The following is a 57,671-nucleotide window of genomic DNA, read 5'->3' as shown; positions in this document are numbered from 1 at the left end:
CTCGTAGAGCTCAACGCAGAGCATACCACCAGGTAGAAGCATATGTGGAGCAGCCTCAAGCAATCGCCTATAGACGTCCAGGCCGTCCTCTCCCCCGTCAAGCGCTAGCTCAGGCTCAAAGCCCTTGACCTCGGCAGGTACCTCCTGCTCAAGCACGCGTGTGGGGATGTAGGGCGGATTAGACACCAACACCGAGAAGGACCGTGCAAGCTCTGTGGGTACGCCTTCTACCAGGTCACACTCAATGAGTTCCACGCGCTCCTGGAGGTCCAGAGCATCTCTGTTGCGAGTTGCCAGCGCAATCGCCTGAGGAGAAAGATCTGTAGCGTAGACGCGTGTCTGTGGACGCTCAGTAGCAATAGAGAGCGATATGCAGCCCGCTCCTACGCCAACCTCAAGCACGCACACTTCCCCGTCAGCGTTTGGAGTTGCCTCGTCAACGCCTGCTAGCGCAACGTCTACCAGCACCTCTGTCTCTGGTCGTGGGATAAGCACGCCTGGCTCGCAGGTAAGAACCAGGTGCCTAAAGGGCATCTCGCCCGTCACGTACTGGAGCGGCTCCCCTTCTGCACGGCGCTTAATTGCCTCGCGCATACGAGTGCGCTCATCCGCAGAAAGCGGCTTGTCAAAGTTAGTGTAGAGCTGAACGCGAGAAAGGCCTGTCACCGCAGACAGGAGCCATTCTGCAGAAAGACGTGGATGCTCATCACCCTTCTTTTCCAGGTGCTGAGTAGTCCACGTCAAAATTTTTTGGATTGTCCAAACTTCATCTGTCATGAAGTTTGCACCTTAAACAGCCTGAGCGAGTTTCTCGGCACGCTCTGCTGCAGCGAGAGCCTCAATAACGGATGGCAGCGTATCGCCCAAAAGAACGCCATTGTAGGTGCCGTTGAAGCCGACGCGGTGGTCAGTTACGCGGTCCTGTGGCTGGTTATATGTACGAATCTTCTCGGAGCGTGCGCCATGGCCAATCTGAGAAAGACGCTCTGCACCCTGCTCAGCCTGCTGACGCTCAAGCTCCATCTCGTAAAGACGGGCACGAAGCATCTGCATGCAGACCTCGCGGTTCTGAATCTGAGAACGCTGGTCCTGAGACTGAACAACGGTATTTGTTGGCAGGTGAGTAATACGAACTGCGGAATACGTGGTGTTAACGCACTGACCGCCAGGGCCGGATGCGCAGTAGGTATCAATACGCAGGTCTTCCTGGTTGATCTGAATATCAATCTCGTCAGCCTCTGGGAGAACTGCAACGGTTGCGGTAGAGGTCTGAATACGGCCCTGAGACTCAGTCTTAGGAACGCGCTGAACACGGTGAACACCGGATTCATACTTCATAACTGAATAGACCTTATCGCCTGTGACCTTGAACTCAATAGTCTTGAAGCCGCCTGCCTCAGATGGAGAGCTGGACAGAATCTCTGTCTTCCAACCACGAGCCTCAGCAAAGCGCTCATACATTTTGAAGAGGTCACCTGCAAAGATTGCCGCCTCATCGCCACCAACACCAGCGCGAATCTCAACGATAGTGTCCTTCTCGTCATTTGGATCGCCTGGAATCAGCATAACCTTGATCTCATCCTCAAGCTGAGGGAGCATCTCTTCATTAGCAGCAATGTCTTCCTGTAGCATCTCTTTTTCTTCTGGATCAGAAGTGGCGTTGAGAAGCTCTTTTGCAGCCTCAATGTCATCGAGGGCAGTGATGTACTTATTGGCGTGAGCAACCAAGTCCGCCTGATTAGAGTGCTCTTTTGCTACGCGAGCATACTCTTTTGGATCAGAGACAACGGCTGGGTCTGCAAGCTTTTGCTCAAGCTCAGCATAGGCATCAACGATTTTTTCTAGCTTGTCACGCATTCCTGCTCCTAAGATAAGTGCCTCGTGCGCGCTTGGCTTATAAGCCTGTGGCCAAACTGTAGCGCAAGCTGCTTGCGAGGTGAGATTTCAACTAAAGAAGTGTACCACCACTAGGCAGTTTTTAAACCGATACCTCGCTATCTGCACAGGATGAGGGTACACAAGTTACGTAATTGTGAGAAAATTACAGCAGGTTCATACGGTAATGAGGCGCCATGACTTCTAAGAATAAAACTTCACAACCAGATAACACGCCTGCTGCAGAGGACATCTCCTCTGATCAGAAGACCCTTGACGCTCAGGCCGTTGAGGCACCCGCCGCTGATGGCGAGAAAACCGACGAGCTTGAAGAGGTCACCGACCCTATTGCTGCTGACATGGCTGCCGCTGACGAAGACTACATCATGGAAATTGTCAGCCCCATCTTCCCTGGTCTAGACGAAGACGGCGAAGAGGACAAGGATGACTCAGCTTCAGATGAAGACTCTTCTGAAAACGATGCAGACAGCACAACTGACCTGGAGAAAATCGTAAACGATGCAGCTCTAACGCAAGATCTTTCTGCGGTAGAAGCTCGCCTCAAAGAGCTTGAAGAGAGCGCCCACGAACACTCAGAGGCCAAAACCGCCGAAGTTCCTTCCAAAAGCGCTACTAGCGCGAGTGATGCAGCGTCCGACGATGATGCAACCTCTATAAAAGATGTTGCAGATACGTTCTCAAGCTATCTTCGCAGTAGGCGTCGTGCACTTTTTAGGTTTGTACGCCGCTACAGCTTGCTTTCTGGCATTCTTGCGCTCTTAAGTCTTGCTCTTTTATCTGCGGTTATCGTCTTCTTTATTCGCGTGAGCAACGTTCCTTCAACAGATACTGTTATCGCTGATGCTCGTACACGAGCCGAAGCTCCAGCTTGGACTCCGGGTGAGTATGACGCTGATGAATCCTTACTGCTGACCGGCATTGAGGTTGTTTCTCGCACCAGAAGCACCACGGCAATCTCCAGCGATGCCGCTCAGTTTGGTGCCACCGGCTACGCCAACTCTGTCGTACGCCTTACCTACACGGGCAACGCAATTGCTGCCACAAAGATTTCCAAGTTAGGATACGCAAATACCCAGGGCTGGAACGCTATTGGTGACGAAGAGACCCAATCTGTCTCCTACCAGGCAACTTCAGGTGTTTCCACAACAAAAGTCCTTGATGCCATTAGCGATGTACTAGCCAAGCTTGATGAAAAAAATCCAAACGAAGCTATTTCTTATAGCTCGCAGTTCTCTGGCGCAACGTTTACTGTTCTTGATGCGGGTTTTGATCGTGAACAGCAGACTTGCTGGGTAAGAATGTCAGGTGTTTCGCCAACCTTCTATGGCTCGCTCACCTGCGATATTACGGCCTCATTTACGTTTGATGCCTCTACGGGCACCTGGTCGCTAGACACAGTCAGCCCCTCGGCAGGACTTAAGTACGACTACAGCGGACTTGTGGGAACGTGGAAGGGCACCTTTGTTAGCTGTGAAGCCAGTAGTGGCAGTCCTTGTTACGCTGGCAGAACTAATCCTTTAACGCTGACCGTAACGTCTGCAGGTTTTTCTCGAGATCAGCTGGTACTTACGGGTACTGCAGAGGGTGTTGTCCACAACCATGGAGCGCTTAACACCTCGTACCGTTGGTATCCAGGTGACACTGAGTTCAAGAACGCATCTGTCTCTCTGACTACTTCTGGAACCATCGGAGATCAAATTCAGGTTTCTGGAGTGGTAGATGTAACCAATGCAAGTCTGGATGCTCATTCTGCTTCTAGCACGTCCCTCAGCACAGCTCAAAAACCACAGTTGAAAGTTACTTTTGATATTGCTGATAACAGCGTGGTAGCTCAGCTTATTTCCACCCACACGGAAAACGGTCAGACCGTCACCTTTACTGATACCTACCAGCTCTCCAAAGAGTAAAAATAATCCCGTCAGGCCGAGTCTTTCCTGACGGGATTTCTATCATCAAATTACGAGAAGTACAAAGGCTTGTTACTGCACCTTGTCTTCTTCCTTATCTGTGGCTTCTTCGTCGTTCTTCTCGCCCTTATGCATACGCCCACGAACAATTCCCACAATTGTAGGGATGATCGAGACCGCAACAATTCCCACAATCAGCAGCTCAAAATGCTCCTGAACTACAGGAATGCCGCCAAAGAAATAGCCGAGCAACACAAACATCGTGGACCAGGTAAGACCGCCCAGAATGTTATAGATGCCAAAGTTGCGCCAGTGCATACCGCCCATACCCGCAATAAAAGGCACGAACGTGCGGATAAAGGGGAAGAAGCGTCCTAAGAAAATTGCCAGATGGCCATGCTTGTCCAAAAACTTCTGGGTCTTCTCAAGATGCTCTGGAGTGAGTGCTTTAACTTTTCCAGAAGCAATGATTTTTTGACCAAAGAAATGGCCAATCATAAAGTTCATCTGATCGCCGAGAATTGCGGCAGCCCACGTAATAACAAGCAAAAAAACAATATTAAAACCACCGTTGTGAGCAAAAAATCCTGCTGCAAAAAGCAGAGAATCACCTGGTAAAAATGGGAAAAAGACTACGCCGGTCTCAATAAAAACAATCAGAAAAACAAAGCCGTACGCAGCGAGAGGACCAGTGGCAATCATTGAAGCAATAAATGCGCGAGGATCTCTAAGCAGCTCAATGATGTAGTTTACAAAACCCATCGAAGTCCAATCGTCGTGACAAATGTCGCGGCAAGCATAGTCAACGCCTAATAAAAGCGCATTGAGTGGGAACGGATGCCCGCAAGTGACCCCTTATGGCTGCTATCTCCCGATCCTGACCAGGTTCGAGGTGTCACGTCATCCGCACCCGCTCAATGCGCTGTAGATACTCTACCCTATTAGAGTAATCTTTGCACAAGTCAAATATCGCTTCTATGCATTTTTTGACGAATTTTTTTCAATTGCTTTGATGATCTTCTCGACGTTCTTTTTTCCTCTTGAGATACCTACATGCAAAATCCCAGCTATAGGAACAGATATGACGAGAAGAACTATGCCGCCCACGAGCACAGCCGTTGCCATGGAACTTGTAGAAAGACTCCCGTACACACTGAGATATATAAGCCATGCTCCAATTGCGATACCAGAATAAGCTGCTCTTCTATAAACGCTTAGCGTTCCAAGAGCTTTTGTTTGCATACGAGCCTCGACAACCAAAGGGTTATCCTCGTGTGAATGAGAAGCTGCTCCTACATAGTTTTTCTTGTTCATAAAAACTCTCAATCAAAAGTGGCATCGCCGTATGACGATGCCACTTTATTACGTTTGTCTTTTCTGCGCCAGACAGGATTTTGCGCAAAAAATTAGTAAGACAGACCTGGGTTGAAGACGCCAATAACAACGCCAACAAGTGCTACAACAACAAGAATAAGCATAACAACTGTTGGGCTGAGCTTCTTCTTAGTCATCAACCACCAGCAAAGGTATACAAACAGAAGGTTCAATACCTTAGGGAAGATGCCATTAAGCGTTGTCTGAATGTCAACACCAGCAATATTCAGAGAAGTTGTGACGTTAATCCATGTAGCAGCAACAGAGCCAATGACCATAGTACCAATCATAACAATGGAGCTACGGAGAGCCTCGGACTCAGGACCAACAAGTGCCTCAACAGCAGAAGAACCCAGGCTATAGCCCTGGTCGTAAGCAAACTTCATGCCGAAGTACATAATGAGGTTCCAGACCACAACATAGAACAGTGGGCCAAGAACGGAACCGCCCTTAGAAAGGCCAAGTGCAATTCCAAGAAGAATTGGAATAAAAGTACCAACGATAATGGAGTCACCAAGACCAGCAAGAGGGCCCATAAGACCAGCGCGAAGGCCATTGATGGTCTCGTCGTCGATTGCCTCACCGTTTGCACGAGCCTCTTCAAGAGAAGCGGTCAAGCCAACAACCATAGAACCAATCTGTGGCTCGGTGTTAAAGAAGGTTGTATAGGTAGAAAGTGCCTCAACCTTTTGGTCATCAGTATCGTAAAGCTCGTCAACGATTGGAAGCATGGATGCAAGGTAACCAAATGTCTGCATGTGCTCCTGAGAGAAGCAGGTAAGATTGCCGTAAATCCAGCTCAAGAAAGACTTATTACGTGCTTTCTGAGAAATGGTTTTCTTTTCAGCCATGATTAAATATCCTCCTCTTCTTCATCGTCTGCGCTTACATTGCCTGATGTTGCAGCAGCCAAACGAACATTCTTTGCCTGCTGAAGCTGATAGTTAAGAACAGCAAAGAAGACTGCTACGACTGCAGAGACAATGAGGTTCAGGCCAAGTGCGCCAGCAAGGATAAAGCCAAAGGCAAAAGTTACCCAATCAAGAGGCTTAGTAATAACCTGCTTGCACAAAATTGCAACACCAACGGTAGGAAGAAGGGTACCAACGGTGAAGAGGGTCATCATTGGGATACCGTTCATAGGAAGGTATTCCTTCATGATGCCAACCATGCTCTCGCCAGCCATGCAAATGAAGAATGTTGGAATGAACGAGAAAAGAATGTGAGAAACCCAAGGGAATACAAAGTCAACCATTGGAATGGTCTTCTTAATACGACCCCACTCTTTGCTCTCCATTGCACGCCAGCCAATACCCTGCCATACAAGGTTCATGGTAGCGGTGCCGTAGAACAAGACGGTACCAAGAGTACCAACAGCTGCGCCAATAGCAGCTGCCTGAGATGCAGCCTCAACAGAGCTTGGATCAAGACCATAAGCCTTGATTGCAAGAATTGCTAGAGGAATACCAATGTAGGAAACTGCACGAACGTCAGCGGAAACAGTTCCGCCAGGTGTTACGAGTGCAATGTAGACCAACTGGATTGCTGCACCAACAATAATGCCAGTCTGGACGTCGCCAAGAATGACACCAACGACAAGACCTGCAACAAGTGGACGACCGAGGGTATAGTTACCTACGGTAGTACCAGCCATGCCAGGTAGTGACGCAAGGCATGCAAACAAACCCAAAAGGGCAGCTTGAAACGCATTAATTGCCATAAAAATCGCCTTCCGAATACTACTTTACGTCAAACTTCTCGCGGAATTTAGGCCACTCACCAATTGCCTTTTCTTTAAGAAGAGCAAATTGAACGGTATAACCAGCTTTGGTTATATCCTCAAATGCCTGTCCCTCTTCTTGAGTAAAGGACTGGTTGTTGCCCAGCTTTACCGCACCAGGACGATCATTACCAGGACCGATAATGACCGTGTTAATTCCTGGCTTAAAACCAAAGTCAACAAGAATTTTCTTCATGTCAACTGGGTTTTTAGTAATAAGAAAATAACGAGAATCGCTGTCTAGAACCTTCTGAGCGCTCTCTTTGAAGTGATCAAATGTCCAAACAAATACTTTCTTGTCAGGTGCTGCTGACTTGTAAGCAGACTTAAGGACAGGATTTGATGCAGCCGCATCATTAACTGCAATGATTCCGTCACAAGGAACCTCAAGGGCCCAACGAGTGACTGTCTGACCATGAATCATGCGGTCATCAACACGAACAAATGAAATCATGTTTTCTCCTAACATATTTCTTACGCAAGCAGCTACGCGTACTTGCAGTAATTACTAAAGGTCTTCCTCGTCATCGTCTTCAAGAGCTAAGACGATCTGATTGACGCCATTTTTTCCTTCGTTCAGGATTGATGACACAAGAGCTTCACCACTTAGGCCATCATCGATTGCCATCAAAGCACCAATTGCCATGGGAAGATTGGCACCACTAAAAGCCACGGTATGAGAAAGCAGGCCTTTTTTGGCGAGAAGATCAAGCGCATTAGTAAGTGGAGAACCACCGATGATGTCGCCAAGAACGACAACTTCGTCGTCAGCAGTCAGAGGCTCAAGAATTTTTGACAAATTCTCTCTATATTCAGCTGCGCCCACGCCATCTTCCATGCTGTAGCTCAAGATGTTTTCTCTGGGTCCCATCAGCATGTCCATTACGCTATGCAGACCTGGTGCAAACGTTCCATGACTTACGAGCAAAAGGTACTTCATTACTGCTCCATTCCAGACATCACCACTGTGGCTGTACTTCGCCTGTATTAACAGCCGTACTACGCCAATACAAAATTTCCAGCCTGTTATGTAAATTGCTATGCATCAAAACTTACATTCCAAGCCAAGTGTCACTTGCCTAGCCGTTATAACACAAAGGTATACATGCGCTATTGGCATTCGCAAATTTTTAATATTCTTGATGTATTATTTTTTTAAATTTTATTTAAATAATTCAATTGATTCAGTTTCTTTTAGATGAACAGGCGTTCTAACAGCATAAAAAAATATGCAGAAATTTTTTGCATATATGAACATAAAAGTAGCAATATTGCATATATTAGATAAAGAAATGTCCGCTCAGCACTCCTCGAAATACATTTCTAAAAGTAAGAAAGAAGGCCATACAAGATGACCTTCTTAACATGAAATAAAAAAATAATTTTATGTTATGTAACGTGTTATGTTCTGTTTCTGCGATAGAAATCAACAAGAGACTGAGTGGAAGCGTCTTGTTTTGCTAGTTCTTCGTCGTTATGAATTGCAGGGAAAATCTGCTTTGCAAGCTGTTTACCAAGCTCTACGCCCCACTGATCAAAGGAATCAATGCCCCACACAACACCTTCAACAAAGGTAATGTGCTCGTAGAGTGCAATAAGCGTACCAATAGCACGAGGATTAAGCTCTTTACCAAAGATAGAAGTAGTTGGCCTATTTCCTTCAAAGACGCGTGCAGAAACCATCCACTCTGGTGTTCCCTCAGCACGGACCTCATCAGCAGTCTTACCAAAAGCAAGCGCTTTAGTCTGCGCAAAGAAATTGGAGAGGAAGAGTTCATGGACGTCTAGGTCTGCATCTTTGGTGGCAAAGGCAGTATTTACAAACGCAATAAAGTCAGCAGGAATAATCTGGGTTCCCTGATGGATAAGCTGGTAGAACGCATGTTGACCATTAGTTCCAGCCTCTCCCCAGAAGATTTCGCCTGTCTTTGAAGTAACCGCCGTACCATCCCAACGAGTAGACTTACCGTTGGATTCCATGGTGAGCTGCTGGAGATATGCAGGGAATCTATGCAGGTACTGACTATATGGAAGTACGGCATGAGATGCTGCGCCAAAGAAATTAACGTACCAAACGTTTAAGAGACCCATGAGAGCAACAACATTTTGTCTCAATGGAGTGTTTTTGAAATATTCATCAACCGCATTAAAGCCACTGAGGAATTCTGCAAAGCGCTGTGGACCAAAAACGATAGCCAGCACAAGACCAACTGCAGAATCAACCGAATAACGGCCGCCAACCCAGTTCCAGAAACCAAAGGTGTTTTCTGGATCAATGCCAAAGTCTTCTACCAAATCAAGCGCAGTTGAAACAGCAACAAAATGCTTACGAATAGCTTCTGCATTCTGAGAATCAGAGCCATCAATAATGCCCTGTTCAGCAAGCTTCTCTAAAAGCCACGCACGAGCACAACGTGCATTGGTAAGTGTTTCAAGTGTGGTAAAGGTCTTGGAAACAACAATGAAGAGCGTTGTTTCTGGATCAAGATCCTCGGTTTTCTCGCCAAGGTCAACAGGGTCAATGTTGGAGACAAAGCGAGCAGTAATACCGGCGTCAGCAAAAGGCTTTAGGGCCTCGTAAACCATAACAGGACCAAGGTCAGAGCCACCAATACCAATACTTACAACAGTCTTGATAGGCTTGCCAGAAACGCCTTTCCACTCTCCCGAGCGAACTCGGTCACAGAAGGCGTACATCTTGTTCAGCGTCTGGTGAACGTCGGCGACAACATCTTGACCATCAACAATAAGCGTGCCTGCTTCAGAGGCAGGACGACGAAGTGCTGTATGAAGAACTGCTCGGTCTTCAGTAGTGTTGATATGCATGCCGACATACATAGCGTCTCTACGCTCTTCAAGCTTGACCTCTTTTGCAAGGTCACACAGAAGATCAAGTGTCTCTTGCGTGGCAAGGTTTTTAGAAAGATCAATATGGAACTGATCTAGCTCAAACGTAAGATTCTTGGCACGCTGTGAGTCTTCTGCAAACCATTCCTTCAGCGTAGCCTTAGTATCTTTTAAGCTGGTGTAATGCTCTGTAAGTGCCTGCCAAGCTTTAGTCTGTGTTGCGTCAGTAGGCAAAATGCTTGGTGCTGTAGGTGATGCCATACCAGTCTCCTTCTTTTGACTACCTCAAGGATAGTCTGAGCAACGCTCATGAAACGTCACAATGTTGTTTTTCGTAAAAAAATACGACAAATCATTACTAATAGGGTTCCCCCAAAGGTGGAACCTGTTTAATTGCAGCCCAGCGCATCTGCTTCTGATGAGGATCATCAAGCGCTGAAGCAAAATTATCAAGATTTACCATCCGCATTCCGCACACACGAACAAGAACACGGGGCGAGAAGGTCTTCTCGGCATCAGTTTTAAGCTGTTCAAGCTCTCCTGCGTATGCTTCACGCACTGATGCAACTGCTGCATCATTTACCAGGAGCACCGTGTCAGGGCTAAAAGCACTTATCGCCTGCCTAACGAGCTCTGGATTTATAGGATCGCCTGTTTTTGTTGTGGTAAGCAAGGTGGCCCATGCCTCAGGTGCATAGCCTAAATGCTCTAAAGAAGCTTTAAGTGCAGAAAGTTCAGCCTCTTCAAAGTCTTCCTGGCCTTTTACCAATAAAACCGATGCAAAAGCATTGCCTGCCATACACACCCCCTGAGCAGCAAAATCTCCAAACTCATGCGTTGTTTTTGCCATGTAGGCTTCTTTTCGCATAGATCTTTCGCTTGGCATGCGCACCTCTTTCTTATATGCCAACTATGCACGTAATTCACAATTTGAGCAAGTCTACAAAGTTATGTGTATACACTTCCCTAATTTGGGGATAAGTTTGCTAGCAATAAAAAGTTAATGGCTTTATAGCCGTATGTAACTGGAGGTTCACTATGGCACAGCAGCTCACTACTGCAGAGTTCGATTCTGTTCTTGCTAACGCAGACAAGCCTGTCCTCGTTGATTTCTGGGCATCCTGGTGTGGTCCTTGCCGCGCTCTTGGTCCAGTCGTTGAGGAAGTTGGCCATGAGATGGCAGACAAGCTTGACGTCTACAAGGTAAATGTTGACGACGAGGCTGATCTTGCAACTCGTTTCCGCATCGTTTCTATCCCAACCCTCATCCTCTTCAAGAACGGTGAGCCAGTTCACACCATGGTTGGCAATCTTCCTAAGGCTGACCTCGTCTCTGAGCTTAACGCTAACCTGTAAGTTCTTGTGTGCCACGCGGCTGCGCTGGCTTATCATTGAACTAAGCGGCGGTACGTCTATCGGCGTGCCGCCTTTTTGTTACAAGGAGAACTAATGGCCGATAAAAGCCTTGATGCTCAAAAGACAGGACTTTTAACAGGAGTTCGCAAGCGCCTTTTTTTACAGCGTCTGCGTTCTAGCCTTTCTACCATCATTCTGCTTGTCTCTTCAGCAATTTTTATTTTTTTGCTGATTGACGTTTCTGAAGGTGACGTCATCGGCATTGATCACTTTGCCTACAGGCTCTTTGTTGTCCACCTGAGAACTCCACTTCTTACAGAGGTTATGGAAGGGTTCTCTGGACTTGCAAGCCCCGTCACCGTTATTGTCATGCTTATTGTGGTTGCCGCGTTTGCACCAGGGCCAAGTGTCGGCAGGCTTGCCTTTATTAATCTGGGTGGCGTTGTTATTGTTGACCTTATCTTTAAGGCTATTGTCCAGCGTCCTCGTCCAGATGGCTTTAGGCTAGTAGTTGAAACTGGCTACAGCTTCCCGTCGGGCCACTCGATGTTCTCGATGGCTTTTTATGGCCTACTCATTTGGCTTGTCTGGCATTACGAGAAAGACAAGCTACAGCGTTGGATTTGGTGTGGCCTGTTCTCAGGTGTCATCATTATGATTGGCGTCAGTAGAATTTATCTGGGTGTGCACTACGCTACCGACGTCATTGGTGGTTTCTCGCTTGCCCTTGTATGGCTAGTGCTTTTTACCAAGCTGATGATTCCATCGCTTATTTACAAGAAGAAAGCACCTCAAGCGAAGACAGACTAATAATCTCTGCGCTGACTACCTGGGCTGTTTCATCATCAACAATAATGCGTCCCATTGTTGCGCCCTCGCGACCGCGCGGGTAGGTAGGGCTTCCTGGATTCATTACAAGCGTGTTGGTCCACTCGTCACGCTGCACAAAAGGCTTATGCGTATGACCACAAATAGCAATATTGCATTTAACCAGGTCAAGCCTTTCGCGATAATGACATACCTGCCACTTTAAGCCGGCCGCAAAGAAAATAATCTTTTTCTTTACCATGGGGCCATAGTTGTAGCAAAAGTCATTATTACCCAGGCAGAGCTTTACCGGAGCAATCTTCTGCAGTGTCTGATAATCGGCGTTAGAGGTAATATCTCCTGCATGCACAATGTAGTTGGCGCCTTGCAGAGCTTCAAGCAACTCAGATGACAAATACCCATGCGTATCTGAAATTACGTCAAACCTTACTAGTGCCATACCAAACTCCTACGTGCGCTTTTTGCTGCTGGCGAGAAACCCTTTGAGCTTCTACAGTCCCAGTGCTCGCTTGAGTGCAACCACACGACGGCGAGAAACCGAAATGTGACGCTCCTCAAATCCCTGAATAGTCAACTGTAGGATACCAGCAGAGATAACCTCAACATCGTCAACATACTCAAGATTCACGATAAAGCTACGATGAATGCGGAAGAATCCGTGTGGAGCAAGGCGCTCTTCAAGTTTTTGCAGAGAAATAGTAGACAAGAAGCGATCGTCTTCTGTGTAGATGCAAGAATAATCGTCTTTTGCCTCAATAAAGCGAATCTGATCAATTGGAACAAGAACCTTGCTTCCGCTCTTAATGACAGGAATTCGCTCAATGGTTGCCATAGGAGACTGAGGACGAAGGCGCTCCTCAACCTTATCAAGAGCCTGCTCAAGGCGCTCGGTCTCAACGGGCTTCATCAGGTAATCTACCGCGTTAACGCCAAAAGCATCCAGCGCGTACTCGCTATATGCAGTGACAAACACAATCTGGGGAGGATTCTTCAGTTTGTGAAGAGCCTCTGCAAGCTGCATTCCATTTGTCTTAGGCATGGAGATGTCGAGGAACAAGACCTCAACACGAGACTCCATGAGTTTCTCGACAGCATCTCTTGCACTTGTGGCCTCAATGATTTCCTCGAGACGTCCGGTCTCCTCAAGCAAGAACTTGAGTTCAGAACGGGCTGGAGCCTCGTCATCAACAATCATGGCACGCATGTCATTCACTCCCAACGGCCTAACGTAGCGTTAAGCAAAACCGATACTATTATGCTGTTGCCTGCAGTGCCGCACCTGCAAGCTTGAGTGTCACGCACGTACCCTGCCCTGGTTTAGACATGATTTCCATGCCAGAGCCAACGGCGTAGAAGCGCTCAACTCGCTCAGCTACGTTCTTAATGGCAATACCCGTGCCCCTATTTCTCCCCGAAGAATCCTGCGGGATAGGACCTTGACCATTAAGTAAGCGAGAAACAGTCTCTTCATCCATTCCAAGACCATCATCAGCAACAGATATAAGAATATCATCATCATCGCGTGTGACGTGGATGTCAATATGGAGGGCGCCTTCATCTTTCATAGCGTGCCTCACGGCATTCTCGACAATGGGCTGAATCAAAAAAGACGGTACCTGAACATCTTCGCATCCCTCATCGACATGCTCAGACTCTTGAATACGTTCTTCTCCAAAACGCGCCTTCTCAATTGTCAAATACCTGCGCGTTTGTGTCAATTCCTGAGAAAGCGGAATGAGCGCGCCTTGAGAGCTCTCAAGCGTACGGCGATAAAACACAGAGAACTCGCGAAGCAGATCTCGCGCCTTATTGGGGTTTGTACGCGTAAGAGATGCAATGGTGTTGAGCGTGTTGAACAAGAAATGTGGATTAATCTGCGCCTGCAAGGCTTTGACCTCGGCTCGAGCGGTTAACTCTGCCTGGCGATCAAGCTCATACGAGGAAAGCTGCGTGGAGAGAAGCTCACCCAGTCCCTCAGCAATTGCCAACTGCGTACGATCAATTTCAATGCCACGACGATAGTAGAGCTTGATAGTGCCAACTGTGCGATCCTGAACAATCAACGGAACAATGATGCCAAAGGAGCTGCCGCCATTGCCAAAGCCGCCACGCCTTTGTAGTACCTGCTGACGACTATCTACCGAGACAAACGTCTCCATGCGGCCACTTTCCAGAACCTCAGTTGCAGGGCCAACCACTTTTGAACCAGGCATATGCGAGGTTGCAATGTCTCCCTCAAAGCCCAATACATATTCTGTATCTGTGATGGAAATGGCGGCTGCAGAAGTTTCTGGAAGCAATAGTGTGCAGATAGTTGGCGCTGTTTCTTGCGACAAGCCTCCGCGTAAGGTCTTGAGCGTCTTAGAGGCAACCTCAAGTGTTCGCTCTGTTGCTTGAGACCTGGCGTGCTCATTACCAGGCTGGGTAGTGCCACCAAGAACAATGACCGTGGCAAGTCCTCCGCCTGCAACAAGAGCGGCAAACAGGTTGTCTGCCATGACGCTCCAAGAAAGCAAGCCCAGCAATACACAGGCAAGAATAATCAGGACTATCCTGGTTGATCTATGTATGTACTGAGCAAGTCTTTGCATGACTGTCTAGTTCCCGACTGATTCTGCAGCAGAATCCTCAGAAGCAAGCTGCTGCGGCAAAGGCGAATGCTTAAGCGCACGAACCAAAGGAGCTCCGAGTACATAGAGAACAACAGCCTCTCCGAGCCCTGTGGTGATAAAACCAAACAAGAACATAAGAGGATACGATCCATCAAGTTCAATGGTGGTAAATGGAATTGTGTAGAATCCCAATCCTTGAAGCAAAATGGGAAGATATGCAGACACAATAACGGCATTTGCAAGCACTGGCCCCAGAAGCGCAAGTGGTACGTTCTTCCTGTTCTTCCAGGTAAACCATGCACCAAGAGCAGTTGCCAGAGAACCAAAGACTACGTCTAACAATCCCAAAGCTCCTGTGCCAGAAATGACCATATTTGCAAGGTTGGCAATAATGCAGCCAAGCGTCAGTCCTGGGATTGCGTCAGCGGTAAAGAGTGCAATAACCACAACCGCCTCAGAAATGCGGAACTGCACAGGACCCCAAGCAAGACCGCCCAAGAAAAGAAGAGCTGCAAGCGTAAGTGCTGCATAAAGGGCAGCAATAATACCAATACGTGCAAGGCGCTGAGCGCGCTGTTTTGTTGCATAAGCTGAAGAAACCTGTGGCAAAACAATCCCCTTGTTAACTCTAAAAACTTAGTTCATGATACGACGAAATGTATATATGAGCAAATGAGCAGTGCAGACATACAATTAGTAATGCAGGTGCATTCCTGGATAGACCATCTCACGAGCATGCTTTTGATACGCTGCGACTGCCTCTTCTTCAAAAGCAAGAGGAGTGTCTTCCTCGCCTGCCATATCCAAAATCCACCGTGTGAGATAAGGATTGAGCGGAAGCAGTGGCCCAATAAGCCAGGTGGCAATAGCGTTCTTGCGACGGAAACCTTCCAGCTTGCTTTCTTTATTGATGCCAAAACCTACCTTATTTTTAAGGAAGTAGCAGTTAGAGTTATCTCCCTCGGTGAGTGTGAACTGCATCTTAAAGCCAACGACAACAAAAGGCTCTTTGCCATTGCCGGGATCAAACTCTCCCACCTGGACATCGTGGAAGCGCTGGGGCATATAGCGAGTAGTCGTAAACTTGAAGAGGCCCAGAGCCTCAATTTCAGAGCCGTCAGGATTAACGATTTTCTCGCCAAAAAGCTCTGAAGCGTTGCCCGCAAACAGCATAGGAACGCCCTGATCAGCCAGCTCTGAAAGCCTGTCCTTGTAAGGCATAAGGCGAGAAATAATAAGCTCTTGCTGGGCTTCTGTCATGCCACCCATGATGATTGCTGATGGCGTGTTTTCAACAAAGTAAGGCGTTGTGGCGTGAGAGGTGTACACAAAGTTCTCTTTTGGAAGGCAGGCCTCCAGGTAGAGAGCATTTCCGTTGTCTCCACCCTGGTTACCGTACTCTGGGTAAAGAATCTCAATCTTAGTTGCTGGATTACTCATGGGAGGCCTCCATCTGTTTCAAGCGCTCAATGATACGGTTTCTGCTGATATCAGCAATGCCACCGTTATAGAGGCCGTGTGCATAGAAAATGTGCTGGCAAGCGTTAAGGTCAACCAGGTCAGCGGTTTCTTCAGGAGAGCTTGCCACAAAGGTTTTAGCTGGATCAATGCCCGCAAGTCTGAGTCTAAGCTGCAGGTCAAGCGATGTGTCTCCATAAATAATGACCTGCTTGACGCTTGGATCTTGCAAGAACTCGAAGTCTGTCTGGTAGTACCAGCCAATATACTCTGTCTGGTCTTTTGCTTTTGCCATGTACGCATCAGCAATCATGATGATAATTGCCTTATCGCCTGGCTGTTTGCGAAGGATATCGATGGTGACTGAGGTTGCCGTATCATTCTCGCCCTTAGAAGCCATGCTAATAAGACGACGACCGTTGTAGTCAATCTCGTTATACCTGGAGGAAGCAATGTTAACGCGTTGCAAAGATGCAGCGATAGTTGCAGGTGCAAGACCCATCTCACGCGCGGTTACAATGGCCACAAACAAGTTATAGAGGTTGACGATAGAGTAGCTATTGAGCTTGTACTCGTATGTTGGTGCACCCTCGTGGCAGTGCTCCTTGACCACAAACTTGCCAGTCTCTGGCTCTACTGAAATGACCTCATAATCAGGAGTTGGGTTGGTATAGCCGCACTCCTCGCAAGTTGCGTGTCCAAGATGCCTAAGGTGAGCATAATCCCACTTGAGCTTGCCACCGCATTTGGGGCAGGCGGTAAGATCTGAAACAATACCCACTGGCTCTGCGGTGTCTTCTGCCAGCCTTGCAATGGAGTAATACGTACGATGTGTACACTGAGGAGCAAGCCTGCAGCTAATCATGTCATCTGCGTTCAAAATCAGATGAGTTGAAGCAGGAATGCCCTTATCCATAACGTCAAACACGTAGTCTGGCGTTGCGCTACGAGAGAACGTATCGCGGAACAAATTGGTAACAGACAAAATATCAGGCTGCAGATACGGGAAAATGCGAGGTCCAGAGAGCTCGTCAAACTCCATAACTGCAAGCTTAGTCTTTGACGTACCCTTCCACGTGGCGTTCTTTGCAAACGAGCTTGCAAAGCCGCTGGAAATATTGCCGCCAACGCGGTTGGTAACGGTCTGGTAGCCATTATCGGCGAGAAGATCGTTGAGCAGGTTGTTGGTGGTTGTCTTACCGTTTGTGCCGGTAATAAAGACAATCTGCTCTGGCTTAGCAATGTCTCCCAAAAATGCAGGATCAATGCCTTCAGCGATAAAGCCTGGCAGCGTTCCGCCTTCATGGTTAGTCAATTTAAGTGCTGCAAGTGTTGCTTTAGCAGCGAGAAAAGCTACAGGAAATAGTCTGCTCTTTTTTTGTGCCACAGTAACTCCCATCGTGAGCAAAGTCTCTCTAGTTTATCACCTCGCGAGAAGGGCTTGAAGAACACAGGGCTTCTCGCCAAAAATGTCGCATAAAAAAGCCGAGCCAGGATGTCCTGGCTCGGCTGAAGCTACGTGAAAGTAAGCTTACCTTACTCCTCAGGCTGCTCCTTCTTCTCTGCAGCGTAAAGCTCGGAGAGGCGGACAAGGTGATCGTAGCGAGCCATTGCGGCTTCCTCGTTCTCCTTGAAGAGCTTCTCTGCGTGCTCTGGGAACTCGCGGGTGAGTCGGCTGTAACGAGCCTCGTTCATCAGGAACTCCTGGTAGCCACCCTTAGGTGCCTTGGAGTCAAGCGTGAACTTCTTACCTGCTGGTGCAGCTGGGTTGAAGCGATAGAGGTTCCAGTAGCCGGTCTCGACTGCCTTCTTCATCTCCTCCTGTGCGTGAGCCATGCCGCCCTTGATGGAGTGCATCTCGCATGGGGAGTAACCGATGATGAGGGATGGTCCTGGATAAGCCTCTGCCTCAGCAATTGCCTTGAGAGTCTGCTGGAGGTTTGCGCCCATGGAAACCTGAGCAACATAGACGTAACCATAGGTCATTGCAATCTCAGCAAGGTTCTTCTGCTTGATGTCCTTACCAGCTGCTGCGAACTGTGCAACCTGGCCAAGACGGGAAGCCTTAGAGGACTGACCACCGGTGTTGGAGTAAACCTCAGTGTCGAAGACAAAGACGTTGATGTCCTCGCCGGAAGCAAGAACGTGGTCAAGGCCACCGAAGCCGATGTCGTATGCCCAACCGTCGCCACCGAAGATCCAGAAGGACTTCTTGGTGAGGAAGCTCTTGTTAGCAAGGATTTCCTTAGCTGCTGGAAGATCAGACTTCTCAAGCTCAACTACGAAGGTCTTCGAAGCTTCCTTGGAGAGAGCTGCGTCGTTGACGGACTCAATCCACGCCTTAGCAGCATCCTTGAGGTCCTGAGATGCGCCGTCCTCATCGACAAGCTGCTGAGCAAGCTCCAGGAGACGCTTCTGCTGTGCCTGGTGACCAAGCATCAGACCCATACCGTGCTCTGCATTGTCCTCAAAGAGGGAGTTGTTCCATGCTGGGCCGTGGCCGTTTGCATCGGTAGTAAATGGTGAGCAGGAAGCTGGGTTACCCCAAATTGAGGAGCAACCAGTTGCGTTGGAGATGAACATACGATCGCCAAAGAGCTGAGTGACCAGGCGGCCGTAGCTGGTCTCAGCGCAGCCTGCGCAGGAACCGGAGAACTCAAGAAGAGGCTTCTTGAACTGAGATGCCTTGACGTTGTTAGCGACAAGCTCGGTCTTCTCGGAGACGTGGTTGACTGCGTAGTCAAAGATCTCCTGCTTGGACTCCTGCTCCTCGATTGGCTTCATGGTCAGAGCATCTGCAGGGCAGATGTAGACGCAGTTGGAGCAACCGGTGCAGTCGAGCTGAGAAATAGCAATCTCAAACTTGTAGCCCTTAGCCTTAGGACCAACGGCATCCTTGAACTGAGACTGTGCTGGTGCAGCAGCAACCTCTTCGTCGGTAAGGACGAATGGACGGATGACTGCGTGTGGGCAGACATAAGCGCACTGGTTACACTGGATGCACTTCTCGACGTTCCACTCAGGAACAACAACAGCAATGCCACGCTTCTCATAAGCAGCAGCACCAAGCTCGAACTGTCCATCAACGTGGTTCTTAAATGCGGAAACAGGCAGTGCGTCACCTTCCATACGAGAGACTGGAGTCATGATGTCGCGAACCTGCTTGAGCAGAGCCTCGCGGCCCTCAAGGGTGATTGTGCTTGGAGCATCCTCTGCAGTAGCCCAATCAGCAGGAATCTCAATCTTAGTAAATGCAGTAGCACCAGCGTCGATTGCCTTGTGGTTCATATCAACGATGTTCTGGCCCTTCTTCAGGTAAGAATGAGTTGCAGCGTCCTTCATGTACTGAAGTGCGTCTGCCTCTGGGAGAACCTTTGCAAGAGCAAAGAATGCAGACTGAAGAATGGTGTTGGTGCGCTTGCCCATACCAATTTCCTTGGCAAGGTCAATTGCATTGATCAGATAAACGTTGATGTTGTTCTTAGCAATGTAGCGCTTTGCCTCTGCTGGCAGGTGGTGTGCAAACTCCTCTGCATCCCACTGGCAGTTGACCAGGAAGGTACCGCCAGGCTTGACGTCGCGGACCATCTTGTAGCCCTTGATGATGTATGCAGGAACGTGGCATGCAACAAAGTCTGCCTTGGTGACATAGTAAGGAGAACGGATCTTGTGATCACCGAAGCGCAGGTGGCTGATGGTGATACCGCCGGTCTTCTTGGAGTCATACTGGAAGTATGCCTGAACATATTTATCGGTGTGGTCACCAATAATCTTGATGGAGTTCTTGTTAGCACCAACGGTACCGTCGCCGCCAATACCCCAGAACTTGCACTCAATGGTGCCCTCAGCTGCAGTGTTAGGAGCCTCAGGATCCTCTGGGAGAGACAGGTTAGTAACATCGTCGACAATACCAACGGTGAACTCACGCTGAGGAGCATCCTTCTTGAGCTCCTCAAAGATTGCAAATGCAGATGATGGTGGGGTGTCCTTAGAACCAAGGCCGTAACGACCACCAACAACCTTAATGCCTGTACGACCAGCCTCATAGAGGGAAGAAACAACGTCTTCGTAGAGAGGCTCACCAACGGAACCTGGCTCCTTGGTGCGGTCGAGAACAGCAATCTTCTTGACGGACTCAGGAAGAACGTCAACAAAGTGCTTTACAGAGAATGGACGATAAAGGCGAACCTTAACCAGACCGACCTTCTCGCCATGAGCGTTCAGGTAATCGATAACCTCTTCGAGGGTATCGCAGAAGGAACCCATGCAGATAACAACGCGGTCAGCGTCTTCTGCACCGTAGTAGTTGAACAGACCGTAGTCAGTACCAAGCTTAGCGTTGATCTGGTTCATGTAGTCTTCAACAACTGCTGGCAGCTGGTTATAAACCTCGTTGCATGCCTCGCGGTGCTGGAAGAAGATATCGCCGTTCTCGTGAGAACCACGGCTTGATGGGTGCTCTGGATTCAGTGCGTGATCGCGGAATGCCTGGACAGCGTCCATGTCACACATCTCAGCCAGGTCAGCATAATCCCAAACAGCAACCTTCTGAATCTCGTGAGAAGTACGGAAGCCGTCGAAGAAGTTAACAAATGGAACCTTGCCCTTGATTGCTGCAAGATGAGCAACAGGAGCCAGATCCATAACCTCCTGGACGTTGCCTTCTGCGAGAAGTGCAAAGCCAGTCTGGCGAGCGGACATAACGTCAGAGTGATCGCCAAAGATGTTCAGTGCATGGGTTGCAACGGTACGTGCGCTGACGTGGAAAACACCAGGGAGCTGCTCGCCGGCAATCTTGTACATGTTTGGAAGCATGAGCAAGAGGCCCTGAGAAGCGGTGTAAGTAGTGGTCAGAGCACCTGAACCAAGAGAACCGTGAACAGCACCAGCTGCGCCAGCCTCGGACTGCATCTCGACAACCTTGACGGTTGTACCAAAGATGTTCTTTACACCCTGGGCGGACCACTGGTCAACATAGTCTGCCATTGGACTTGATGGGGTAATTGGGTAAATGCCCGCTACCTCGGTAAACGCATACGACACGTAAGCCGCGGCGTTGTTACCATCCATGGACTTAAACTTTCTTGCCATTTCCTCTCCTTGCCTAATCTGTGATTTCTCACAGTATGCGTCTGTGCGATCCAAAATAAAGCTGTAGACCCTGGGTGACTACGGAAACATGTTTCATAGTTCGGCCGGCAGCGGTCGCATAATGCTTTTATTATTGCGCAAAAAAACAATGAAACAAATCAGAAATACAAGCTGACAAATACCTATTTTCAGGTAGGAATTTCTACCTGCGGAATTACAAAATAAACATAACACTAAAGTGCAAGTTTTTTGTAAATCGACAAAATATTCAAGTACACAAGAAGCCATCTGTCTGAAAAACAGACAGATTTTTACGTAGGCGCTCAACGTGCGACAGCTTCATCGTGCGTTGCGCACCCTTTGCTGGATGAGCCTTAAATATCGCACTTATCTGATTACTTGGCCGCTTTGATCTCGCAAAGTTTCTTGTAACCAAATAAGAAACGCTCTCCTATCTCACCTTGAGCATCAGAAGCACATACGATTCCATGTTCATCTGAAGTAAGGAAAGCTTCATCAAATTCGGCGGTTCCATCAAATACCTGGGCAATAACGTCTGGATTAAACTCTGTTGGCTCATGAAGAGTCTGTGCCAGGTCTAACACTAAACTTGTGACTCCCGATTGAACGCTTTCTTCCGAGACACCCGCAATAAGTTTTCCGTCTTTTACCAGCCAAAGCACCTCTGGTGAACAATGAGTTTGCTGCTCTTCTCGCTGTGAAATCCTTGCGCGTCCCGCAAGAGACAGAACAGAACGCTCTTCCAAAGACTGGTAAGGTCCAACAGTCATGGCAGCCTGTCCATTGCTCTCAAGCAAAATCATAAGAACGCCATCTGGAAACTCTTGTGACCCTTCTTTAAGCGTTCCCTCAATATGCTGCTTAGCCCAAGCAATCAAGTGCGGAGAAACCTCTTTTTGCGCAACAACTCGCTTGCTCAGCGCACGTAAGTGCCTGTTATCAAGAGGGAGGACACCTCCAGCCAGTCTCCAACGACAAACAAGTTCTGGATTATCAAGCTCAAACTTCTGAGCTGCTTCAAGCTCTTCCTGGTCCACAGTGTCCTCCCCCAACTTTTTTAAAATGAACTGCTAATCCCGAATTAGCAGATTAGTGCCTAAAGTGGCGCTTGCCTGTAAACACCATTGCAATGCCGCATTCATCACAAGCGGCAATAGACTCATCATCTCTGACTGATCCGCCTGGCTGAATAATGGCTGTTACGCCATGAGCTGCCAAGGTATCAACGTTATCTCGGAATGGGAAGAAGGCATCAGATGCTGCCACAAGATTCTTTGAATCAATTCCCATGCGCTCACAAGCTGCCTCTGCACGCTCACACGCGAGAAGAGCGGCGTCAACACGATTAGGCTGACCTGGTCCCATACCAATTCCAGCTTGATCTTTTGCAACCAAAATTGCATTTGACTTAACGGTCTTACAAACTTTCCAAGCAAATACCAAATCTTTCAGCTCTTCTGGAGTTGGCTGGCGCTTAGTAACAACCTCAAAGCTCTCTGCGGTTTCGTCTGCGTGGTCAAGGTCTTGTACTAAAAGACCTCCGTCAACAGTTCTCATCTCAAGCTCGCGGCTTCTATCGATTCCGCCCGTAGCCAATACGCGAAGATTTGTTCTCTTTGACAGGCGCTCAAGAGCCTCTTCTGTAAAGCTTGGTGCAATAAGAACCTCAACAAACTGCTTATTGATGTCTGCAAAGTGCTCAACAAACTCCAGAGGAACCTCTCTATTAACTGCAATAATTCCACCAAACGCAGAGACTGGATCGCAAGCAAATGCTCGATCGTATGCCTCAACAACATTTTCCGCCGTAGCAGATCCACAAGGATTCTGGTGCTTCAAAATAATGACTGATGGGTCATCAAACTCACGAACAGCAGCCCAAGCTGCATCAGTATCAAGCAAATTGTTGTAAGACAAGGGCTTACCCTGAAGTTGCTGAGCGTTTGCCAGAGAGTGTGCAGGAGCTCCAGGCATCTTATAAAACGCTGCGGACTGCTGAGGATTCTCTCCGTAACGAAGATCTTGTTCTTTTATTGCCTTTACCAGCAAAGTCTCTGGGAATTTACTTTGCTCTGCTTCAACAACACCAGAAAGGTATGTGGCAATAGCGCCATCGTATGCAGCCGTTGTCTTAAATACCTTCAAAGCCAGCTGCTGGCGAGAAGCCCTTGTAGTTGCACCGTCATGGACACGCATCTCATCAAGAACACGACCATAATCTGCCGGATCAACAACAACCGTAACAAAATCATTATTCTTTGCAGCAGAGCGGAGCATTGAAGGTCCACCGATATCGATATGCTCAATTGCATTTTCAAGAGTTACTGATGGATCAGCTACAGTCTTCTCAAACTCATAGAGATTAACGCAGACCAGGTCAATCATGCCAATACCATTATTCTCTGCGTCTGCGACATGACCGGGATTATCTCTACGGCATAAAAGACCACCATGAACACGAGGATGCAGCGTCTTAACGCGGCCGTCCATCATCTCTGGAAATCCGGTATAAGACTCAATAGGAACTACAGGCACACCAGCCTCTTCGAGGATTTTTGCGGTTCCGCCTGTTGAAATTACCTCAACGCCAAACTCTTTAGTAAGCGTTTGTGCAAATTCAACAATACCTGTTTTGTCTGTTACCGAAATTAGCGCACGTTTGATAGGGGCCTCAGCCATTGCCGCTCCTTTGTGTTTGACACTTGCTATCAGAAACACTTACAGCCTATCAGCTGCGAAACACTACGTACTAGATGTAAACAAACTTGAAACTATTCTATAATCTTCCGCTGTAAAACACCTGAAAGGAACTATTTCATATGTCTGCCGATACTCCAATCATAGTCCCCTTCGAAGATACTGACTTACCAGAACTTATCTCAATCGTTGAACGCGTCTGGTACTTGGATGGCGATGAATCTAAAGAAACCAGTAGGTCTCTGGCTACCATTGATATTTCTTACTACATTGGTGTTTCAACTCATCGTTTTGTTGCAAAACACGGAAATACAGTTCTCGGCTTTATTTTCTGCTCCAACGGAGAAGATCCAGAAGATAAGCAGAAATGGATTGAGCTTGAAAATGCCTCAACCATTACAGCTAAAAAGCTCTTAAGCCCGAAAGACTTTGAAGGTTATGAAGCCGCTGGTACCGTCGAATCAAATCTGATCCGCAAATACTGGAATGAAGGAGTCAAAATTCCCAAGTGGGAAATTACACTATTCTGCGTAAGCCCTGCTGCTCAAGGAAAAGGTGTCGGCGGTATGCTCTTTTCCTATATGCTCAATTTTTTGAAAGAACAAGGAGCTAAGCATTGCTTCCTTGCAACAGATGATGACTGCGACATTAGTTTCTATCAACACAAGGGTCTTGTCTGTAAAGATGAAGCTCCGGTTAAAGCGAACGGACAAGACTATGGATTTGCCTATATCTATGCGGGAGATCTCTAAGAATGAGTTCTTGCATTGGAAGATTTGCGCCAACTCCTTCTGGAAGGATGCACCTAGGCAACGTTTTCTCAGCTCTTATGGCTTGGGCCAGCGTTCGCTCCCAAAATGGCAGCTTCATTCTTCGCATTGAAGACTTAGATATTCGTGCTCATAATCCTCAATACACCTCTCTTCTCCTGGATGATTTACAGTGGCTGGGACTAACTTGGGACAGAGGGCCGTTTTTCCAAAGCAAGCGTACGGAGCTCTATCAGGACGCTCTATTGAAATTGAAACAACAGGGATTTTTGTATCCTTGCTTTTGTTCCCGAGCAGACTTACACGCTGCACAAGCCCCTCATGTCAGCGATGGTGCATATGTCTATGCGGGAACCTGCAGCGACCTGAGCAAATCCGAGCGTGAAGAGCTTTCCAAACATAAAATTCCAGCAACTCGCATACGAGTTCCTAATAAGACCTACGCGTTTGAAGACAAAGTCTATGGTCAAACATCTCAAAATCTTTCTAAATTATGTGGAGACTTTATCGTCCAGCGTGCAGACGAAGTCTTTGCATATCAGCTTGCTGTAGTAGTTGACGATGCTGACATGGGCGTAACTGAGGTAGTTAGAGGATCAGACCTTCTTTCATCTACTCCCAGACAGCTTTATTTGCAAGACGTGCTTGGTTTTTCTCATCCCATCTATGCTCACCTCCCGCTACTTGTTGCGCCAGATGGCAGGAGACTTTCTAAACGCAATCACGATCTAGATCTTGGCGTTCTGAGAGACCAAGGAAAAACACCAGAAGAGATTCTTGGCTTTCTAGCGTATTGCATAGGTCTTGCAGAAAAAGAAGAACCTCTTTCTGCAGCACAAGTTGCCAATCGCTTTTCATGGGATGCACTTCGCGCTCACCGAAAAAACGTGGTTGTTGAGCATTTTTCACATGTTTTGTAAAATGTCTTATTGTGAGTGACGCCAGTTCGGGGTATCATTCTCAAGCGCCCATTTTGGAGAGCTGACCGAGAGGCCGAAGGTGCTCGCCTGCTAAGCGAGTATGGGCCCCAAGCCCATCTGGGGTTCGAATCCCCAGCTCTCCGCCAGAATTTTCTGCTCGTTGCATCTCTGCAACGAGCTTTTTTTCTTACCAAGAAGAACTTTTTCTAAGATTAGTCTTGCATTTTCAACTGGAAAATGGCATTCTATCTACTTGCACGCGGCGTTACCTCAGCTGGATAGAGGACCTGACTACGAATCAGGGCGTCATAGGTTCGAATCCTATACGCCGCACCACTTGAACTTAGGAGCTCCTTCGGGAGCTCTTTTTTATTATCTACCTGGTCTTAAAGCTACTTCACCGGAAGAGTTTGCATACAAATACTGATAAGAAATACCGGCTTCATCAAGCTCATCCATTACCTCAGCCATACATGTTTCTGCCATGATGACCTCCAGATACTCTTGTGGGCTTAGATCTTTTAAACCCACTCTACCTTGGCTTGAAATCCACTTTCTTAAAGTTGCAAGTTGCTCTGATGCAATATGGATCTCTGAATAAAACTCCTTGTGGCCGAATCCAATTTTTGCCGCACTACCCTGAACAAACTGCCTTAATACAATTTCTTTCTGTACCTCTACCAGACCTTTCATAGCCACCTCTTTCTTCCTTTACTGATCTCAGTATAGCAAATTTATAGAACATATGTTCTATAAATCAGTAAAAGAAATGGTCTTCACAATTCACTAGAAGACCATTTCAGAGATTGAATCAATTTTGATTAAAAAGAGAAACTATTCTGGTCGAATAACCTCGATGCCACCCATGTAAGGACGGAGCGCCTCGGGCACGGTAACGGAGCCATCTGCGTTCTGATAATTCTCCACAATTGCAGCCATGGTACGGCCAACTGCCAGACCGGAGCCGTTAAGCGTGTGAACTAGACGGGTGCCCTTGAACTCTGCTGGATCCTTATAGCGGATATTTGCACGACGAGCCTGGAAATCCCAGCAGTTAGAGCAAGAAGAAATCTCCTTGTATGCGTTATAGCTTGGGAGCCAAACTTCAATGTCATAGCACTTGCATGCAGAGAAGCCAATGTCACCAGTGCAGAGAGTAACTACGTGATAAGGAAGGCCCAGAAGCTGAAGGATCTTCTCGGCTTCCTGAACCATGGACTCAAGCTGATTCATGGAGTCTTCTGGCTTTGCAAACTTGACCATCTCTACCTTGTCAAACTGGTGAACACGGATGATGCCACGGGTGTCTCGACCGGCTGAACCTGCCTCCTCGCGGAAGCATGGAGTGAATGCGGTATAGAGCAAAGGAAGCTGAGATGCGTCCAGAATCTCGTCACGATGGATGTTTGTGAGCTGGACCTCAGCAGTTGGAATGAGGTAGAGGTCAGGCTGTACGTGATAGAGGTCCTCTTCAAACTTAGGAAGCTGACCAGTGCCAAACAGAGAATCCTGATTTGTGATAACTGGTAGCCACCACTCTTTGAAGCCTGCCTGGTTATGTGTATCAATCATGAAGTTGATAAGCGCACGCTCCATGCGAGCGCCCATGCCGCCAAGAAGATAGAAGCGAGTTCCTGCAAGCTTTACGCCACGGTCAAAATCAATCATGCCCAGCTCGGGTCCAAGATCCCAGTGCGCCTTTGGCTCAAAATCAAACTGAGTTGGCTCTCCCCACTTGCGAACCTCAGGGTTATCGGAGTCATCCTTGCCATAAGGAACGGATGCGTCAGGAATGTTTGGAATAGCTGCAACAAGGGCGGTGAGCTCTTCCTCAACCTCTCCGCGGCGCTGATCAAGCTCTGCGATGCGATCTTTGTTAGCTGCTACCTGCTCTTTAGCTGCCTCAGCTTCTTCCTTCTTGCCCTCACGCATAAGAAGGCCAATCTGCTTAGAAACAGCGTTACGCTCTGCCTGAAGAGACTCAACCTCGGCAATTACGCTTCTGCGCTCCTCGTCAAGCTCAAAGAATTTCTCGCGATCCCAATGGGCGTTTTGCCTGGACTCGCAAGCTTTATCCACGAGGTCAGGATTCTCGCGCACAAATTTGATATCAAGCATGCAGCTTCTCCTTGAATCAACACTTTTTAGCAGTGCATTTTTTCTTATAGCTTACCAAGTATATACTTGTATTCAGATTCTTAACCCTTCACATGTTCTGGAGCTAGATTATGGACGCAATTAACTCATTTGTCGGCTGGCTTTTTGGCGATAAGACCGGTGTGTTGTTCCTCGTACTTGGTGGAATTTTGCTCTTTTTGGTTATTTCTTTTGTGTTAGAGCGCAAAACCAAAAAGATGTATTTCAACCACAAGAAGACTGAAGACGACTGGGACCTCTTTGGAGAAGACGAAGAAGGCTGGTCTGACTTTGATGCAGACAACAAATAAGTAACAAAAAAGCCCCGTAAAGGGGCTTTTTAAATGCAAATGGTGCGGGCGAAGGGACTTGAACCCCCATGAACTTGCGTTCATACGGACCTGAACCGTACGCGTCTGCCAATTCCGCCACACCCGCGTGCTAGGGAATAATACTACAACATTTTGTTTTCTTCTCATGGAAAAACAATAGATATATAAGAAAATTCTTTTCAGCGGTAGAATATAGACAGTCACGGCCGACAAACACACTTTAAACACAGGAGGTTGCCGTGAGTGACTCGCGGTCACAGACCACGCAGACTACATATCTACATTCACCTTCTGCTCAGCAGGCATCACCTGCGGCTGAGCCAGAAATTTTGTTGGACCGATATCGCGTTCTTGCTCGCAGAGGTAACGGAGGTTTTGGCACCGTTTGTACCTGCTGGGATACTCGTTTGCAGAGGCGCGTAGCCATTAAACGCATGCCATTGTTAGGGGCTTCCGAGACTCCCGGCGTGCTTGCTTCAACTGTTGACGAGGCTCTTTCTGAGGCAAGAACCGCTTGTTTGCTGGCGCATCCTAACATTGTGACTGTTCATGACTTTGAGATTGAAGGTGATTACGCCTATCTGGTCATGGAGTTTGTTGATGGCCTTAATTTATCGGAGCTCTTAGCTCGCGTTGAGGGTGGCTACCTCACCTATGCCGAAGCAGCTCACATGGTGTCTTCACTTGCAAAGGCGCTTCACTATGCCCATGAAAACGGCGTGCTCCATCTGGACATCAAGCCAACAAATATCATGATTGACCGCCAAGGTACGGTAAAACTTGCCGACTTTGGTATGGCAACACTTGCTTCAGCTGCTGGTTATGGCGGCGCTCGTGGTGGTACGGTAGGCTACATGCCTCCAGAACAGGTTGAAGGCATGCTTGTTGACGAGCGCGCTGATATTTTCTCGCTTGCTGTTGTTCTGAGGCAGGCCTTGACGGGCGTCAATGTATTTGCGGGCAGAACGGCTAAAGAATCCCTTGATCACATCTACAAGGGTCCAAAAATTCCTCTGCTCAAAGAAGATCCCGAGGTTCCCTTTGCTGTAGATGCCGCCTTGACGCAGGCGCTTTCCCCTGAGCCGTCAATGAGACAAGGAAGCGTCTTGGAGTTTGCACAAGAAATTGTGACTCCTCTTGGCAGTGAAAAACAAGGCGAGAAAAGCCTCAAATCCCTGGTGGAACAGTCGGAAGAAGAGGAAACCGAGACCTGGGACGTCAAGCATCTTCCGCTCTCAATCCGCTTCCCCTGGCTGCCCTCGGCTGCCGTGCGTGGCGTATCAGCGCTGGTCACCGGCGTTCTTCTCGCCCAGTTGTTCCAGCTTATTGCTCCAGAATCGCTCACGTTTATTGTGGTAGGCTCTCTTGTAGGAGCTGCGGCAGCTGCTCTTTGGACTCCGTTGGGTTCTGCACTGGTCATTGCATGCGCGGTATATGCTCTGGCAAGCATTAGCCCTACCAGTACTTCATTCCCGTTTGCAACGCTTGTAACCTTGGTAAGCGTTATCTGGTGGGCCTTTGCAGGAAGGGTCTCAAAATTTAGCAGCATCAACTGCTTATTAGCAGCTTTATTACCTGCTCCTGTTTCAGCACCAGTGCTTGTCTCCGCCACCATGCATCCTCTACCTGCAGTTTTAACAGGAGCTTTTAGCTATCTTTTTGGAATACTGTTTGCAAGAGGCATATCTTTGGGCTTTGCGGCAACTCCTCTTGCCTATGACTACACCTCACTGGCCTCAGGGCTTCCTTTTTGGATTCGCTTTGGGGCATGCTCCCTATCTGCTCTTTTAGGCTCGCTTATGAGCCAGAAAAGACGTCGCGGATGGATGGTTTTTGGACAAATTGTCTGTGCCATATTGCTTTCAAGTGGCTTTATATGGGCAGCTTGGATGGAGAATCCCAATTTTTGGGTAGTTGAAAGTATAGTTTCTGTACTAATTACGGTATTCTTATGTGTACTTGTATGTATTGCAATTGTCCTGATAGGTCCACTTGACGCGGATCAGGAAGGCGAGGAATTAGATGAGCTTTCTTAGTGACTTTGAAAACCGTATTGGTTCGGTCTTTGGTGCCGCACCTCAGGGATACGCAGAGCCTTTCTCTTTTAAGAAGCTTGCCAAACGCGCAGCTAAAGAGATGGAACGTGAGACGTATGAGATTGATGGCGTAGACACTGCGCCTGCCCTGTATACCGTTTTAGTTGCTCCTCAAGACGATTCACTGATGCGTCCTCTTTATGCTGATCTAACTGCAGAGGTTTCTGACTTCGTGGCTGCTCAGGCTCAGCAAAAAGATTATGTATTTGTTGGTCAGCCGCTTGTTCGTTTTATGGTTGACCCATCTCTGAAGCCTGGAAAATTTGCTGTCTTTGCAGAAAACGTTGACGGCAATACACTTGACCAGCTACGCAATGAAGAGCGTGCTTTCTTGGGTGGAAACTCCAGTGTTGGAGGAGCTGCAGCTCAAATGCCTCAGCAACACAATTCTCGCGCTGCTGTTCAGCCAGAACCACAGCCAGAGCCAGATCCTCTGTCTGTAGTTAGACCCGTTTCTGCAGATAATGCAACGCCAGAGGTTTTAGGAGATCTTGCTGGTACAGACGCCGGTCTTGCGGTAATGCCACCAGACTTTGTTGAGGCTCAAGGCGCAATTCCTGTTGTTTCCGCAGCTGAGTCCACTCCTATGCCTGTTCTTCCAAGCTCAAACGGACTTCCAGACCTTCCTGTTAACGGAGCTATCCCAACAGCGGCTCCCGTCCCTATGACTCAGCGTCGTATCACGCCTTCCCTTGATGCCCAATTAAACGGCGCAGGCGGTCGTTCTTCTCGCAATCTGCAAGGCACGCCACGCGCAAACATGGACGCTACCTGCATTTTGATTGATCGCCAGAGCGGTCGTTCGTATCGCGTTGAGGCTCCTCGAGCCATTATTGGTCGCGAGCGCTCTCAGGCAGACGTTGTTCTGCGCGATCCTAACGTTTCAAGACGTCACGCCGAGATGACCTATGACGGTCATGATTGGCACATTGCTGATTTGCACTCCACTAACGGAACGCTTGTCAACGATATCGACGTAGATGAGGTAATTCTGCGCGACGGAGACCTCATTACCATTGGTCTTATGGACCTTCAGTTCCGGGAGAACTAATGATTGATTTGATTCTCTTTGCAGGACGTGTTCTGCTTGTTGTCCTGTTGTACATCTTCCTGTTCTCGGTCATGCGCACGGGCATTGGTCTTGTCCGCGGTCAGCGCAAAGACGGAGCTATTTGGTCCGTTGATGTCGAGAAGGGCGTCAAGTCCTTACGTGGTCTTCACGTAGACATCTTGGGTCCTGTTGTTATTGGACGTTCTCCTTCGTCTGACATTGTGATTGACGAACCTTACGTTTCTGCTTCACACGCCCGCTTTACTATCCAGGGTCCTGCTCTGGTACTTGAAGACCTTGGATCCACAAACGGAACCATGGTTAATGGTCACATCATCGAGCAGCCTGTTACCCTTCGTGACACAGACGAAGTCCAGGTCGGCGATGTGATTATGCGTGTTGGACGTCGATAAGAGGCTCATGGTTTCTTCTGATACAACACATATTTCTGATACACCTACACAAGAGCCCGTGAGTGCTCCTGGTCGTTGCGAGCTGCCACTTGATGGTCGTTGTGACGCAGAGGCAGTTTCTGGCTCTAACACCTTTATTTCTTGGGGCGCCCGCTCTGACGTGGGATTAGTTCGCGAGCATAACGAGGACTCGTTCCTTTTGCGCACTCCCCTTTTTGCCATCTGCGATGGTATGGGAGGTCACGCCGCTGGTGAGGTAGCAAGCTCCATTGCTGTTAAGGTTATTGCCGAACAGGCACCAAGTACCGCAGACGATGTCCGTCTTGGCGCTGCAATTGAGGCTGCTAACCAGGAAGTTATTGATGCTCCTGCAAAGGGTATTGGCAAACCTGGCATGGGCTCCACTGCCTCTGCTGTCCTCATTGAGGGCAATCAGATGGCCGTTGCTCATGTTGGTGACTCTCGCATTTACCTGCTCCATCATGGCACGCTGGTCCGCATTACTCATGACCACAGCTACGTTGAGGAGCTCATTGATTCTGGCCAGATTACTGCTGATGAGGCGCGTACACACCCTTCTCGCTCAGTAGTTACGCGAGCTCTTGGCTCTGATCCAGACATGTACGCAGATCATTTCTCGCTTGAAGTATCTGATGGTGACCGCATCATCTTGTGCTCCGATGGCCTTTCTGGCATGGTGCCCGACGATGAGATTGAAGCCATTGCTGTCTCTAACGTCACGCCACAAAAGGCTGCCGATAACCTTGTTTCCGCAGCTCTTACCTATGGCGGCTCAGACAACATTACCGTTATTGTCATCGATGTCTTGGACGACGGCATAGCCGATCAAACCAGAAAACACCTTACTCGTGGCGTCATTGCCACGTTTGTCTCGTTCCTTGCGCTCTTTGCAGCCACTGTTGCGGTGTTCTTCCTGTTTGTAAGCAGCGAGTGGTACTTAGGAATTAACGGAACTACCGTTGGCGTTTATCGAGGTATTCCTACAACAATTGCCGGCATAAACATGTCTTCGCTTGTTGAAACTACGTCGATTGAAATAAAAGATTTGCCCGACGCAGTTCAAGACTCTCTTGCAGACGGAATTCGCGTTAAAAACGAGGATGAAGCACATAGCACCGTCGAGAATTACCGCAAACAAATTGACGACGCCAACACTAAAGCGGTCAAAAAGAAAGAAGACGCTCAGTCTGGCGGAACACCCACAACAGAAACAACAACGTCAACAACAAGTTCGGGAGGTGAGTAGGAATGGAAAAAGCAGGTGGACTAAGGCGTAATACAGAGCTCTTCTTACTATTTGTAGGAGCAATCCCTGTATTTCTGCTGTACGCCATGTACATGATTACTGCTCGCTCAACGCTCAGCCTTGAGACAATGGCCGTTCCTATTGGTCTCTTTGCAGCATTTACCGTAGCTCACATTGCTATTAGGTTCCTTGCTCCCGCAGCAGATCCCGCCATTCTCCCCATTGTGTTTGTGCTCTCGGGAATTGGCATCACCATGGTCACCAGACTTGCGCCAAATCTTGCAGTCAACCAAACAATTTGGCTCTTTATCTCTGTTGTTGTGATGATTGTGGTACTAGCGGTCATTAGAAATCTTGACGCGTTAGCACGCTACAAATACTCCATTGGTATTCTCGGCGTCATACTGCTTCTTCTGCCAATTGTTATTGGCCAAGATCGCTACGGCGCAAAACTCTGGATTTCTTTTGGCACATTCACCTTCCAGCCTGGTGAGCTTGCAAAGATTGCCATTACGCTCTTCCTGGCATTTTATCTTGCACTGAATCGAGAAGCCCTATCGGTCTCCATGCGTTCTTTTGGACCTTTCCGCATTCCTCGCTTTAAAATGCTGCTTCCTCTGTTTGTCATGTGGGGCATCAGCCTGATTGTTGTTATTTTTGAACGCGACCTTGGTAGCGCTCTGCTCTTCTTCGTGTTCTTTGTCATCATGCTCTATGTAGCAACAGGTCGCGCAAGCTACGTTTTTGTCAGTATTGCGCTCTTGGCCATTGGCGGCGTGGTGCTTTATCACTTCTTTGGTCATGTTCAGACTCGTGTCAACATTTGGCTTGACCCCTTCAAAGATCCCGCTGGAGACGGCTACCAAATTGTCCAGTCCCTCTATTCCATCGCAGATGGAGGTCTTGCTGGCACTGGAATTGATAAGGGAATGCCTACGCTTATCCCTATTGTTGAGTCTGACTTTATTTTCTCGGCCATTGCTGAGGAGCTGGGACTCTTTGGCGGAGCGGCAATTATTACCCTGTTCCTGCTCCTTACTGTGCGCGGTCTTGCAACAGCGGCTCGTGCAAAGTCCGATTCATCTGCTTTTGCGGCTGCTGGTCTTACCAGCGTTTTGGCGTTCCAAACCTTCCTCATTGTTGCAGGCGTTACTAAGCTCATGCCTCTTACCGGCGTTACCCTACCCTTTATGAGTCAGGGCGGCAGCTCTCTTCTTTCCAGCTTTATCATTGTTGCCCTGCTGCTCAGAGCAGGTGACGAGGGAACTGGTCGCGAAACAGAGCTTGAGCCAAGCAAGAAAACGCTTGACTCCCAGAGGCTCGAAATTTCTTCTGGTGGAGCTCACGCCTCTTCCGTTTTGCATGGCAGCCACATCCGTGGAGGCTTTGGACTGCAGTCTGAGGAATCCGGTGTTCTGGGACGTGTTGCCCTTGGAAAACGTCTGACCAATTTGGTTACCGTGTTTACCCTCTTCTTCACCGTTCTTCTCGGCAACTTGACCTTCTTGATGGTCATTGACGCACCTAGAATTCAGGCACTTCCTACCAACAACCACACTATTGCTAAGAGCGCATATGTTCAGCGCGGCGCCATCATGACTTCTGACGGCGTCACTCTGGCAGAGAGCGTCAAGCAAGACGACGGCACCTACGTGCGCAACTATCCGCACGACGGCATGGCTTCTCACACCGTTGGCTACATCTCAACCCAGTACGGAACTGCAGGTATCGAGTCCACCATGAACGAAACGCTCACTGGTCACGCAGATCATTCCGACTGGAGAAGCGCTCTGTACTCGATGGCAGGCGTTAATACCGCTGGTTCAAGCGTTGTTCTGACCATCAATTCCCAGATGCAGGCTGTAGCAGAAGCTGCACTCCAGGGATATTCCGGCTCCATTGTTGTTATGGATCCAGCCACCGGAGCCGTGCTTGCAAAGGCTTCAAGCCCTTCATACACCCACGCTGATCTGGGCACTGTTATCGAGTCTGGTACCGGCAGTCAGCTGGTCGACAGAACTACCCAGGCGCTCTACTCCCCTGGTTCGTCGTTTAAGACCATTACGCTTTCTGCTGGAATTGACACACATACCACCACGCTGGACACCACCTATTCAGCTCCAGGAACTATGGAGCTTGGCGGTGGAACCATCCACAACTACGCCAACGAGGACATGGGCACTATTCCTCTGCGTGAGGCATTTGCTCGCTCTTCTAACACGGCGTTGGCGCAGCTTGGCGTAGCACTTGGCGCAGACAACCTGGTCAGCTATGCACGTGCCTTTGGTTATGGCACAGCGCTTGGCCAGGACTTCTCCACTACACCATCGCTGATGCCAAATCCTGCCGAGATGACCACCTGGGAGCTTGGCTGGGCATCCTGCGGTCTTCCTGTTGGAGAGCATGCAAGCCCTGCAGGTCCTCAGACCACTGTCATGCAAAACGCTGTTGTTGCGGCTGCAATTGCTAACGGCGGCGTGGTCATGAACCCTTACATTGTTGATCGCGTTCTCTCGCCAGAGGGAGCTGTTGTTTCTACAACGTCACCAAAATCGCTTGGACAGGCAGTGTCTGCGGATACCGCTGCGCAGGTCCGAGAGGCAATGTTGGGCGTTGTTGAATCTGGCACTGGTATGGGAGCTCGCGTTCCGGGTGTCAAGATTGCAGGTAAAACAGGTACGGCAGACGTCGAGAACGGTAACTTTAACTCGTTCTTCATCGGTTTTGCGCCTTACGACCACCCAACTCTTGTTGTTTCTGTTGTCATCGAAGGCAACGGCGAGAACGTTTTAGGTTACGGTGCTCAAGTTGGCGGACGTGTTCTTGCGCAGTGCCTGAACATCCAGGCTTTGGGAGCTGCTTCGTAGCGCCTAAAACACCGCACGGTCTTCTCCCCAAGTAGTTGGGTGTGTTCTAAGATAGTAAGTGACGTGGCGAGAAAATCGCACGCTTGATAGGAGTTGAGTTATGCCAGGTAGAATGCTCAGTGGGCGTTACCAGGTTCAAGACAAAATTGGTACCGGTGGAATGGCCACCGTTTACCGCGGACAGGACCAGGTTCTTGGTCGTACTGTTGCCATCAAGATGATGCTGCCGCAGTACGCAAATGATCCTTCCTTTGCTGCCCGTTTTAAGCAGGAGGCTCAGGCTGCAGCGGCGCTCTCCAGTCCTTATATTGTCTCGATATACGACTGGGGTAAGGATGGCGAGTCCTACTACATTGTCATGGAGTATCTGCGTGGTACAGACCTTAAGAGTGGCATCCGCAAACATGGAGCCCTTGATTCCCGTAAGGTCGCTCAGATTGGCTCTCAGATTGCTCAGGCGCTCTCTGTAGCACATCGTCACGACATCATTCACCGTGACATCAAACCACAGAACATCATGGTCCAGCCAGATGGCAACATCAAGGTCATGGACTTTGGCATTGCTCGTGCAAAGAACAGCAGTCTAACCACCGATAACTCTGTTCTTGGCACCGCTCATTACGTTTCTCCAGAGCAGAGTACCGGCAAGCCTTTGGGACCAACCACCGATATCTATTCCCTAGGCATTGTCATGTACGAAGCTGCAACTGGCCGCGTTCCCTTTGTTGGTGATGACGCTATCAGCGTTGCTATGAAGCAGGTCAACGAGGCTCCTCAGCCACCATCGCTGATCAACCCCAACGTTGACCCCGCACTCGAGGCAATCATTCTTCGCTGTATGGAGAAAAACCCAGCTGACCGCTATCAGAGTGCTGACGAGCTTGCTCGTGCGCTGCGCGATTTTATTGCTGGCCGCGCTACTATTCCAAGCAACACCACCGTGAGCCCCCGCATTGTGACACCACCTCAGCCAACTTCCAGGTTGGATCGTCGCGGCATTGACGGCTCCAACACCTACATCACGCGCGGTGGCGACACTGGTCGCTTGAACCGCGTCCATTCTCGCGAAGAGGCTGATGAGCTTGACAGGCGCGAGAATAAACGTCACAAGCGCAACGTTATTCTCGGCGTTCTGGGCGCTTTGGTTGTCCTGGCTCTTGCCGGCTTTGCTATTGCACAGATGCTCGGCAACTCCGCCCAGCAGTATCTGGTTCCACAGTTTGTTGGTCAGACAAAAGACCAGGCTACTCAGGCACTAAATGCTTCTGATAGCCACTTTAAGCTGGGAACTGTTACAGAAAGCTACAGTGATTCTGCTCCTGAAGGCCAGGTCATTGATCAGACACCAAGCGCTAACAAACAGGCTTCTGAAGGAACCGCGGTTAACCTTGTCATTTCTAAGGGCGCTAAACCTGCTGCTGCAGTTAAGGTGCCTGATCTTACCAACAAGAGTCCATCAGAGGCTGAGTCTGCTCTTGCTGCTGTTGGCCTCAAAGCAAGAAATGGTGACTCGGTTGAGTCGGACGACGTAACCGTTGGTTATGTTGCAACACAGGAACCAGCCGCAGGTAGCGATGCTAAAGCTGGCGACACCATCACCTATCACCTGTCTACTGGCAAGGGTAAGGCAGATGTTCCAGACGTCACCGAGATGACTGCCGAGCGTGCGTCCGATGTTTTGAAAGATGCAGGCTTCAAGGTAGATACTCAGAAACAGCCTTCGTCGAGCGTTCCTGAGGGCCGTGTCATCTCCCAGTCTCCAGCTAACGGCAAGGCAGATAAGGGTTCTACCGTAACCATCGTTGTTTCCTCTGGTGCTCAGAGCGGATCTGTTCCAAACGTCGTTGGCAAGGACTTTGAAACCGCTCAGTCCACGCTGGAAAACGCTGGCTTCCAGGTCAACACGGTTTGGGTCTACGATGACAACGTTGCAACTGGAAACGTAGTTGGCCAGACACCATCAAGCGCTGCAGCTGGTGCTACTATCACCATCCGCGTCTCTAGCGGACCTCGCCCATCAGTGTAATCGCTGCGGCGTACAATGTGCTCAACCAGTACGTTCAAGCCCTGCAACCGTGTTTGGTTGCAGGGCTTTTTGCTGCCACAGAAATTGTTCGACAGCGGCACGTGTCATCGCCGGAACCGGCGACGCAAGCACTTCAGCGCTTTTCGGGTCATAGACAACTGATGTAACCGACACGACCTGTTTTTGCTGATAGCCGAACACACCTAAGTCGGATAATCTGTCAAAAAGACGTATACATGACGCCGAAAATAGCTAAGGCGTGCAGATTATCGTCATTAGGTGTGTAATATGCCCGCAATTAAGCAGATTATCCGACATAGGTGTGTTGCTTAGAAGTGAAATTTACCTATAGTTAGATTTTTTATATTTCTCTATTCATTTTCCAGCATATTAGATGAAGTTTATGCATAAAGATGTATATCAGTCAGGGAGACCACTCGGTCGTCAGACATTGAGCCCCAGTTGTCCGGTTATCTTGATTAAGAACTAGACAATTTCTCAGCGAGGCGCGGCTAAGATGCACCATTTTGTACGCCAAACCTAAAAGCCGACGCTGACACGCCTCAACAGAGAAAAACCGGCAGCGCAAAGCTGCCGGTTTGAAATCAATGGTGCCCCCGGGCCGATTCGAACGGCCGACACCCGCTTTAGGAGAGCGGTGCTCTATCCCCTGAGCTACGAAGGCATGTGGGATATTCTACTCACGTAGGCTCGCGTACGCAAATATCACCATCGCTTACGGCGCCGGCAGCAGCACGAAACTGCTACTTGCGACGAGCCTTGCGCTCGGCTCTCTTTCTGTCGTACTCAGCCTGACGCTCGAGGTAGAAATCGTTGAGCTTCTTATCGGTCATGCCAGCAACCTTAGCCTCGATCTTCTTGCGAAGAGGACGCATCTTAAAGAAGCTGTAGACAACCGAACCAAAGATGCAGAAGTAAGCAAAGACCAGCATGATGGCAGAAATCATACCAACGCCAGTGTTCAAATCCCTGGACTCAGGAACCATATACGAAAGCACCAGCGTAATGATGGTTGCTACAAAGCCAAGACCCAAGAAGACCCACCAAACGCGCTCGGCACGATGATAGTCTGGATCCGCGCGCAGCATAGCCTCAAATCCGCGACTACGAATATCCTCGCGCTCGCGCTGGCGAGCACGTGCAGCACGCTTCTCCTCTTTGCTCTTTGGAGCACTGGAGCCAGAGCCGGAGCCACTCACACGTACAGACGCAGCTGCCTCTCGCACTGGTTTAGCAGTAGCAGCAGATTTGCGACCAAAAGCGGAATACGAAGGACGCTCAGTCTCCTCAGAGGTTTCTTTCTTTGAAAGGCTTGCGGTAGCCTCACGCGCTTCTTTGGTTGCGCCTGTAATGGTGTCACGCAGTGACATTGGTCTCCTTCAGTGGTACAAACTCAGTTCCCGTAATAATCTGGAATGCCGTACGATAACGCTCGGACGTACCCTCAATAACCTCTTCTGGAAGATGAGGTGGCTCTCCTTGCATGTCCCAGTGGGCTTTCAGCCAATCGCGCACATACTGTTTGTCGTAGCTTGGCTGAACGTGTCCCTCAGAATAACCCTCAGCAGGCCAGAAACGACTTGAATCAGGTGTAAGGCACTCATCAATAAGTGTAAGTTTTCCGTCGATAAAACCAAACTCAAATTTGGTATCCGCAATAATAATTCCACGAGTTGCAGCATATTCTGCAGCAGCCTTATAAATTGCAAGCGAGGCTTCCTTCAGCTGAGTAGCAACATCCTCACCAACAATCTCGCAGCAGCGCTCAAACGAGATATTCTCGTCATGATCGCCAAGCTCAGCCTTAGTTGAAGGTGTAAAGATTGGCTCAGGAAGTTTAGATGCCTCAGTCAGACCATCAGGCAGCTTAATGCCGCAGACGGTACCGTCCTGGTCATAGGTCTTTTTGCCAGAACCAGTAAGGTAACCACGGACAATGCACTCGATTGGCACGGTCTGTGCTTTCTTTACTAGCATTGCGCGGCCAGCAAGATACTCAGTGTAATCTGCAAACTGCTCAGGAGTCTGATCTGGCAGAACAGAAATCATGTGGTTAGGCAGAAGGTCCTTGAAGCGATTAAACCAGAAAGCGCTGATACGTGTCAGAATTTCTCCCTTAAAAGGAATCTCGTCGGGGAGAATAAAATCAAAAGCACTAATGCGATCGCTCGCAACCATCAAAAGTTTGTCGCCACAATCGTAGATATCGCGAACCTTACCGTGCGAATCGGGACGAAGCTCAGCTCCAGCCACAATGACCTCACTTCTGCGCAAAGCGCGTTGTATTGCAGGACTTTTGATTGTACGGCAAAATGCCCAAAAATCGGCCTACAACAAAGTATCTGTTACAGAGATATTATTTTGGGCAAGCAGAGGAAGGTGCAGCGAGAAGGTCGTGCCCTTTCCAAGCTCGGATTCTACCGAGATAGTGCCGTTATGACGGTCCATAATCTCTTTTGTGATTGCCAATCCAACGCCAAGACCGCCCGAAGCGCGCTCGCGGCTTTCTTCGGCGCGCCAGAATCGCGAGAAGGTCTGTGGAATGTCCTCAGGAGCAATTCCCATACCGTCATCAGTCACGGAGATAACCGCATCGTTATCGTCGATTGATACGGTTATAACAACATGACCCCCGTCGTCGGTATAGCGGATAGCGTTGCTCAACAAATTGGTCAGGGCTTCTCGGATCATGTCCGAATCAATATCAACAAAACAATTGCCCTCTGGTGTCTTATCCACAAAGGTCAACGTGCGGTTATTCTCCTTGAAGAGTGTTTCTTGTACCGCAACAAGACTCGCCACCATAGCCACAACATTGACGCTTTCTGGGTTAAACTTTGTCTTTCCGTTCTCAAGTCTCGAGAGGTGGAGCATGGCGTCTACCAGGCGAGAAAGACGTCTACTCTCAGACACAATGTTTTCCAAGCGCTCTTCATCTGCAGGTAAAATACCATCTTGGATTGCTTCAACGGTGGCCATGATAGCCATGAGCGGAGTTCTGAGCTCATGTGCAACATCACTGGTCAGACGACGTTCAAGCTTAATGTCTCTTTCGAGTGAAGACGCCATGTCGTCGAAGGTTTCTCCCAGACGCCCCAGTTCATTCTCGCCACGGATGCCTGAACGAGCCGCAAGATTGCCGCTTCTGATCTGAACAGCCGTCTCGGTAATACGGCGTACGGGCTTGGTAAGTGAACGTGAGGCCAAAATACCAATTAACCCCGAAAGCGAAATTGCAATGGCTGCAGCAAGACTAATTGCCTGGTAAGAGCCATTACGGAACGCAATGTCTCGCTGGGTCAGGAACGGCTCAGAACCAAACGTCCAAATTCTAATGCTGCCCACAGGCTCACCTTGTAGGTTTTGGACAACTGCATAAACCACGGCGTCACCCGTCTGAGGGCCAGATAATGCACTATTTCCGCCAGGTCGGCGAGCATTTGGCGCCGAGTCGTCATACAGAACCACGCCAGAAACATCTAAGACCTGGATACCAATATCGGAATTGGTTGCAGAGGCCTGGCGTGCAATAGAGAGAACGTCGGCATTCCAGCCTTCTGCGCGCGCGTACGCCTGAGACATATTGAGCGCGGTAGTATCAACGGTGTTTTGTAGGTTCTCCCTGGTATAAGCGGTAAAACGACTTTCCCACACAATGCCCAAAACAGAAATAAGCACCAATACCGTCATGACAGCAGTCAGCGCAAAGAACGCCGCCATACGGGTGGTAAAGCTTTGAGTGCCAACGGGATCGGGCTTAATAGTTTTATAAGAACCCTCAGTTTCCGGAGGGTTCTTAAGAGAATTTGAATGATGTTTCTTGAAGAGCGCCAAAACTCTAGAGCTTAGGACTCGTGGCTAGCGTTGCCAGCCTCAAAGCGATAGCCGACACCGTGAACGGTGAACAGCCAGCGAGGATTACGAGGATCATCGCCGAGCTTTGCGCGCAAGTTCTTGACATGCGAATCAATAGTGCGCTCATAGCCCTCAAAATCATAACCCAGGACCTTCTCGACAAGCTCCATACGTGTGTACACGCGACCAGGATAGCGAGCAAGGGTGGTGAGCAGCTTAAACTCTGAAGCGGTCAGGTCAACTTCCTCGTTGTTGATGAGAATCTTGTGACCAGAAATATCAATAGTAAGGGTACCGTAATCAAGCACGTCAACAGCAGTATCTGGCTCAGAATACGTACGGCGGAACAGCGCGCGAACGCGTGCCACCAGCTCACGTGGCGAGAAAGGCTTAACAAGATAGTCATCAGCACCAAGCTCAAGACCAATAATTCTGTCTTCCACCTCACCTTTTGCGGTAAGCATAATGATAGGCACGTTAGAGGTATCTCTAATTGCACGGCAAACGCGCTCTCCAGAAAGTTTTGGGAGCATAAGATCGAGAATCACCAGGTCAAATGCGTGCTTTTCAAACTCTTCAACTGCACTTTGACCGTCGCCAACGCCCTTAACAACGTAATTTTCGCGCTCAAGATATGCTGAGACGGCGTCACGGATGACTTTCTCATCTTCGACAATCAGAATTTTCTTCTCGTCGGAAGCCATTGTCTCCCCTTTTCTTTTGCCCTGCATGTATGTGCGTATGGCACATTACGATTATTCATTAATTATTTGTATTCATTCTATCTCTATACCTACAAATAATCTACAAAGAAAAAACACGAACTGTCACGGAAGCCGGATATCCACTGGTAGGATCCTTAACAGTTGAGTAGGTTACAAAAGAATCACAGTTGCCTTCTCGAGCGGGAAACTCTCCGTAATCAACGCTTCTATCCATTGAATAGAGCCAGTTTGCCGTTTGATTTTGCGTATCAACAAGCACGTAAGAGGCGCGGCTCTTAACTATGTAAAGACTACCTTTACCTGCCGATATTGCATAAGGTTCACGCTCAATGACGTAAGGGTTTTCGCCTGAAGCAGGCAGGATATATGTTCCCATCTTGCCCAGCAGACCGCCCGAGTCATAACTTGCTTCAACCGACACAATAAACTTATCGTCTACGCGACTTGCTGCAAAAGGTTTGACAGATTGAGGCATAACAAGCTGGTCAACCTTGGTTTTAAGGTTGTCTCCCAGCAGATATGCTGTAACGCCATAGAAGGTGCCTTCGGAGGCGCGAACTCGAGGAGTGAGGGTAACTACGCCCTTTGAGACAGACGGTGCAGTAGCAAATCTACCTGGAGATTCAACGGCATCCGTTCCCTCAGCATCCCCCACACGCCACACGTAGCAGTGAGAAGATTCACGGGTTTTCTCGCCAGAAGAAGCTGGTTGGACGAGCCAAACCACCTTATCGTCTCCGCAGGCAAACGGAGCCGGATCCCAGTTTTTATCAGCTTTGTAGAGGACCTTTGCATCTCCAGTAAGCTTGCCGTCAGAAAATGGTGCGGCAAGAAGCTCCCAGTCAAAGGTTGTGGTGTCCACCTCAACCCATGCATAAACGGAGTCGGAGCAACGAACGTCGTAAATTACGGCGGTGGTATTGTTCATCTGAGCCGCAGGAACAACGTCAACAACCTGGCCAGACGTCAGCGAAAGAGCAGAGCCCTTTACCATTGGCGTAGCAGATGCGCCGGCCGTGGTGACGGGAATCCAATTTCCATCGGCTGGATGCAACACGCTTCCCAAAGGAAGACTCCAGGTCTGGCTAGGTTGGGCAGAATACTCCGCTGAGCTATAGGAGTCCAGCACATTTGTGCCAGAGGACTCGTCAAGTACCAGCGGTTTTCCTGCATCTCCCGAGCCTTCTTGATGAGAGCAGCCAGCCGCGATGCTAATTGCACCCGCAACTACGACACCAGCCGCTCCCGTCTTAAAGAAGTTTCGGCGAGAAATGTTCCCAAACAGTGACACGATTTAGTCCAATTCAAGATGCTCAAGACGGTCAAACAAAACGTTTGAACGGGTAAGGAATGCGCGAGGATCAAAGATTTTCTCAAGCTCCTCATGGCTTAGCGTACAAGCTGGATCTGCCTCAAGAAGCTCCTGATAGGATGGTCCTTCCTTGCACTGCTGAATATCTGCCCAAACCTTCATAGCGTTAGACTGGACAATCTTGTATGCCTCTTCACGAGTAATACCAGTGTTGACCAGGGCAAGAAGGACCTTTGACGAGAAGAGCATGCCACGGGTCTTATTGAGGTTGGCCATCATCTGCTCTGGATACAGGACCATGCCATCAAGCAGGAACTCAAGCTTTGAGAGCATGTGGTCAAGAGCAATGAAGCTGTCTGCCTGGGCAACGCGCTCAGCGGAAGAGTGACTGATATCACGCTCGTGCCAAAGAGCAACGTTATCAAAAGCAACCTGTGCGTTTGCCTTAACTACGCGGGACAAACCACAGATCTTCTCGGCAGTAATGGGGTTACGCTTGTGAGGCATAGCGGAAGAGCCCTTCTGGCCCTTGCGGAATGGCTCCTCGGCCTCGAGGGTATCGGTCTTCTGCAGCGCACGCATCTCAGTTGCAATACGCTCGCAGGTAGCGGCAACGGTTGCCAGAACACCAGCAAGGTAAGCGTGGTGGTCGCGAGAAATTACCTGGGTTGAAAGTGGATCGTGGACAAGACCGAGTTTCTCGCAAACATACTCCTCTACAAAAGGATCAATGGAAGAGTAGGTTCCAACAGCACCAGAAATAGCACCATAGGCAACGTTTTTACGAGCATCCATCAAGCGGTCAAGGTCGCGCTTAAACTCCCAGGCCCAGCTACCAAATTTCATGCCAAAGGTCATAGGCTCAGCATGAATGCCATGAGTACGACCAACGCACAGAGTATCGCGCTCCTCAAATGCGCGACGCTTGCAGATAGCAGCGCAGCGACGAACCGCAGCAATAAGCAGGTCACATGCCTGGGTGAGCTGATAGCAAAGAGCGGTGTCGCCCAGGTCCGTTGAGGTCATACCGTAGTGAACCCAGCGACTTGGCTTAAGCTCACCCTCTGGAACCTTAGCATCGATGTAGGAGCCCATATTGGTCAGAAAGGCAATGACGTCGTGGTTGGTAACGGCCTCGATCTCGTCTACCTCAGCGCGATTAAACGCAGCGTGCTCACGAATCCAAGCTGCCTCTTCGTGAGAAATACCAATAACACCAAGCTCAGCCTGTGCTTCGCACGCAAGGACTTCAATCTCCTGCCAAACGGCGTACTTGTTCTCCAAAGAAAAGATGTGGCCCATTTCTTTGCCGGTGTAGCGATCTACCACGATGAGACTCCTTCTGCTCGTAAAAGAAAAGGTCGAGTACCACTATGGTACCCGACCTTTGAATTACCTGGTGGGCCGTTAGGGGTTCGAACCCTAGACCTTGGGATTAAAAGTCCCCTGCTCTACCAACTGAGCTAACGGCCCATTATCGGGCGTGGCAATTTTACCACGCAACTAGGATAGTGTAGCAGTTTACTCCCATGCCCATTGTCCATTTACGAAAATTGGTGTTTCTTTTCCATCGGCAGAAATTCCCCAAATGTTCAAATCGTCTGCACCAATCATAAAATCAACGTGTGTAGTGCTCTGATTAACACCGTTGGCCAAAAGCTCTTCTGGACTCATCTCAAGGCCGCCCTTCAGGCACTCTGGGAAGCCCATTCCAAGCGCTAAATGGCAGCTAGCATTCTCGTCATACAGGGTATCGTAGAACAGAATGCCGCTCTGGCGAATAGGCGTGTTCTTGGAGATAAGCGCACATTCTCCCAGGTACTTGCCGCCCTTTTGAGAAACAATAGAAGTCAGAACGTCTTTGCCCTGCTCAGCGCCGTAGTCAACAACCTCGCCGTCTTTGAAGGTAAACCAGAAGTTTTTAACAATCTGGCCGGCATGAATCAGAGGCAACGCAGAGTGAACAGTGCCGTTTACCTTGCGATAGTTTGGCGTGGTAAAGACTTCCTCAGTAGGAATGTTAGGGAAGAACAACGTTCCATCCTGAGTCTTTCCAGCGCCGCCCTCCCAAAGATGCCCTGGGTTCATACCAATAGTCAGATCAGTTCCATTTGAAGATTCATAGCGAAGCTCTTCAAACTGGTGAGAATTCATGAAGCGCTTGGTCTTCTCAAATGTTGCATTGTGGGTCTCCCAAGCACTCTGAGGATCTTCTCCACTTGCATGAGCAACGTCCAAAATTGCAATCCAAAGCCTGTAGGTTGCCTCAGCCTCAGAAAGCTCTGGGAAAATTACCTTTGCCCATTCAGCTGCAGGAACACCAGCAATACACCAAACGTTTTTTCCAAAGTCCATGCCGTTTCTAAAGACGTCGCACTCTAGGTTTCTTGCGCGAGAAACAGCAGCTGGCTTTTCTGGATCAATTCCCTTTAGACCATTTGGATCATCAGACGAGAGGAACAAAAATGCTGCACCCTGCTCTGCAAGGGAGTTAAGCTGCTCAATCTTCCAGCTTGGTGTCTTAGAGAGACGCGCTAGGTCAACGTTTTCGTACATAATTCTTGAGGACTCTTGATCGCCCCAAATAACTGTGACAAATTCTGCGCCAGCCGCATAAGCTGCTCGCTGAACCCTACGGGCAAAATCAGCAATCTCAATTGAAGCGTTAATTACCAGCTGACTTCCCTCAGAAATTGCGCATCCCTTCTTAACAAGAAGCTCTGCGTATTTATCAATCTGATCAGACAGCGCATCAAGGGCAATCTTTACCTCTTGATCTGTCATAGGAATTTGTGCCATGTTGTTCCCTTCAACCATCAGTCCGCGTAATTCGAGTAATTAAGCACGCTCTATCAAAGATATATCCAAAATATTTCCGCTCAACTTCTACCCGAACAACCTTCTTCACAACGCCAAATTTCAATCTTGTCCATAAAAAGAGCCCCGAAGGGCTCTTGTATGTCTTTGGAGCGGGCAACGGGATTCGAACCCGCGGATGATGGCTTGGGAAGCCATTGCCTTACCACTTGGCGATACCCGCAATTGTGTAGATTTTATCACAGTATTTTTTGCCTTTTGATTGCTTGCTTAGCAACTAGATAAAAGTTTGATGAGTTGCTTTCTGCCTAGCTGCGCATATACAACAAATATGAGCCTACACAAATTTTCTCCGTCAGAAACTGGACAGGCGCTGGTCAGAATAGGCACAAAGTCACTCTTTAGCATGCTCTCCAACGAAAGGAGCGCTATGCAAAAGTACTTCTGGCGAGAGACCCCCGCACACCACTATCCCACCTCTTATAGGCGCCTGCTCTCCACCCGACAACTCCGCCTTCCTCGGGCAAAGCTGCTTGGCGGAGACCCCGTCATGCCAAGCAGCTTCCCTTCTGTAGGACATGCGGGTCTGCGGGCACGTCTAGCAGACAGGTTTTCTCGCAAACCTGAGGCTCCGCCATAAAGAAAAAGACCGGTGAAGCACCGGTCTTAAAGAAAGCTGTTTTGTTGCAACACATTAGTTAACGCTGTGATTGAGCGCTGGGTTCTTAGCTAGGCACTCGTTACAAATACCCGTAAAGCACAGAGCGTAAGAGTCAATCTCGCCGCAAGAATCCTTAGTGAGGCTGGTAAGGTCCCTCAGAACTGGTCCGTCGACATCAAAGACACGGCCACACTCATGACACTGGAAGTGTGCATGCTCGGTTGTTGTCGGATCAAAACGAGAGATATTATCGCCGGTATTAACAACCTGGAGCTCGCCTGCGTCAACAAGCTGCATAAGGTTACGGTAAACAGTTCCAAGAGAGATGTTTGGTAACTCCTCTCTTACTGCTGCATACACACTATCTGCTGTTGGATGGTCATGGCGACCTTCCATATAAGTACGAATTGCCTCACGTTGCTTGCTGTAACGCACGATAACCTCATTAATTAGTAAGTGTTACTGATTACTGAATACGTTAACACTAATTGTCTATATGTTGCAACAAAAGCTCACGTTTATGCATTACCAATTATCTCTATATACGCAATCTACCTCTGATTTTTCAGTTTGGAGGCACGCATGTTTATCACAAAATCCTCAAAACCTAAGAAGGAAACAGCTACACGAAGACAAACTTCTTCTTCTGTCTTTCACTTCTGGTTTATCCCTCTGTTACTTGGAGCCCTTCTCCTCAGCCATTTTTTCCTAAAGCCTGCTCATAGGCTTGCTTTTGCACAAGAGCCCTCATTTATCGTTGCACAAAGAGAAGATTTTCCTGGTGGACAGCAAATTCCCATGTGGACTGCTAGCGACGGTACCTATCTTTACTGTGGAGATGAATTTAACCACTATGGTGCATGGCCAGGAGCAACGGGAAGTGTAGTTGACCCGCAGTCTTATACAAAGCTCACCGCAGTCAACGGTACTCGCGGTGGAACGTATACAAATGAACAGCTTCGAGCTATTGATTACATCATCTATCACGGAGCTACCGCGTCCCAAGAAAAGGACGTGTATGGATATACAGGATGGAAGGCGCGAGCCATCACGCAGTTTGCGCTTTGGACTGTTATGCGCGGTGAAGCCCATGCGCTTGCGGTAAGTGTTCCTCAGGCAGAGCTTCATCAACCTATTGAGCAGTTCTATTCCGATGCTATGAATTACGCCCAAAACAATGACAGCGGTCCAGAAAAAGGAGTTGCCAAGCTCTTTGTACCCACAGGAGACAAACAGGTTCTGTTTTTCTTTGGACAGCAATCTGGCTCACTCAAAATCACTAAAGGCTCCTTATTGCCTGATGTCACCTCCAATAACGAGCACTACACCCTAGAAGGCGCTATCTACGGAGTATATTCCGACGAGAGTTGTACCAATCTTCTTGGCAGTCTCACCCTTGATAAATCTGGGTCTGCAGCGCTCGACAATCTTCCTGTTGGAACGGCATATGTAAAAGAAACCACTGCTCCAAAGGGCTTTCTTCTTGATCAATCGGTTCATGCTGTAAAAATAACAAACCAGGAAGAGAGCACTCTCACGGTTACCGATACTCCTATTGGAGAGTTTGATCTACGCATTTCAAAACAAGACTTTGACCACAACACTAGCCTCGATGAAGACGCTCGTTCTGAGCAGCAAAGCGCTTCTCCCCAAGGAAACGCAACGCTACAGGGTGCACTTTTTAAAGTGACCTATAGCGGCTCTGCTGAAACAACACTAAGAACATGGGTTTTCTCGACAGATGCTCACGGTTTTGTTTCTTTTGATGCAGACCATAAGGTTTCTGGAGATGACCTCTTTACTCTTGGCGAGAAACCCTGGCTTCCTCTGGGGTATTACCAAATCGAAGAAATTCAAGCACCTGAAGGCTATAAACTTCCAGAACATTCACTTCAAACCTGGAAGCTATCAAACCAAAACGGCAATCTTATCTGGACAAATCTTTCTAGCGGAAAAGAGAATTCCTCGTCTGAGCACTCCTTTACCTTCAAAGACGAGGTAATAAGAGGAAATCTTAAAGTTAAGAAAATTGGACACACTTCCCTAAGTTCACCCGATGGTTATTCTGAGGCAGAAGAAATGCCAAGTCTGAAGGGCGCCAAAATTGAGCTAACTAATAGCTCTGCTCAACCCATCTTCTATCAGGGAAAATGGATTGCTCCTCACGAAGTTGTCACCACAGTAGATACAAACGAGCTTGGAGAGGCTACCGTCGAAGGTCTTCCCTTTGGCTCCTATTCACTTAAGGAGATTACGGCCCCAGCAGGTTACTCTCTCAACAAAGAATGGAACCCTACGGTTACCCTTACTTCTGAAGAGACTGTAGAAGCACCTGAACTCATTGATGAAAGAATTTCTTTACAAACGATGCTTGTGGATGTTGCTGGATCAAAAAATCCTGAATATGCCGAGAAACTCAATCTTGTTGATCACATTAAATACGAGGGTCTTACCCCAGGAGAAGAGTACCAAATTACCGGAGAGCTCTATGAAACAAAACAGCTCCAAGAAGGTACAGCGGAACCCATCGCTCGAGGAACTGTCCGCTTCAAAGCTCCTACCTCATCGGGAGAAGCTGCGGTTCCTTTTTCTGTAAGGACTGCCTCACTTGAAGGTAAAGAAGTTACCGCCTACGAAACCATCTCAAAAGATGGTGAGAAAGTTGCTTCGCACACCGATAGTCACTCTAAAGCACAAACTATTCGTGTGACGCCTAAGCCCCATCTTCCGGGCACGGCAGACAGTGCGTATGCAATTCCTCTTTCGCTTGCTCTGGCAGGATCGGTACTTATTGGATGTGTCCACTTATTTGCAGCAAAAATAAGACGCTCCTTTTAGTTGAGCAACCTTGCCTTAGCGCTAAAAAAGAAAGGGCAGAAATCTCTGCCCTTTCTTAAAAACTTACTCTAGCTAGTGACTTGTTCGTTTATGAGCGTCTAATAAGCTCAGTAACAAGGGCTGCAGCGTCAGCACACTGACCAGCATTAACGTTCTCGCGAACATCGGCAGCGGTGCGGCTTAGCGCAGGAAGTCCATCCTCACTCAAGCCCATCAAGGTAACAGAACGAACTGAATTCTGCATTGCAGGAGTTGCATCAGTGGTGTCCCAGTCAAATGCACTCTGCTCAACATCAATATGAAGATCAGCTGCAATAGTAGAAAGGAGTCGAGTCATTCTGCGATCAGCGCGGCGAACGTTGCCAATTCCCTCATTCTTAAGAATGGAAAGCGTACCAGCACCAACACAATCAAGGTTAATGAGAAAAGCTCCGCGAATATCAGTTCTATGCTTTGCGAGGAACTCCCTCATGCCTGCGTGGTCAAAATCAGACGCTCCAAGTGCAACAAACCAAATATCGTGTGCAATGAGCTCGTCATCAGAAAGTGAAAGAACAGCATTACGAAGATCATCCTCAGAGACAACAGATGCATCCTCAGAGTCAGTATCTTCACGATTCTCTGCAGATGGAGCTGCTCCGCCCTTCCAATCATCTGATGGTCCGTCGTTACGACCAAAGAGTCTAAAGGAGCGACGCTTTGCCTCAGGAGTCTTTGCGTCCTGTGCCTCTGTGAGACCCTCATCAGCCGAAATGGTGTCGAATGGGCTCTCTGCATCTTCTGCCTCTGGAGAAGGCGCAGATGTTGGAGCTGGAACATAGTGAGGAGCTGGCTCGGAAGATGGAGCTAGAGGATCAACGGCGTCGCCAGAAGGATCAGGAAGATCAAAGAGGGACGCACGACGAGCAAAGTCGTTCTTAGCATGGAGCTCATGTGTTGCTTCAGGCTGTACCTGCGTTGCATCTGCATCAGCGGATTCATGAACCTGCTTCATAGTTGCATTGAGCTCATCGTCAACAGAATCATACGCAACGGTGTTGTCAGCAGAAGCATCCTCAGTCCGCTCTTCTTCTGTTGTTGCATTTACAGCCTCTGCAACATCCTCGAGAGATGCAGTCTGGCTTGCGCCAGTAGTGTCATAAGCAACGTAGCTTACTTCGCAATCCTCAGGAAGAATGCCCAGTGAATTAAGAACTTCCTCGCCGTGGCGGACGCCTTCCACCTCATCAGGCTCTGGGATAAGTGCAGCTGCATCTCCTGCAAAATGATGAACAACCTCGGGTCGATGACCAGTAGGACGGACATTCTCGAGAATACCAAGAAGTGCTGCAACTGAAGACTTGTTGTTGTTTGCGCCAATAGTGCAAGGTGCAAAACGCTCTGCAATAGTTGCGACAGAAAGAGCAACAAGTGGAAGAGCTGCAAGAATACCAACAATCCAGAAAAGGACACGAACTGGATCAGGAAGGAAACGAAGAATCTGAACAAACGTAGCAACAAACACGGCAACTACACACCAACGCGCATACCTCTGTGCAAGCGGTACGTACTTTGCTACAGGGGACTCAACAAGGAAGTTTGTATGTGGAGAGTCATAGTGAGCAACAATTACGATTGGACGATTGCCTTTTGCGACAAGCTCACCAGTGGCCTCGTGTTTAGCAACAACGTTCTGGCTCCTAATAGAAGATCCAAATGAACCCAGAATGTCATTACCAAAATACTTGAGACAAGTAAGTGCGCCAAAGCCAGCAACAAGCAAAACACCAAAAGCAATGAGTGCTGCATTACCAGTGCCTGCAAAAATAACACCAATGAAAAGGAGGATTAGATAAATTGAATAACCAAGACTCTTAATAGACTTAGCATCAAATTCTTCAATGGTTGCCTCAAGCCCGTGAAGTTTCATTTCTTCAGCAATGGTTTGAGCGGCCTGAAGCTCCTCTTGGCTACCGGCAGGAGCAATATCAATCTGCTCGTCTAGATAGTCAACATAGTCATGTGTGATGGCCATACTACGTCCTTCGTTGGCATGTCTTCTGACAGGTTTCATATATACGTCATTAGTATACGTCTTATATCGAAATATAGCGGTTAAAGTGTATTTTTACGTCCAAATTTAGAAATTCTGCACTAAATATCAAAAACTTTCGTATATGTTTAGAGAGATTTGAGTTCAACTAGCAAAAAGCGGGAGGTGGATATGGCTCCAAACAATCAAACTCTAGGTAATAATGAACTTGGTGCCTGGAGGATTTTCTCGCTATTTATGCTGCTAATTCAAAAGGGACCTCTACCCTCGGCAGAAATATATGCAGCGATTTACTCAGATTTATCTACCGATTCTGCTTTAAGAACTTTTTCAAGAGATCGCACTGTTTTGAAACAGCTTGGATTTGCAATTACAGAGGTAAAAACGGGAAAAGAAAAGTCATTCTATCTTTCGGACTCGAATTTCTTTAATTCCTCGTACGACTTAAGCCCTGAAGATGCCAATCAGCTGCTTGTAATCTGCAGTGCAATTCTCACTGACGCAACGTTTGTATACCAAGAGGAATTGAGAAACGCGCTCTCTAAAATTGTGGGTAACTTTTATTCCTTGGACTCAGGTAAGTCAGACAGCCAAAAACTCAGCGCTTCTTCCCAAAACAAAGTCTTTCCTGTTCTATACGAATCACTCAGCTCTAAACAACTGGTAAACATCACCTACACAAACTCACAGGACCTAGTTAAGCAAAAACATCTGGGCGTGCTGGACTTCTTTGTTTCACAGGGACTTCTATACTTTGTGGCCCAAGATTTTTCATCCGGTACTGAGAGCGCTTCCATCAAAACTTTTCGCGTTGACCGTGTTTTAGATGCCGCGATTCTTAAAAATGAGTCCTTCTCCATACCAGAAGAGTTTGATTCAAAAGACTATAAACTCCTTGATTTCCAGCTCGGATTGCAAGCAGACACGCTTACCGCGTTTGTCCCCAAAAATATACTCGCTGCTTTTGAACATTTCTCGCAAGGTCAAGGGGATGTTGAGCTCCTCTCTAATGGCGCTTTGTGGACCGTTACTTACGCTCATGAAGACACCGCTTTATCTTGGATTCTTGCTCATGGATTAATTCCAAGGTCTCCAGAGTCTCTTCTCGCAAAGTGGAAAGGGTCTTTAAGCGAGGTTGCCAATGGCTGTTAAAAACACCTCTTTTGGAAGAAAAAACATATCGTCAGCTGTCTATAAGCTCATACTGCTTTCTTCTGCATTGAGGGAGTCTTTTGACGCAGTTGAGCTAAGCGCGGTTCAGTCGCGATTTAGCATTTCCTCTGAAGAGGCTGCTATTCTGATGGAGCTTTTGCAGCTCACGGACGAGAATGGCTATCTTCCTCTCCCCCTTACGGGAGACCAAGATACTCTGACACTTGTTGGAGAGTCTCCCTTTACTGCTCGCAGGCTTGTCTTAACGGATGAAGAAACCTTGGCACTTAAAGAGGCTTTTACCGCTCTCGCTTTGCCCCAAGAAAGTGTATTTTGGAGCCTCTTGAAACCTCCATATACAAGAAGCTCTTCACCGGACGGGTCTTCAGTCTCTCTTGTCTCCAAAAGTCACTCTAAAGAAGTAGATGCGTTCCTCACCTGCTCAAATGCAATTGCAGAATCTCAAGTCATTTCATTCAACTATCGCTCTGAGGCGTCTGTTGCAGAAGCTCGCGGTGATAGAGATGCTGCAATTATCCAGAGAGAGGTTCTTCCCTATAAGCTGTCATACGGAGAAAATGGATGGCTTATCGAGGGGGTTGATTTAAACCTAGAGCAGCAAAGGGTCTTTAGGGTCAATCGAATGAGCTGCATTGAAACGCAATCCGCTTCATTTGAGCACAGAAAGCTTGCGGAACGCGTGCAAGATTCTGCTATGCAAGAAAAGTCTCAGCTGGTAGAGCTTACCTTCTTTGATAAAAACGCCCTTACGCACTATTCGTGGCCAGGACTTAAAACGGTTGGAAGCCAGCGCAATACTGCAGAAATTAAAGCAACTATCCCCTATTACGGTGGAACGTGGCTGCTACAACGATTGCTTGCCCTTAAGGGAAAAGTAACAACCAAAGACAAGGCCGTGATGCACGCAATGCGCACTTACGCTGCGTCTTTGCTTGCTGCAGAAGAGCAGCTCTAAGCCAATCAGGTGATTGCAGCCCTGCTACGCGTCGTGTTCTTCTCGCCACTTGGCAATTTGCTCGGAGATGTCCTTTGTCAAGACGCGCCGGTAGTTCTTGTTAGGCAGCGATTTTAAGAACGAGCTGCCATATCGCTTGGATACTAGCCTGGAATCGGCAAGCACCAAAACGCCCTTGTCATCAGCGCTTCTAATAAGACGGCCAGCGGCCTGCTTTGTTGCAATTACCGCCTCTGGCAGAGAATAGCGCCACCACGCACGATCTTCTCGTGATTCACGCTCTTTGACCAGCGGTTCATTAGGGCTTGCAAACGGAAGCTTAGGAATTACTACGCACCTAAGCGTGTCTCCCGCAGCATCAAAGCCTTCCCAGAACGATTTAAGAGCAAACAGCGAGAGGTTCTTTTCGGCTAGGAACTTTTCACGAACACGTCGAGCAGAGGAAGAGCGCTCCTGGCAGGCAAGATTAAGGCCCTGCTCACTCAAGCGTGGCTCCAACGCTTCATAGAGGCGCTCCATATCGCGTCTGTTGGTAAAGAGCGTCAGCACCGAGCCGCCCATCTGAACATGAACGTCGTATAGCAGCTTTTCCAGAGCGTCTAGGTAACCTGGATCAGTTGGTGCAGGCATGTCTTCGGCCACAAAGACAGCCATATGGTTCTCGTAGTCAAAGCTTGAGTCTAAGTGCAGACTCTTGTGTTCAAAGGCGCCTCTATCCAGGCCAACAGCGTGCTCAAAATGCGAGAAATCATCTCCAACGGCAATGGTCGCCGAAGTAAACACAACGGAATGCGTCTCCGGCAGCCACTTCTCTGCCAGCTCTGCACCAATATCAAGCTTCTCGGCCACAAGAGCCTCAGAGCCAATATCACGCTTCAGTCGAGTCAACTTTGCCGAATAGACGTAACTCTTGTCTGTTCCCTCGCAAATGAGCTTCAGAGACTGCAGAAGGGTGCTCAAGAACACCCCCGCCTCGCTCAAGTTGCTTGCAAGGTTTGGAGCTGATGCAATGAGCGCCTCGGTGGTTTTTCCTATACGAAGCGTCGCTTCTTCAAGAGCAGAAAGAGCAACGGAAGCGGTCTCCAAGACCTCTTTCCATTCCTCTGTCTCTCTTACTTCATCGTTAATCCAAAGCTGAAGGGAGTTATAGCCGCCGTCGCTTTTGGCCAACGGAGCCAACTCATGCACGGTGGCCATAAGGTTGCCCATTGCTGCCATAGCTCGCTGAACTGCGGCTGCAGAGCGCGTGAGAAGACCGGTGAGTAGCGTAGAGTCCTCAAGATTAGCGGCGCCTACCATAGCAGCATGAATGGCTCCGGACTTAATTCCGCCAAGCAGCTCAAAGCCGTTTCGCATCTCTTTAGCAGAAATTTCTACTGCCCACTGATGGCGAGCTTCAGCCTCAAAGCCATGAGCCTCGTCAATCACCCAATGTCTGATAGGTGGCAGAATTTTTCCGTCAGCAGCAACGTTTCTCAGCAACAGAGAGTGATTGGTTACCACAACATCCGAAGATCCCGCACGTTTACGAGCTCCATGAACAAAGCACTCATGAGGGTAATACGGGCACTTGGAGCGCAGGCACTCCGCTGCTTTGATAGTTACCATCTCTCGTGGAACCGAGCGCCAGCGAATCCCCAACGCATCCAAATCGCCATCAGCCGACTGGCACGCGTAGGCATAAATCACCGCAATTGCGGTCAGCATGTCAGACGCAACGCTGTTGCTCGAGCGCCCTTCCTGGTCAAGCAGCGTCAGCGGAAGCTCCTCAAGAGCAGCCCTATCAACGCGATGCAGACACGGATAATGCTCGTATCCTTTTAAGCTGCAGAAACTCAATCCATTTGGCAACGCTCGTGCAAGAGCCGGAAGGTCATGAGCAACTAGCTGGTCAGTCAAGGCGTTTGTCTTTGTAGCAATGCCTACGGTAACGTCATTTTTTTGCGCAAAAAGCACCTCAGGCAGCAGGTATGCAATCGACTTGCCAATACCAGTCCCCGCCTCAAGCTCTCTGTGCGAAGAAGTTACCAGCGCATTTCTGACCTCAACGGACATACTGACTTGCTCGCTGCGAGTCTCAAACTTGTCGTACATCTGCGAGACAATGCCCGGTTTAGCAAACGCTCTGTGAATCTCATCTTTAGAAATAGGCAGCATAGCAGGCGTCTCAGGGTCGTCCGCGTCTCTTCTCGCCTTTGCTTTTATGTCGGCAACAAGCTGGCTGCGAATATCCTTGAGCGAGAAAAACGTGCCCGAGATCTCTGCATCTGCAAGTTCGGCACCTGTTGCATCTTTCTTTGCGACACCGCGCTGAACTGCTTCTTCTTCCTTCATTTGCGACAAATACGAGAAGATTGGCCTAAACGTCCACTCCACGCCGTCGTGCATTGACGCCAGTTTGGCGAGAAGACCGCGGGGCAGATTCATAAGTCCCAAAAGCAAGATGCGCCACATCCCACAAAGAGCATCTACGTCGTCACTTGCGCGATGCGTGACCTTCATGGTGCCAAACGCTTCTGCCATGCTGGAAAGCTTGTGTGAAGAAAGTCGAGGTAGCGCTATGCGTGAAAGCGACAGCGTATCAATCCAGGTATCGGAGACTGAAGTTCCACCAGGTACCCGTTCAATAAACGTACGGTCAAAGGTAGCGTTATGAGCCAGAACTGGAAGTCCGCCAACAAACTCTGCGAGGGCAGCAACAGCTTCTTTTGCGCTTGGTGCGCCTTTAACGTCTTCGTCAGTAATTGAGGTCAGGGCTGTAATTTCTTCAGGAATTGGACACCCCGGGTCAACAAAGGTCTGAAAGCGTTCCACAATCTCTCTGCCGCTCAATTTAGCAGCAGAAATCTCAATAAGAGAGCATTTCTTAAAGGACAGACCTGTTGTCTCGGTATCCAAAACAACAATGTCGTCCTCTAAGACATCAAACGACTCATGCTCCGCCCTCTTTGCAAGTTCTAAATACTTCTTGCAAACCGCAGAGGGGGTACCTGGAAGAATGAGTTCTTCTAGTTTTTGCGTAGCGCTTTTAGTGCTGGTCATAACCTACAAATCTACTGGCGATCCTCAAGTGCAAACTCAATAAAGCGAGTGCAGAGCTCAGGGAAATCAATGCCGCCGGTACGTGCAGAATCAGGCAGCAAAGAACGGGCAGTCATGCCAGGAATGGTATTTGTCTCCAGTACCACTGGGACGCCGTCCTTCGTAACAATAAAGTCACTACGAGAAACGCCGCGGCAACCAAGTGCATTGTGAGCCTTAATAGCTAGCTCCTGAGCACGTGCATATACTGCAGGCTCAAGACGAGCTGGAATCACATGGTGCAGGGATGCTGGCTCATATTTTGTCTTAATGCTGTAGAACTCATCGCCCGTAACAATCTCAACGATTGGCAGAGCTGTTGGGTCTTCGTTGCCAATGACAGGAACGGTAATCTCCGTTCCCTCAATGCTCTCCTCAATTAGGATGCGCTCGCCCTGCTCACCCGCAAGTTCAAGTGCAGCGGGAAGTTCTTCTCGCGAAGTAACGCGCGTAACG

General features: G+C 48.7%; 48 protein-coding genes, 6 tRNA genes and 1 other RNA gene (2 of these 55 cut by a window edge). 18 read left to right on the top strand and 37 right to left on the bottom strand.

Features of this window, described 5'->3' with window-relative positions:
• Window positions 1-777, bottom strand: the 5' portion of a protein-coding gene (prmC, locus tag HMPREF1647_RS01600; protein ID WP_035431470.1) for a peptide chain release factor N(5)-glutamine methyltransferase. 117 nt of this gene lie to the left of the window's left edge; the window shows 777 of its 894 coding nt (coding positions 1-777); it begins with the start codon at window positions 775-777; the stop codon falls past the left edge of the window.
• Window positions 778-789: 12 nt separating this feature from the next.
• Window positions 790-1,857: a peptide chain release factor 1 gene (gene prfA, locus HMPREF1647_RS01595; RefSeq protein ID WP_012809390.1), complete on the bottom strand. Its 1,068-nt coding sequence runs from the start codon at window positions 1,855-1,857 to the stop codon at window positions 790-792.
• 215 nt (window positions 1,858-2,072) lie between these two features.
• On the opposite strand from prfA, the gene HMPREF1647_RS01590 reads away from it, so the two are divergent.
• Entirely contained in the window at window positions 2,073-3,803 is a 1,731-nt protein-coding gene (locus HMPREF1647_RS01590) for a hypothetical protein (protein WP_052039087.1), read from the top strand.
• 72 nt (window positions 3,804-3,875) lie between these two features.
• Here the strand turns inward: HMPREF1647_RS01590 and HMPREF1647_RS01585 are convergent, their stop codons facing one another.
• From HMPREF1647_RS01585 to HMPREF1647_RS01550, 9 genes are all read right to left on the bottom strand, one after another.
• Window positions 3,876-4,565: a VTT domain-containing protein gene (locus HMPREF1647_RS01585; protein ID WP_035431468.1), complete on the bottom strand. Its 690-nt coding sequence runs from the start codon at window positions 4,563-4,565 to the stop codon at window positions 3,876-3,878.
• A 59-nt stretch (window positions 4,566-4,624) separates the two neighbouring features.
• An RNA gene (gene ffs / locus HMPREF1647_RS06910) (signal recognition particle sRNA small type) lies at window positions 4,625-4,720 on the bottom strand.
• Window positions 4,721-4,778: 58 nt separating this feature from the next.
• Window positions 4,779-5,117 carry a hypothetical protein gene (locus HMPREF1647_RS01580; RefSeq protein WP_035431466.1) on the bottom strand — a complete coding sequence of 113 codons (339 nt, stop codon included), beginning with the start codon at window positions 5,115-5,117 and terminating at the stop codon, window positions 4,779-4,781.
• 92 nt (window positions 5,118-5,209) lie between these two features.
• Window positions 5,210-6,028 carry a PTS system mannose/fructose/sorbose family transporter subunit IID gene (locus HMPREF1647_RS01575; protein WP_035427204.1) on the bottom strand — a complete coding sequence of 273 codons (819 nt, stop codon included), beginning with the start codon at window positions 6,026-6,028 and terminating at the stop codon, window positions 5,210-5,212.
• Between the two features lie 2 nt (window positions 6,029-6,030).
• Window positions 6,031-6,897, bottom strand: a complete 867-nt coding sequence (locus tag HMPREF1647_RS01570) for a PTS mannose/fructose/sorbose/N-acetylgalactosamine transporter subunit IIC (RefSeq protein ID WP_035427203.1) — start codon at window positions 6,895-6,897, stop codon at window positions 6,031-6,033.
• Window positions 6,898-6,916: 19 nt separating this feature from the next.
• Window positions 6,917-7,411 carry a PTS sugar transporter subunit IIB gene (locus HMPREF1647_RS01565; RefSeq protein WP_035427201.1) on the bottom strand — a complete coding sequence of 165 codons (495 nt, stop codon included), beginning with the start codon at window positions 7,409-7,411 and terminating at the stop codon, window positions 6,917-6,919.
• 54 nt (window positions 7,412-7,465) lie between these two features.
• Window positions 7,466-7,897: a PTS sugar transporter subunit IIA gene (locus HMPREF1647_RS01560; protein WP_035431464.1), complete on the bottom strand. Its 432-nt coding sequence runs from the start codon at window positions 7,895-7,897 to the stop codon at window positions 7,466-7,468.
• 461 nt (window positions 7,898-8,358) lie between these two features.
• Window positions 8,359-10,065: a glucose-6-phosphate isomerase gene (gene pgi, locus HMPREF1647_RS01555; protein WP_035431463.1), complete on the bottom strand. Its 1,707-nt coding sequence runs from the start codon at window positions 10,063-10,065 to the stop codon at window positions 8,359-8,361.
• 97 nt (window positions 10,066-10,162) lie between these two features.
• Window positions 10,163-10,654 (bottom strand): hypothetical protein, encoded by a 492-nt coding sequence (locus tag HMPREF1647_RS01550; protein WP_262363776.1) that lies wholly within the window; start codon window positions 10,652-10,654, stop codon window positions 10,163-10,165.
• A gap of 188 nt (window positions 10,655-10,842) precedes the next feature.
• Here HMPREF1647_RS01550 and trxA point away from each other — a divergent pair, with 188 nt between their 5' ends.
• On the top strand, window positions 10,843-11,160 hold the full coding sequence (gene trxA / locus HMPREF1647_RS01545; RefSeq protein ID WP_035431459.1) for a thioredoxin: 318 nt from the start codon (window positions 10,843-10,845) through the stop codon (window positions 11,158-11,160).
• Between the two features lie 93 nt (window positions 11,161-11,253).
• Window positions 11,254-11,970, top strand: a complete 717-nt coding sequence (locus HMPREF1647_RS01540; RefSeq protein ID WP_035431457.1) for a phosphatase PAP2 family protein — start codon at window positions 11,254-11,256, stop codon at window positions 11,968-11,970.
• Here HMPREF1647_RS01540 and HMPREF1647_RS01535 read toward each other — a convergent pair.
• The 9 genes from HMPREF1647_RS01535 to purH all read right to left on the bottom strand — a co-directional run bounded on the left by HMPREF1647_RS01535 (window position 11,930) and on the right by purH (window position 23,849).
• Entirely contained in the window at window positions 11,930-12,427 is a 498-nt protein-coding gene (locus HMPREF1647_RS01535; protein WP_035431455.1) for a metallophosphoesterase family protein, read from the bottom strand. The genes HMPREF1647_RS01540 and HMPREF1647_RS01535 overlap by 41 nt on opposite strands.
• A 51-nt stretch (window positions 12,428-12,478) precedes the next feature.
• A complete protein-coding gene (locus tag HMPREF1647_RS01530; RefSeq protein WP_035431453.1) occupies window positions 12,479-13,192 on the bottom strand; it encodes a LytR/AlgR family response regulator transcription factor in 714 nt (237 codons plus the stop codon).
• A gap of 49 nt (window positions 13,193-13,241) precedes the next feature.
• Entirely contained in the window at window positions 13,242-14,579 is a 1,338-nt protein-coding gene (locus HMPREF1647_RS01525) for a GAF domain-containing sensor histidine kinase (protein WP_035431451.1), read from the bottom strand.
• Window positions 14,580-14,585: 6 nt separating this feature from the next.
• Window positions 14,586-15,209, bottom strand: a complete 624-nt coding sequence (locus tag HMPREF1647_RS01520; protein WP_052039086.1) for a QueT transporter family protein — start codon at window positions 15,207-15,209, stop codon at window positions 14,586-14,588.
• Between the two features lie 84 nt (window positions 15,210-15,293).
• Window positions 15,294-16,040, bottom strand: coding sequence for a glutamine amidotransferase (locus tag HMPREF1647_RS01515; protein WP_035431449.1), 747 nt, complete (start codon window positions 16,038-16,040; stop codon window positions 15,294-15,296).
• Window positions 16,033-17,445 (bottom strand): MurT ligase domain-containing protein, encoded by a 1,413-nt coding sequence (locus HMPREF1647_RS01510; RefSeq protein WP_081933299.1) that lies wholly within the window; start codon window positions 17,443-17,445, stop codon window positions 16,033-16,035. The genes HMPREF1647_RS01515 and HMPREF1647_RS01510 overlap by 8 nt, the downstream gene beginning before the upstream one ends.
• A 149-nt stretch (window positions 17,446-17,594) precedes the next feature.
• Window positions 17,595-21,149: a pyruvate:ferredoxin (flavodoxin) oxidoreductase gene (gene nifJ, locus HMPREF1647_RS01505; protein ID WP_035431445.1), complete on the bottom strand. Its 3,555-nt coding sequence runs from the start codon at window positions 21,147-21,149 to the stop codon at window positions 17,595-17,597.
• Between the two features lie 395 nt (window positions 21,150-21,544).
• Complete coding sequence (locus HMPREF1647_RS01500) at window positions 21,545-22,207, bottom strand: aminotransferase class IV (protein ID WP_035431443.1); 663 nt, start codon at window positions 22,205-22,207, stop codon at window positions 21,545-21,547.
• A 52-nt stretch (window positions 22,208-22,259) separates the two neighbouring features.
• Window positions 22,260-23,849: a bifunctional phosphoribosylaminoimidazolecarboxamide formyltransferase/IMP cyclohydrolase gene (gene purH, locus HMPREF1647_RS01495; RefSeq protein ID WP_035431441.1), complete on the bottom strand. Its 1,590-nt coding sequence runs from the start codon at window positions 23,847-23,849 to the stop codon at window positions 22,260-22,262.
• Between the two features lie 140 nt (window positions 23,850-23,989).
• Here purH and HMPREF1647_RS01490 point away from each other — a divergent pair, with 140 nt between their 5' ends.
• From HMPREF1647_RS01490 to HMPREF1647_RS01475, 4 genes are all read left to right on the top strand, one after another.
• A complete protein-coding gene (locus HMPREF1647_RS01490; protein ID WP_035431439.1) occupies window positions 23,990-24,619 on the top strand; it encodes a GNAT family N-acetyltransferase in 630 nt (209 codons plus the stop codon).
• Window positions 24,620-24,621: 2 nt separating this feature from the next.
• Entirely contained in the window at window positions 24,622-25,557 is a 936-nt protein-coding gene (gene gluQRS, locus HMPREF1647_RS01485) for a tRNA glutamyl-Q(34) synthetase GluQRS (protein ID WP_035431437.1), read from the top strand.
• 55 nt (window positions 25,558-25,612) lie between these two features.
• Window positions 25,613-25,703: transfer RNA gene (locus HMPREF1647_RS01480), tRNA-Ser, on the top strand.
• Window positions 25,704-25,816: 113 nt separating this feature from the next.
• Window positions 25,817-25,893, top strand: a tRNA-Arg gene (locus tag HMPREF1647_RS01475).
• 36 nt (window positions 25,894-25,929) lie between these two features.
• On the opposite strand, the gene HMPREF1647_RS01470 is transcribed toward HMPREF1647_RS01475, so the two are convergent.
• Together HMPREF1647_RS01470 and serS are read right to left on the bottom strand one after the other, a co-directional pair.
• Window positions 25,930-26,256, bottom strand: a complete 327-nt coding sequence (locus tag HMPREF1647_RS01470; protein ID WP_156095533.1) for a hypothetical protein — start codon at window positions 26,254-26,256, stop codon at window positions 25,930-25,932.
• Between the two features lie 135 nt (window positions 26,257-26,391).
• The gene (serS, locus tag HMPREF1647_RS01465; RefSeq protein WP_035431433.1) at window positions 26,392-27,675 is read right to left on the bottom strand and encodes a serine--tRNA ligase; all 1,284 of its coding nucleotides are present in this window, start codon (window positions 27,673-27,675) and stop codon (window positions 26,392-26,394) included.
• Window positions 27,676-27,785: 110 nt separating this feature from the next.
• Here serS and HMPREF1647_RS01460 point away from each other — a divergent pair, with 110 nt between their 5' ends.
• Entirely contained in the window at window positions 27,786-28,004 is a 219-nt protein-coding gene (locus HMPREF1647_RS01460; RefSeq protein WP_035431431.1) for a DUF6724 family protein, read from the top strand.
• Between the two features lie 40 nt (window positions 28,005-28,044).
• Here the strand turns inward: HMPREF1647_RS01460 and HMPREF1647_RS01455 are convergent.
• Window positions 28,045-28,131, bottom strand: a tRNA-Leu gene (locus HMPREF1647_RS01455).
• A 133-nt stretch (window positions 28,132-28,264) separates the two neighbouring features.
• Here HMPREF1647_RS01455 and HMPREF1647_RS01450 point away from each other — a divergent pair.
• The 6 genes from HMPREF1647_RS01450 (at window position 28,265) to pknB (ending at window position 37,745) form a co-directional block, all read left to right on the top strand.
• Complete coding sequence (locus tag HMPREF1647_RS01450) at window positions 28,265-30,061, top strand: serine/threonine-protein kinase (RefSeq protein WP_035431429.1); 1,797 nt, start codon at window positions 28,265-28,267, stop codon at window positions 30,059-30,061.
• Entirely contained in the window at window positions 30,048-31,172 is a 1,125-nt protein-coding gene (locus HMPREF1647_RS01445; RefSeq protein ID WP_035427174.1) for an FhaA domain-containing protein, read from the top strand. The genes HMPREF1647_RS01450 and HMPREF1647_RS01445 overlap by 14 nt, the downstream gene beginning before the upstream one ends.
• Window positions 31,172-31,585 carry an FHA domain-containing protein gene (locus HMPREF1647_RS01440; protein WP_012809422.1) on the top strand — a complete coding sequence of 138 codons (414 nt, stop codon included), beginning with the start codon at window positions 31,172-31,174 and terminating at the stop codon, window positions 31,583-31,585. Before HMPREF1647_RS01445 ends, HMPREF1647_RS01440 begins: the two co-directional genes overlap by 1 nt.
• 7 nt (window positions 31,586-31,592) lie before the next feature.
• The gene (locus HMPREF1647_RS01435) at window positions 31,593-32,852 is read left to right on the top strand and encodes a Stp1/IreP family PP2C-type Ser/Thr phosphatase (protein ID WP_052039085.1); all 1,260 of its coding nucleotides are present in this window, start codon (window positions 31,593-31,595) and stop codon (window positions 32,850-32,852) included.
• A gap of 2 nt (window positions 32,853-32,854) precedes the next feature.
• Entirely contained in the window at window positions 32,855-35,719 is a 2,865-nt protein-coding gene (locus HMPREF1647_RS01430; RefSeq protein ID WP_035431427.1) for an FtsW/RodA/SpoVE family cell cycle protein, read from the top strand.
• Between the two features lie 100 nt (window positions 35,720-35,819).
• Complete coding sequence (gene pknB / locus HMPREF1647_RS01425) at window positions 35,820-37,745, top strand: Stk1 family PASTA domain-containing Ser/Thr kinase (protein ID WP_035431424.1); 1,926 nt, start codon at window positions 35,820-35,822, stop codon at window positions 37,743-37,745.
• Window positions 37,746-38,354: 609 nt separating this feature from the next.
• Here pknB and HMPREF1647_RS01420 read toward each other — a convergent pair.
• The 10 genes from HMPREF1647_RS01420 to HMPREF1647_RS01375 form a co-directional block, all read right to left on the bottom strand.
• Window positions 38,355-38,430, bottom strand: a tRNA-Arg gene (locus HMPREF1647_RS01420).
• Between the two features lie 79 nt (window positions 38,431-38,509).
• On the bottom strand, window positions 38,510-39,136 hold the full coding sequence (locus tag HMPREF1647_RS01415; RefSeq protein ID WP_035427167.1) for a hypothetical protein: 627 nt from the start codon (window positions 39,134-39,136) through the stop codon (window positions 38,510-38,512).
• Window positions 39,123-40,019 (bottom strand): phosphoribosylaminoimidazolesuccinocarboxamide synthase, encoded by an 897-nt coding sequence (locus HMPREF1647_RS01410; protein WP_035427165.1) that lies wholly within the window; start codon window positions 40,017-40,019, stop codon window positions 39,123-39,125. Before HMPREF1647_RS01410 ends, HMPREF1647_RS01415 begins: the two co-directional genes overlap by 14 nt.
• A 75-nt stretch (window positions 40,020-40,094) precedes the next feature.
• Complete coding sequence (locus tag HMPREF1647_RS01405; protein ID WP_035431422.1) at window positions 40,095-41,600, bottom strand: sensor histidine kinase; 1,506 nt, start codon at window positions 41,598-41,600, stop codon at window positions 40,095-40,097.
• An 11-nt stretch (window positions 41,601-41,611) separates the two neighbouring features.
• Window positions 41,612-42,325: a response regulator transcription factor gene (locus HMPREF1647_RS01400; RefSeq protein ID WP_035427161.1), complete on the bottom strand. Its 714-nt coding sequence runs from the start codon at window positions 42,323-42,325 to the stop codon at window positions 41,612-41,614.
• Window positions 42,326-42,425: 100 nt separating this feature from the next.
• Complete coding sequence (locus HMPREF1647_RS01395) at window positions 42,426-43,637, bottom strand: hypothetical protein (protein WP_052039084.1); 1,212 nt, start codon at window positions 43,635-43,637, stop codon at window positions 42,426-42,428.
• A 3-nt stretch (window positions 43,638-43,640) separates the two neighbouring features.
• Window positions 43,641-44,987: an adenylosuccinate lyase gene (purB, locus tag HMPREF1647_RS01390; protein WP_035431420.1), complete on the bottom strand. Its 1,347-nt coding sequence runs from the start codon at window positions 44,985-44,987 to the stop codon at window positions 43,641-43,643.
• 68 nt (window positions 44,988-45,055) lie between these two features.
• Window positions 45,056-45,131: transfer RNA gene (locus HMPREF1647_RS01385), tRNA-Lys, on the bottom strand.
• A 48-nt stretch (window positions 45,132-45,179) separates the two neighbouring features.
• Window positions 45,180-46,457: an aminopeptidase gene (locus HMPREF1647_RS01380; RefSeq protein ID WP_035431418.1), complete on the bottom strand. Its 1,278-nt coding sequence runs from the start codon at window positions 46,455-46,457 to the stop codon at window positions 45,180-45,182.
• A 166-nt stretch (window positions 46,458-46,623) separates the two neighbouring features.
• A tRNA-Gly gene (locus HMPREF1647_RS01375) sits at window positions 46,624-46,698 on the bottom strand.
• A 207-nt stretch (window positions 46,699-46,905) separates the two neighbouring features.
• Here HMPREF1647_RS01375 and HMPREF1647_RS06970 point away from each other — a divergent pair.
• Window positions 46,906-47,115: a hypothetical protein gene (locus HMPREF1647_RS06970; RefSeq protein WP_156095532.1), complete on the top strand. Its 210-nt coding sequence runs from the start codon at window positions 46,906-46,908 to the stop codon at window positions 47,113-47,115.
• A 54-nt stretch (window positions 47,116-47,169) separates the two neighbouring features.
• Here the strand turns inward: HMPREF1647_RS06970 and HMPREF1647_RS01370 are convergent, their stop codons facing one another.
• A complete protein-coding gene (locus HMPREF1647_RS01370) occupies window positions 47,170-47,571 on the bottom strand; it encodes a Fur family transcriptional regulator (RefSeq protein WP_081933298.1) in 402 nt (133 codons plus the stop codon).
• A gap of 363 nt (window positions 47,572-47,934) precedes the next feature.
• On the opposite strand from HMPREF1647_RS01370, the gene HMPREF1647_RS01365 reads away from it, so the two are divergent.
• A complete protein-coding gene (locus tag HMPREF1647_RS01365) occupies window positions 47,935-49,974 on the top strand; it encodes a SpaA isopeptide-forming pilin-related protein (RefSeq protein WP_187468903.1) in 2,040 nt (679 codons plus the stop codon).
• An 88-nt stretch (window positions 49,975-50,062) separates the two neighbouring features.
• Here HMPREF1647_RS01365 and HMPREF1647_RS01360 read toward each other — a convergent pair whose 3' ends face one another.
• A complete protein-coding gene (locus HMPREF1647_RS01360) occupies window positions 50,063-51,988 on the bottom strand; it encodes a prolipoprotein diacylglyceryl transferase (protein ID WP_035431413.1) in 1,926 nt (641 codons plus the stop codon).
• Between the two features lie 189 nt (window positions 51,989-52,177).
• Here HMPREF1647_RS01360 and HMPREF1647_RS01355 point away from each other — a divergent pair, with 189 nt between their 5' ends.
• Together HMPREF1647_RS01355 and HMPREF1647_RS01350 are read left to right on the top strand one after the other, a co-directional pair.
• A complete protein-coding gene (locus tag HMPREF1647_RS01355) occupies window positions 52,178-53,158 on the top strand; it encodes a helix-turn-helix transcriptional regulator (RefSeq protein WP_035431408.1) in 981 nt (326 codons plus the stop codon).
• A complete protein-coding gene (locus HMPREF1647_RS01350; protein ID WP_035431406.1) occupies window positions 53,148-54,134 on the top strand; it encodes a helix-turn-helix transcriptional regulator in 987 nt (328 codons plus the stop codon). The genes HMPREF1647_RS01355 and HMPREF1647_RS01350 overlap by 11 nt, the downstream gene beginning before the upstream one ends.
• A 24-nt stretch (window positions 54,135-54,158) precedes the next feature.
• On the opposite strand, the gene HMPREF1647_RS01345 is transcribed toward HMPREF1647_RS01350, so the two are convergent.
• A complete protein-coding gene (locus HMPREF1647_RS01345; protein WP_035431404.1) occupies window positions 54,159-57,176 on the bottom strand; it encodes a helicase C-terminal domain-containing protein in 3,018 nt (1,005 codons plus the stop codon).
• 11 nt (window positions 57,177-57,187) lie between these two features.
• On the bottom strand, window positions 57,188-57,671 hold the 3' portion of the coding sequence (locus tag HMPREF1647_RS01340) for a D-alanine--D-alanine ligase family protein (protein WP_035431402.1). Its footprint extends 476 nt past the window's final position; only the last 484 of its 960 coding nucleotides appear in the window; its start codon lies beyond the right edge, outside the window; it ends in the stop codon at window positions 57,188-57,190.

The organism is Lancefieldella parvula DNF00906, assembly GCF_000758945.1.
In the GTDB taxonomy this organism is placed as follows: domain Bacteria; phylum Actinomycetota; class Coriobacteriia; order Coriobacteriales; family Atopobiaceae; genus Lancefieldella; species Lancefieldella parvula_C.
This window is presented reverse-complemented; position numbering and strand designations above follow the sequence as displayed.

Excerpts from the sequence above, each read along its gene's own strand:
- pgi (WP_035431463.1), bottom strand. The coding sequence starts at position 10,065 with ATGGCATCACCTACAGCACCAAGCATTTTGCCTACTGACGCAACACAG.
- purH (WP_035431441.1), bottom strand. The coding sequence starts at position 23,849 with ATGGCTGAGGCCCCTATCAAACGTGCGCTAATTTCGGTAACAGACAAA.
- HMPREF1647_RS01380 (WP_035431418.1), bottom strand. The coding sequence starts at position 46,457 with ATGGCACAAATTCCTATGACAGATCAAGAGGTAAAGATTGCCCTTGAT.
- HMPREF1647_RS01540 (WP_035431457.1), top strand. The coding sequence starts at position 11,254 with ATGGCCGATAAAAGCCTTGATGCTCAAAAGACAGGACTTTTAACAGGA.
- HMPREF1647_RS01445 (WP_035427174.1), top strand. The coding sequence starts at position 30,048 with ATGAGCTTTCTTAGTGACTTTGAAAACCGTATTGGTTCGGTCTTTGGT.
- HMPREF1647_RS01530 (WP_035431453.1), bottom strand. The coding sequence starts at position 13,192 with ATGCGTGCCATGATTGTTGATGACGAGGCTCCAGCCCGTTCTGAACTC.
- HMPREF1647_RS01590 (WP_052039087.1), top strand. The coding sequence starts at position 2,073 with ATGACTTCTAAGAATAAAACTTCACAACCAGATAACACGCCTGCTGCA.
- HMPREF1647_RS01440 (WP_012809422.1), top strand. The coding sequence starts at position 31,172 with ATGATTGATTTGATTCTCTTTGCAGGACGTGTTCTGCTTGTTGTCCTG.
- nifJ (WP_035431445.1), bottom strand. The coding sequence starts at position 21,149 with ATGGCAAGAAAGTTTAAGTCCATGGATGGTAACAACGCCGCGGCTTAC.
- HMPREF1647_RS01400 (WP_035427161.1), bottom strand. The coding sequence starts at position 42,325 with ATGGCTTCCGACGAGAAGAAAATTCTGATTGTCGAAGATGAGAAAGTC.
- HMPREF1647_RS01515 (WP_035431449.1), bottom strand. The coding sequence starts at position 16,040 with ATGAGTAATCCAGCAACTAAGATTGAGATTCTTTACCCAGAGTACGGT.
- HMPREF1647_RS01550 (WP_262363776.1), bottom strand. The coding sequence starts at position 10,654 with ATGGCAAAAACAACGCATGAGTTTGGAGATTTTGCTGCTCAGGGGGTG.
- HMPREF1647_RS01535 (WP_035431455.1), bottom strand. The coding sequence starts at position 12,427 with ATGGCACTAGTAAGGTTTGACGTAATTTCAGATACGCATGGGTATTTG.
- HMPREF1647_RS01360 (WP_035431413.1), bottom strand. The coding sequence starts at position 51,988 with ATGGCCATCACACATGACTATGTTGACTATCTAGACGAGCAGATTGAT.
- serS (WP_035431433.1), bottom strand. The coding sequence starts at position 27,675 with ATGCTTGATATCAAATTTGTGCGCGAGAATCCTGACCTCGTGGATAAA.
- HMPREF1647_RS01355 (WP_035431408.1), top strand. The coding sequence starts at position 52,178 with ATGGCTCCAAACAATCAAACTCTAGGTAATAATGAACTTGGTGCCTGG.
- HMPREF1647_RS01345 (WP_035431404.1), bottom strand. The coding sequence starts at position 57,176 with ATGACCAGCACTAAAAGCGCTACGCAAAAACTAGAAGAACTCATTCTT.
- pknB (WP_035431424.1), top strand. The coding sequence starts at position 35,820 with ATGCCAGGTAGAATGCTCAGTGGGCGTTACCAGGTTCAAGACAAAATT.
- HMPREF1647_RS01580 (WP_035431466.1), bottom strand. The coding sequence starts at position 5,117 with ATGAACAAGAAAAACTATGTAGGAGCAGCTTCTCATTCACACGAGGAT.
- HMPREF1647_RS01570 (WP_035427203.1), bottom strand. The coding sequence starts at position 6,897 with ATGGCAATTAATGCGTTTCAAGCTGCCCTTTTGGGTTTGTTTGCATGC.
- HMPREF1647_RS01585 (WP_035431468.1), bottom strand. The coding sequence starts at position 4,565 with ATGGGTTTTGTAAACTACATCATTGAGCTGCTTAGAGATCCTCGCGCA.
- prfA (WP_012809390.1), bottom strand. The coding sequence starts at position 1,857 with ATGCGTGACAAGCTAGAAAAAATCGTTGATGCCTATGCTGAGCTTGAG.
- HMPREF1647_RS06970 (WP_156095532.1), top strand. The coding sequence starts at position 46,906 with ATGCAAAAGTACTTCTGGCGAGAGACCCCCGCACACCACTATCCCACC.
- HMPREF1647_RS01430 (WP_035431427.1), top strand. The coding sequence starts at position 32,855 with ATGGAAAAAGCAGGTGGACTAAGGCGTAATACAGAGCTCTTCTTACTA.
- HMPREF1647_RS01435 (WP_052039085.1), top strand. The coding sequence starts at position 31,593 with ATGGTTTCTTCTGATACAACACATATTTCTGATACACCTACACAAGAG.
- HMPREF1647_RS01575 (WP_035427204.1), bottom strand. The coding sequence starts at position 6,028 with ATGGCTGAAAAGAAAACCATTTCTCAGAAAGCACGTAATAAGTCTTTC.
- HMPREF1647_RS01490 (WP_035431439.1), top strand. The coding sequence starts at position 23,990 with ATGTCTGCCGATACTCCAATCATAGTCCCCTTCGAAGATACTGACTTA.
- HMPREF1647_RS01525 (WP_035431451.1), bottom strand. The coding sequence starts at position 14,579 with ATGCAAAGACTTGCTCAGTACATACATAGATCAACCAGGATAGTCCTG.
- HMPREF1647_RS01365 (WP_187468903.1), top strand. The coding sequence starts at position 47,935 with ATGTGGACTGCTAGCGACGGTACCTATCTTTACTGTGGAGATGAATTT.
- HMPREF1647_RS01460 (WP_035431431.1), top strand. The coding sequence starts at position 27,786 with ATGGACGCAATTAACTCATTTGTCGGCTGGCTTTTTGGCGATAAGACC.
- trxA (WP_035431459.1), top strand. The coding sequence starts at position 10,843 with ATGGCACAGCAGCTCACTACTGCAGAGTTCGATTCTGTTCTTGCTAAC.
- HMPREF1647_RS01560 (WP_035431464.1), bottom strand. The coding sequence starts at position 7,897 with ATGAAGTACCTTTTGCTCGTAAGTCATGGAACGTTTGCACCAGGTCTG.
- HMPREF1647_RS01350 (WP_035431406.1), top strand. The coding sequence starts at position 53,148 with ATGGCTGTTAAAAACACCTCTTTTGGAAGAAAAAACATATCGTCAGCT.
- gluQRS (WP_035431437.1), top strand. The coding sequence starts at position 24,622 with ATGAGTTCTTGCATTGGAAGATTTGCGCCAACTCCTTCTGGAAGGATG.
- HMPREF1647_RS01565 (WP_035427201.1), bottom strand. The coding sequence starts at position 7,411 with ATGATTTCATTTGTTCGTGTTGATGACCGCATGATTCATGGTCAGACA.
- HMPREF1647_RS01415 (WP_035427167.1), bottom strand. The coding sequence starts at position 39,136 with ATGTCACTGCGTGACACCATTACAGGCGCAACCAAAGAAGCGCGTGAG.